Genomic DNA, 55,152 nt, shown 5'->3' on the forward strand with positions numbered 1-55,152 from the left:
GGGTCGTCTCGTGTCTTGGGTCGTCCGTGGTCCCGTGCTTCGGGCCGTCTCGTGTTCTAGGCCGTCCGCCACCCCGTGTTCCGGGCTGTCCCGTGTTCTAGGTCATCTCGTGACTCAGGCCGTCCCGTGTGAACCATCGCGTTGCGGGTGGCGGTGCGTTGTGTTCTAACCGGTGTCCCATAGCGGGCGCCGGCTTGTTGCGTTTGGGCGGTTGTCCTGCCGCCGCTGTTCGCGGGTGTCCCGTCGCGGTCGGCGGGCGTCGTTCTCGGTCGGTGTCCTGTTGGCAGGGCGTTGGGCTGTTGTGCGTTGCCGGCGGTCCGTCGCCCCGCGCGCCGGTTCGGCCGGAGCGCCGGTGCGGGGCCCCAGGGCGTGGCGGGTGGGTTGTTGTGGGTTTGGTGCGGTGTGTCCGGGCGGTGGACCCTTCCCTGGACGATGGGTTCTTGTTGCTGCGGCCCTTGTGAACGAGGTCTCTGGCGTACGCTCAATCGGCCTGTGTCCCTGCGTTTCCGGGCCCTGCGCCGCGCGTCTCGGCCGCTCGGCAAAAAGGGTTTCATCGCAGGGACAGCAGAACGTTGTTCTGTTAGCGTCTCGCTCATCGACGCCGGTACGGAGACATCCGAGGGAGCAACGATGGCCTTGAATCGTGACTTCGTGGGCAGAACGTACCCGCCCAGTGCCCCGTACGAGGTCAGCCGGGTGAAGATCAAGGAGTTCGCGGCCGCCATCGGTGACCACAACCCGCTCTACCGCGACCGCGAGGCCGCCAGGGCCGCCGGCTATCCCGACGTCATCGCGCCGCCCACGTTCCCCATCGTCTTCAGCCTCCAGAGCGGCGGCGAGGCGCTGGTCGATCCCGACCTCGGGCTGAACCTCGCCATGGTCGTCCACGGCGAGCAGCGCTTCGAGTACGTACGCCCCATCCACGCCGGCGACGAGCTCGTCATGACCTCCACCATCACCGACATCCGCACCGCCGGGCGCAACGAGTTGCTGACCGTCAGGAGCGACGTGCGCACGGTGGACGGCGAGCCGGTCTGCGTCACCTACAACACGATCATCGAGCGCGGAGGGGCGGGCTGAGATGGGCGCGACGGTGAAGTACGACGAGGTCGAGGTCGGGCAGGAGATCCCGGCCGTGGACTACCGGGTGCGACGGCTGGACCTGGTGATGTACGCGGGCGCGTCCGGGGACTTCAACCAGATCCACTGGAACGAGCGCTTCGCCAAGAAGGTCGGGCTGCCCGACGTGATCGCGCACGGCATGTACACGATGGCGCAGGCCGGGCGGTTCGTCACCGACTGGGTGGGCGATCCCGGTGCGGTCGTGGACTTCGGGGTGCGGTTCTCGTCGATGGTGGTCGTGCCCGACGACGACAGGGGTGCGACGATCACTGTCAGTGGGGTCATCGAGGACAAGCTGGACGACAAGCGGGTGGTCATCGGGCTCACCGCCATGGCGGGCGGCACCAAGGTGCTGTCCAAGGCAAGGGCCGTCGTCCAGCTCTCCTGACCTCGTCCCCCACCCCTGACGTCCCCTCGCCAGGTGCGCTCCTGGCTGGAGAGCGTTTCCGGTCGGCCGGGTGTTCCGGTGGGCGTGACGGGGTGGGTGGGTGTCCGGTGGGCGTCATAGGGCGGCCGGGGGTTCGGTGGGCGTGATAGGGCGGGTGGGTCTTGGGTAGCGGGTTGGGTTATGACCACAGCAGCGCGACACGTCTGGCCCACCGTCCGATCGATCCCCGTCTCCGCCGTCACCGACGCAAAACCGCCGGGCCATCTCAGGGCCGCACGGATCGAGCAGGTCGCGGGCGTCAGCGGCACCGGGCGCGACACGGCGGGCGGTGAGCACACCGGCACCAGGGGAGCGTCCGGCATCGGTACGGCGGGAGCCCGCCCGCGCGGCGCCCACGCCCGCATGAACCCCGCCGCCGAGCTGGGCTTCTCCGGCGACCCCGGCCAGCACGGCGACCCGGGCGACGACATGCTGCACGCCCAGCGCACCTGGGACGCCACGCTGGCCACCAACAGGCTGGACGACCTCGGCGTGAACACCGAGCGGCAGCGCGTGGAGACGCGGGACGTGACGGCGTGCGTCGGGCTGCTGGTGGACGGCTGGCCGGAGGACGTCAGGCGGTGCGTGGAGTCGGTGATCGAGCACACCGGTGCCCGGGTGCTGGCCATCGACCTGGGCAACGTGAGCGGGGCCGGCGACGTGCTGGCGGAGCTGGCGGAGCGGCATCCGGAGCGGATCGCGGTCTGGCATGTAGGGGAGGCGCCGCACTGGCGGGGCGGCACGGCCACCTGGGGCGAGAGCCGCGCCAAGCTGCTGCACCTGGACGAGTCAGAGGTGCACGTCCTCATGGAGACCTGGTTGGAGCTGCGCGGCGACGCGCTGACCCCGCTCGTGGCGGCGGTCAACGAAGGTGCGGTCGCGGCCGGGTGGCGGGGCGCGGAGCCGTCCGCCGACGGGCGAACGTGGGTGGAGGCGGGCCCCGGCAAGGTGCGGGCGCTCACAGGCGGGATCATCGCCGTACGCAGGGCGCAGGCGCTGGCCGCGCTGCCCGCGGACGCCGCCTACGGCCGCCACGCCGACCTGCGGCTCTCCCTGGCACTGCCGGGCGACCTGGTCGTCCCCCATGGGCACGCGCCGGTGCTGCCGCTGCACCCGCATGACGTGCCCGGCGACTACGCGGATCGGGAGTCGCGCCGCAACTACGAGGAGGTGCTGCGCGGGCTGCACGCCTCATAAGCTTGTCGGTCATGGAGATGCTCGCGCCGTACACCACCCTGCGCCTGGGCGGTCCCGCCCGCGACTTCGCCGAGGCCACCACGGCGGAGCAGCTCGTGTCGTTGGTCGCGGAGGCGGACCGGACCTCGACCCCCACGCTGGTGCTCGGCGGAGGCAGCAACCTCGTGGTGGCCGACGAGGGCTTCGATGGCCTGGTCATCAAGGTGGCCACCGAGGGCGTGACGGTCTCGCGCGACGGCGAGCAGGTGGTCGTGACCGCCGAGGCGGGCGAGGACTGGGACGCGCTGGTGTCGCGCGCCGTGAGCGAGGGCTGGGCGGGCATCGAGTGCATGTCGGGCGTGCCGGGTCAGGTCGGCTCGACGCCGATCCAGAACGTGGGGGCGTACGGCCAGGAGGTCGCCCACACGATCCGGTGCGTGCGCGCCTACGACCGCCGCACCCGGCAGGTGGTGGACCTCGAGGCCCGGCAGTGCGGGTTCTCCTACCGCGACAGCGTCTTCAAGCGGGAGCCGGGGCGTTATGTGGTGCTCGCGGTGACGTACGCGCTCGACGTGTCCGCGCTGTCGGCGCCGCTCGCGTACGAGGAGCTGGCACGCAGGCTCGGCACCGAGGCGGGCGGCCGGGTGCCGCTGGGGCAGGCCCGTGAGGCCGTTCTGGCGCTGCGCAGGGGCAAGGGCATGGTGCTCGACCCCGACGACCCCGACACGCGCAGCGCGGGCTCGTTCTTCACCAACCCGATACTCACCGCCGAGCAGGCGCAGGAGCTGGAGGTCAGGGCTCCCGGGTATCCGCGCTGGGAGGTACCGGGCGGGCTGATCAAGGTGCCGGCGGCGTGGCTGATCGAGCAGGCGGGCTTCCCCAAGGGGTACGAGCGCGGCCCCGTACGCATCTCCACCAAGCACACACTCGCGCTCACCAACCCCGCCGCGGCCGCCACCACGCGCGACCTGCTGGAGCTGGCCAGGGAGGTGCGTGACGGCGTGCGCGAGAAGTTCGGGGTCACGCTGGTCAACGAGCCGGTGATGGTGGGCTGCGCCCTCGGGGAATAGCCACGCCGGCCGGCCTGTTAAGGTGTCGGTGAGTTACCGAAGGGGAGTAGTCCCAATCGCGTGATCGACACACTGGCGTCCTGTGACGCCCGGTCACGCGGGCCACAAGCGGGCGGACGAGACCTTCGGCCTGGCAGCCATGTTCGACGAGGCGCTGCCGGGCCGAAGTCGTGCCCGAAATCCCCTGGGTGCCGCGCTTCCGGTCCGGTCGCGCGGAAGGGGACCCCCTTTGGAAGCGTTCTGGATCAGTCTCGGTGCGATCTTCATCGCCGAGCTGGGCGACAAGAGCCAGCTGATGGCCATGACGTTCGCCACCCGGTTCAAGATCTGGCCCGTGCTGGCCGGCATCACCATCGCCACCACCGCCGTCCACCTCGCCAGTGTCGCCCTGGGCGGGCTGATCGGCACCGCGCTGCCCACCACGGCCATCTCGATCGTGGCGGGGATCGCGTTCCTCGGCTTCGCGCTGTGGACGCTGCGCGGCGACGAGCTGACCGAGGAGGAGGCGAGCAAGGCCCGCCGCACCACCAGAAACGCCCTGATCGCGGTGACCGTGGCGTTCTTCCTCAGCGAGCTGGGTGACAAGACGATGCTGGCCACGATCACGCTCGCCACCAAGCACGACTGGCTGGGCACGTGGATCGGCTCGACGGTCGGCATGGTCGCCGCCGACGCCCTGGCCATCGTGGTCGGCCGGATGCTGGGCAAGCACCTGCCCGAGCGGATCATCAAGTACGGCGCCGCCGCCGCGTTCGCGATCTTCGGCCTGGTGATGATCGGCGAGGCACTCCTCTAGAACGGCTACGACAGCAGGGAGAGGCGGTGCGCAGCGGCGGCCGCCTCGCCCCTGGTGGTGACGCCGAGCTTGGCGAGGATGTTCGACACGTGCACGCTCACCGTCTTCGCCGAGATGAACAGCTCGGCGGCGATGTCCCGGTTCGTACGGCCCTGCGTGACCAGGCGCAGCACCTCCAGCTCGCGCGGCGTCAGCAGGTCCGACGGCTCCTGTGCCAGGTCGAGGCCGCCCACGCGGCGGCACAGCGTCTCGATCTCCTCCACCAGCGGGGTGGCGCGCAGCGCCTCGGCCAGCGGCAGCGCAGCCTTGAGCCGGGTCGCCGCACCCTCCCTGTCGCCGTCGCGCGCGGCCACCGCGGCGGCCTTGAGCAGGGCCTTGGCCTGGTTGTGCGGGCGGTGCAGCCGCTCCCACGCGTCCGCCGCGGCGTCGAAGTCCCCCAGGTACGACAGCCGGTACGCCTCCACGACCGGCCCGTCCACGGTCAGCTCCGCGGCCACCTCGGCGGCCTGCCGGCGCACGGCGGCCGTCCGCTCGGGCTCGGTCTCCTGGGCCGCGTCGCACACCGTGCGCAGCAGCGACAGCAGCCGCCAGCTCAGCATGGCCTTGCTCGACCGCTTGGGCTGGGTGAGGATCCGCTCGGCGGCGGCCAGCGCGGCGGCGGGTTCGCCCCGGGTGAGGTGCCAGCCGATGAGCAGGCGGGCGTTGCTGATGACGTCCTGGACGAACTCCTCCGTACGCGCCGAGAACAGCCCGATCTCCGACAGCAGGCTCTCGACGAGCTGCATCTCGCCCCTGGCCAGCGCGATGTCGGCGCGGACGCGCAGCAGGGCGTAGCGGGTGCGCAGCACCGGGCCGAGGCTGAGCGCCGTCTCGACGGTCTCGATGGCCTCGTCCCAGCGGCCCAGCGACTCCAGCGCCTCGGCGCGGTTGTTGAGGATGAACAGGCCGTTGCCGCGCGTCCGCCCGTACTTCTTGGTGAGGCGCCAGCCCTCTTCGCCCAGGCGCAGCGCCTCGTCGGCGCGGCCCATGTCGATGAGCGTGTCCATGTTGTTGCCGAGGGCGCGGGCGATGACGCGGACGTTGCCCGCCTCGTGCCCGATCGCCAGCGCCCGCTCGTTGAGTGCGAGCGTGGCCGCCAGGTGGCCGCGCAGCGAGTGGCCGAGCGCCTGGTTCATCAGCAGCTCGGCTTCGAGGCAGCGGTCGTCGTGCTCCCTGACCCAGCGCAGGCCCTCGGCGAGGAGCCGGTCGGCCTCCTCGATCTCGCCGCGCAGCATGAGCTGGCGGCTGAGCGGGGTGACGACCTCGGCCCATTCGGGGGTGTTCTCCGGGACGAGCCGCAGCGCGTGCCTGAGGTCGTCGATGACGCCGAGCTGGCCCTTGGAGTTCTTGAACGCCGCCCTGCGCACGATGAGCTGCGACACCCTGGCGGGCTCGCGGGTCTCGTCCAGCTCGGCGAGCGCGGCCTTGACGAACTTGACGCCCCTGTCCACGTCGCCGCCGGCGTTGGCGGCCTCAGAGGCGCGCTCCAGCACGGCGGTGTGGTCGGCGCCGATCAGCTCGGCCGCCTCCGGCACCCGGTCCCAGAGCATGAGCACGCGTTCGAGCAGCGGCACGGCCTCGGTGTAGGCGAAGGTCTTGAACGACTCCTGCGCCGCCTCCCAGGCCGACAGCAGTGCCCAGCGGTCGTCGCGGGCGCCGTACCAGTGGTGTGCCAGCTCGACCGCGGCCCTGCCGGGCGGCACCAGCGTGCGGTCCTTGGAGATCTCCTCGGCGTACCTGGCGTGCAGCCGCTGGTGCTCGCCGGGCAGCAGCTCGTCGTGCACGGCCTCGCGGATGAGCGAGTGGCGGAAGGCGTAGGCGCGGCCGTCGGCGATCTGCAGCACGTTGCGCGCGATGGCGGGGCGCAGCGCGGCCTCGAGCTCGACGTCCGACAGCCCGCTGACGGCGGCGAGCAGCGCGTGGCCGACCCGGTTGCCGCCGGCGGCGGCGACGCGCAGCACCCGCTGGGTCTCCTCGGGCAGGCGTTCGACGGAGGCGAGGATGAGGTCCTGCATGGAGTCGGGGAACGAGCACTCGCCGTTCTCCAGCAGGGCCTCGACGAACAGCGGGATGCCCTCGCTGCGCTCGTAGACGTTCTCGATCCTGGCGTAGTCGGGGGTGGCGCCGAGGATGGCGGTCATCTGCTGGGCGACCTCGTCCCTCGACAGGCGGGGCAGTTCCAGGCGGAGCACGCCCTGGACGCGGCCCAGCTCGGCCAGCACGGGCCTGAGCGGATGCTGGCGGTGCAGGTCGTCGGAGCGGTAGGTCATCACCATCAGCACCTGCGTGGTGTGCAGGTTGCGGCTGAGGAACGCGATGAGGTCGCGGCTGGACCGGTCGGCCCAGTGGATGTCCTCGATGACGAGGACCGTGGGGCGGTTCTCCGCGAGGCGTTCGAGGAGGGTGAGGAACTGCTCGAACAGCCGGGCCCGGCCGGTCTCGGTCTCGCCGTCGCCGCTGGGCTCGCCGAACTCGGGCAGCAGGCGGGCGAGGTCGCGTTCGGCGCCGTCGGGCAGCAGCCCGGTCACGGCGGCGGGCCCGTGCTCCCTGACGAGCTGGCGCAGCGCGGCGGTGAACGGCGCGTACGCAAGGCCCTCGGTCGACAGCTCGACGCAGCCGCCGAAGAGCACGTGGGCACCGTCGGCGGCGCACTGCTCGGCGAAGCGGTGCACGAGCCGGGTCTTGCCGACCCCGGCCTCGCCGCCGAGCAGGACGGCGGTCACCGTGCCTTTCCTTGCGTCGTCGAGGCTTTCAGAAAGAGTTGCCAGCTCCTCTTCCCGCCCGACGAAGACGGGACTGACCGATCGTCCCCGCATGTCGTCCAGCATGTCACGCCACATCCGGTGTTTTCGACGTCTTTAGTCGGGTATCGGGCATGTCCTCGGGAAGAGGACGGATGTCCTCAAATGGGGACGAAGGCCCGGCCGCGTGGGAGGGGGCGGCCGGGCTCTCGTGCGGCGGTCATGACGAGCGGCGGCGGCCGAAGACCGAGCGGCGCTCGGCCTTGTTGTGGCGCTCGGCCTCGCGTACCCACCGGTGGTCGTCGGCGGCCCTGCGCAGCTCGTTCGCGTGGCTCTTCATGAGCTCGAACTCGATCTCGGGATGCATGGAGAATCTCCTGAAAGTCGGGCTTTTCGCTGACATGTTCAAGACTCCTCCTAAGGCCCGGCCCCCCACATCGGGTGGATGCCTTATCTCCGGCGCTTAGCAGCGCCCGGGATACCTATGTCGCCCGCCCCGCCGCCTCAGGCATACCTAGGACCAGGCCCCGCGCGGCCTGAGGCGGCCCGGTTTGGAGGTGGCGGCCCTGGTCGGCGATGCTGTCTAGGTGTCAACTGTGACTACCTCGCTTGCCGACGTCGCCTCGTCCGACGCGGCGCTGCGAGCATTCCTGCACGGCCTGCCCGGCGTCGACCGGGTCGGCGCCGACCAGCGCGCGGCGATGCTCGGCACCCGATCGATCAAGACCACGGCCAAGGCGCAGGCCATCGACCTGGCCATCTCCATGGTCGACCTGACCACCCTCGAGGGGGCCGACACGGCCGGGAAGGTGCGCGCGCTGTGCACCAAGGCCGTCCGCCCCGGAGGCGACGCGCCCTCCGTCGCGGCCGTCTGCGTCTACCCCGACCTCGTCGGCGTCGCGGCCGAGGCGCTCAAGGGGACCGGCGTCAAGGTCGCCTCCGTCGCCACCGCGTTCCCCAGCGGGCGCTCCTCGCTGGAGGTGAAGGTGAGCGACACCAAGCTCGCCGTCGCCGCGGGGGCCGACGAGATCGACATGGTGATCGACCGCGGCGCGTTCCTGTCCGGGCAGTACATGAAGGTCTACGAGCAGATCGCCGCGGTGAAGGAGGCCTGCGGCACCGCCCACCTCAAGGTGATCCTGGAGACCGGCGAGCTGTCCACCTACGACAACGTGCGCCGGGCGTCCTGGCTGGCGATGCTGGCCGGCGCCGACTTCATCAAGACCTCCACGGGCAAGGTGTCGCCGGCCGCCACGCCGCCGGTGACGCTCATCATGCTGGAGGCCGTACGCGACTTCCGCGACGCGACCGGCCGCCAGGTGGGCGTGAAGCCGGCGGGCGGCATCCGTACGGCGAAGGACGCGATCAAAAACCTGGTGCTGGTCAACGAGACCGCCGGAGACGACTGGCTGACCCCCGACTGGTTCAGGATCGGCGCCTCCTCGCTGCTCAACGACCTGCTCATGCAGCGCGAGAAGCTGGCCACCGGCCGTTACGCGGGCCCCGACTACTTCACCCTGGACTAGACGATGTTCGAATACGCACCGGCACCCGAGTCGCGCGACATCGTTGACCTGAAGTCCTCCTACGGGCTGTTCATCAACGGTGAGTTCGTCGACGGCTCGGGCCCCTCGTTCAAGACCGTCAATCCCGCCACCGAGGAGACGCTCGCGGAGGTCGCCACCGCCACCTCCGACGACGTCGACCGCGCCGTGCAGGCGGCGCGCAAGGCGTTCGGCGTCTGGAGCGCACTGCCCGGCACCGAGCGGGCCAAATACCTCTTCCGCATCGCGCGGATCATCCAGGAGCGGGCCAGGGAGCTGGCCGTGCTGGAGACGCTCGACAACGGCAAGCCCATCCGCGAGTCGCGCGACGTGGACCTGCCGCTGGTCGCGGCGCACTTCTTCTACTACGCGGGCTGGGCCGACAAGCTGGAGTACGCCGGGTTCGGCCCCGCGCCCAAGCCGCTCGGCGTGGCCGGCCAGGTCATCCCCTGGAACTTCCCGCTGCTCATGCTGGCCTGGAAGATCGCCCCGGCGCTGGCCTGCGGCAACACGGTCGTGCTCAAGCCGGCCGAGACCACGCCGCTGACGGCGCTGGCGTTCGCCGACATCTGCCGCCAGGCCGACCTGCCGCCCGGTGTGGTGAACATCGTCACCGGCGCGGGCGAGACCGGCGCCGCCGTGGTCGCCCACCCCGACGTCGACAAGGTCGCCTTCACCGGCTCCACCGAGGTCGGCCGGATCATCGCGCGCACCGTCGCGGGCACCGGCAAGAAGCTCACGCTGGAGCTGGGCGGCAAGGCCGCCAACATCGTCTTCGACGACGCCGCCATCGACCAGGCCGTCGAGGGCATCGTCAACGGCATCTTCTTCAACCAGGGCCACGTCTGCTGCGCCGGGTCCCGGCTGCTGGTGCAGGAGTCGATCCAGGACGAGCTGCTGGCCGCGCTCAAGCGCCGGCTCGGCACGCTGCGGCTCGGCGACCCGCTCGACAAGAACACCGACATCGGCGCGATCAACTCCGCCGACCAGCTCGCCAAGATCCGCAGGCTCAGCGACCTGGGCGAGGCCGAGGGCGCCGAGCGCTGGTCGCCCGCCTGCGAGCTGCCCGACCGCGGCTACTGGTTCCCGCCCACGGTCTTCACCGGCGTCGCGCAGTCCCACAGCATCGCCAGGGAGGAGATCTTCGGCCCGGTGCTGTCCGTGCTGACCTTCCGCACCCCGGCCGAGGCGGTCGAGAAGGCCAACAACACCCCGTACGGGTTGTCGGCCGGCGTGTGGACCGAGAAGGGCTCGCGCATCCTCTGGCTGGCCGACCGGCTGCGCGCCGGCGTGGTGTGGGCCAACACGTTCAACAGGTTCGACCCCACCTCGCCCTTCGGCGGCTACAAGGAGTCGGGCTACGGCCGCGAGGGCGGGCGCCACGGGCTGGAGGCCTACCTTGACGTGTGAGCACCGCAGGTCCCGCCGCAGGAAGCTGCGCGCGCAGGCCACCAGGGGGCACGCCTACGCCAGGGCCGGGCGTCCCGTGCGCACCGGCTGGTACGCCCACCGCTGCGGCGTCAGCAGGTGCGGCCAGGTCTTCGTGCCCGTCCAGATGTCGCAGGAGTCCACGTGGAGGGGTCGCGGCGATGAGTAGGTTGTCCGTCAGAAAGACCTACAAGCTGTACATCGGCGGGGCCTTCCCGCGCTCCGAGAGTGGGAGGTCCTACCCGGTGACCTCGGCCAAGGGAGAGTTCCTCGCCAACGCGTCGCTGGCCTCGCGCAAGGACGCCCGCGACGCCGTCGTGGCCGCGCGCAAGGCGTTCCCCGGCTGGTCGGGGGCGACCGCGTACAACAGGGGGCAGATCCTCTACCGCGTCGCCGAGATGCTGGAGGGGCGGCGCGCGCAGTTCGCCGACGAGCTGGGCGGCGCGCGCAGGGGAGCGCTCGACCAGGTCGACGCCGCCATCGACCGGCTGGTCTGGTACGCGGGCTGGTCCGACAAGATCGCCTCCGTGCACGGCGGTGCCAACCCGGTCGCCGGGCCGTACTTCAACCTGTCCACGCCCGAGCCGACCGGTGTGGTCGCCGTGGTCGCGCCCGACGATCCGCTGCTCGGGCTGGTGTCGGTGATCGCGCCGGTGATCGTCACCGGCAACACCTGCGTCGTCGTGGCCTCCGAGCCCGCGCCGCTGCCCGCGATCACCCTGGCCGAGGTGCTGGCCACCTCCGACCTGCCCGGCGGCGTGGTCAACATCCTCACCGGGCGGCGCGCCGAGCTGGTCCCGCCGCTGGCGGCCCACATGGACGTCAACGGCATCGACCTCACCGGGGTCACCGACGCCGATCTGGCGCTGAGCGCCGAGCAGGCGGCGGCCGAAAACCTCAAGCGGGTCGCGCGGCCGGTGCAGGAGGACTGGACGGCCGACCCGGGGATCGGGCGGATGACCAGGTTCCTGGAGACCAAGACCGTCTGGCACCCCATCGGCATCTGAGGTGTCCTAAGCACCCGGTCAAAACGCCCGGTCAAAACGCCCGGTCGAAATGCGCGGTCAGAACGCGTAGCCCGGCGGGCGCAGCGGCGGGTGCGCGGCCTGGAGCTGGGCGGCCAGCCCCAGCAGGTGTGGCTCGCCGCCCGGCGGGGCGACGATCTGTACGGCGACCGGCAGCCCGCTGGAGTGGGTGGCGAGCGGCACGGCGACGGCGGGCCAGCCGCACATGTTCCACGGCCCCGCCGCGGGCGCGTAGGTGACGTTGGTGACGGCGTTGCGCAGGAAGCCGCGCTCGCCCCAGCGGTCGGCCTTGGGCGGGATCGAGGCCAGCGCGGGTGTGATGAGCGCGTCCGCGCGGCCGAACCACTGGTCGGCGCCGTAGCCGCTCCAGCGCTCCCGCCCCTTGACGCCGTCCAGCTTGAGCGCGGCCAGCACCCGGCCCGCCCTGGCCAGCGCCCTCGTACGCGGTTCGAGCCGGTGCCGGTCCAGGCCCTCGGCCGACTCGGCGGCCCTGACCAGCCAGGTCGCGATCGTCGAAGGGCCCAGCCAGAACGGCAGCGACCGCTCGTGCTCGACCACCGTGTGCCCGGCCACCCGCAACGTCTCGGCGGCGGCGCGTACCGCGGCCTTGAACTCGCCGTCCACCCGCATCCCCGGCGGCAGCGGCTGCGGCGCGTACGCCACCCGCAGATCGAACGGCTCCGGGCTGTCCGGCGGCGGCTGCGGCTCCCACACCGCGTCGTCGTCCGCCCAGACCGAGCGCAGCATGCGCGGCGGCGGCTCGACGCGGCGGCCGGAGCGCCACGACTCGGCGAGCGCCGGGTCGCCGGCCAGCACGGACAGCGCGAGCGCCAGGTCGGCTGCGGTCCTGGCCAGCGGGCCGTTCTCGGTCAGGCGGTCCCAGTCGTTCGCGGGCGGCGGCACCAGGCCGTGGCCCGGCTTGATCGCCAGCACGCCGCAGCAGGCCGCGGGGATGCGTAAGGAGCCCATGCCGTCGTTGCCGAGCGCGATCGGCACCATGCCGGCCGACACCGCCGCCGCGCTGCCGGACGACGAGCCGCCCGCCGTGCGCGCGGGGTTCCAGGGGTTGCGGACGACGCCGTACGCGCTGTCGCCCAGCGCCACCAGCCCCAGCTCCGGCAGGTTCGTCAGCCCGACGATCAGCGCGCCCGCCGCGCGCAGCCGCGCCACCGTCTCGTGATCGTGCGGGGCGGGGGCGTCGGGCGTCGCCGTCGAGCCGTTTCGCGTGGCCTCGCCCGCCACCTCCAGGTTGTCCTTGACCGCCACCGGCACGCCCGCCAGCGGCAGCCCGGCCAGGTCCCGGCGCTTCTGCAGGGCGCGCGCCTCGTCCACGGCCTGCTCCCTGACCAGCCGGAACGCCCCGATGCCGGGGTCGCGCGCCGAAATGACGTGGAGGTGCTCCTCCACCACGGTCGTGGCCTTGACGTCACCGTTTCTGACGGCCGCCGCGATCTCGGTGGCGGACCTTCCTGCCCACACCATGACTAGAGTGTGCAGCTTTTCACTGATCGTTGCGAGGCTCGGTAGGGTCCTTGCCCGTGAACGGACCTTCGCTTGCCCTCCGCCAGCGCTCCCTGGGCGACCCCTCCGCCGAATTCCCGCTCTTCCCGCCGCTTACCCGCGGGTGCCCCAAGACCAGCACCGCCGAGCTGGCCTACCCGGTGGAGGTCGACTACGACTACGCGAAGGTGGACAGGACCCTCTTCGAACAGCAGCCGGGCCCGGACATCGCACGCTGGTCGCCGCTGCTGCCGCCGCTCGACGCGCCCACCCTGGGCGAGGGCGGCACGCCGCTGATCGAGTTCGGTGACGTCTACATCAAGGACGAATCACGCAACCCCACCTGGTCGCACAAAGACCGGCTCAACCGGGTCACCGTCAGCGCCGCCGTCGCCTGCGGCGCGCCCGGCGTGGTCGTCGCCTCCTCCGGCAACCACGGCGCGTCCGCCGCCGCCTACGCCGCCAGAGCCGGGCTGCCCGCCATCGTGCTGACCGGCGACGCGCCGCCCGCCGTGCAGGAGTTCGTGCGGTCGTACGGCGCCAAAGTCGTCTCCGTGCCCGTCGACAAGCGCTGGCCGCTGCTGCGGCAGGTGGTGGACGAGCTCGGCTACCACCCCGTCAGCAACCAGACCGTGACGCACACCGGGCACCCGTTCGGGCCCGAGGGCTACAAGACCATCGCGTACGAGCTGTTCCTGCAGCTCGGCACCGTGCCCGCGGCCGTCTTCTCGCCCACCGGCTACGCCGAGCTGCTGTACGGCGTGTGGAAGGGCTTCGCCGAGCTGCGGCTGCTCGGGGTGACGGACCGGACGCCGCGCATGTTCTCCTGCGAGACCGCCGCGGGCGGGCCGCACGCCAAGGCGCTGGCTGCCGGGCTGCCCGCCGCCATCGTCGAGATCGGGCCCACCGACGCGTACGGGGTGGCGTGTCCGGTCGGCGGGCACCGGGGCGTGGTGGCCGTACGCGACAGCGGCGGCGAGGCCGTGCTCGTCACCGACGAGGACCTGCGCAAGGCCCAGCGCGACCTGGCGCGGGCCGGGCTGTGGCAGGAGCTGTCCGGCGCCGCCGGGCTGGCCGGACGGCGGCGGCTGCGGCGCGACTTCGACGGGCCCGTGGTGTGCATCGCCACGTCCAGCGGGTTCAAGGACGTGGGGGTGGGCGGCGAACGGTACGACGTCCTCACCGACCCGACCCTCGACGACCTTCTGCCCTGAGCCGCCGCGCTACGCCGGCCCGCTGCCACGGGCGTGAGGCGGCCGGGTCGGCCGGTCGGCCTCAGGGCTTGAGGAGGATGCGGAGAGGGCCCGTCGTGGTGAAGCCGTGGGCGAGGGCGTCTGAGGGGTCGCTCTCGTAGCCGACCAGCGGGCGGCCGGGGAAGAGGCGGGCGGCCATGGCCGTCACGCCCGCCCAGGCCGAGGCGGGGCCGAACACGTTGGAGACGCCGACGACGTCGCCGGTCGAGGTGAGCACCGCGCCCTCGGTGATGGCGCCGCCGGTGCGGCCGTACACGATGGTGGTCGTCGTCCCGGAGCCGGTCGCAGCACCAGTCCCGGAGCCGGTCCCGGAGCCGGTCTCAGCGCCGGTCGCAGCGTCGGTCGCAGCGGGCGTCAGGAGGGCCGGAGGGAACAGGTCGGGCAGGCCGCAGGCGGCCGCCCAGGCGGCGAGCGTGGCGGCGTCCTCGACCACCTGCCAGGACGTTTCGGCCGGCTCGGGCGCGGCCCGATGGATCCACTGGGCCTCGAACAGCACCTCGAAGCCCGGCAGGTCGAGCGTGGCGAAGCTGTCCTTGACCGACGCGCCGGACCCGGCGTCGATGTGCGGCAGCACGTCGGCGGCCGTGGCGAGCGGGGAGAGCGTGACCGCGTCGGGGTAGTAGAGCGGCGTGCGCGCGGGGTTGGTCCACGCCCTTTCCGTGAACGTGCCGGGCCTGCCGTGCGCCCGGCACATCAGATCGCACCAGGCGGCGTTGTCGCGGACCGCCGCGATCACTTCGTACGGCGCGTCGGCTGGGCTGTGAGGGGGTCTTCCGGCCACGGGTGCTTAGGGTATCGGCCGCGCATTTCCGCACGTACGTGCCGATACCCCTCGCGCCAGAACGACGCCAGGTCCGCCGTCACCGCCAGCGGGCGACCCGCGGGGGAGAGCAGGTGCACGAGCACCGGCACGCCCGCGATCCGCGGCGTCTCCTGCCAGCCGAACAGCTCCTGCAGCTTCACCGCCAGCACCGGCTGCTCGCCCGAGTAGTCCACGCGGATCTTCGAACCGCTGGGCACCTCGATGCGTTCGGGGGCGACCTGGTCCAGGCGCTCGCTCCACGGGATCAGGCGTTCGAGCGCGCCGGCCACGTCGATGCGCTCCAGGTCGTCGCGGCGGCGGGCGCGGGACAGCTCCGGCTCCAGCCACTGGTCGGCCAGGTCGATGAGGTCCTGCATGGAGCCGGTCGGTGGCCAGGGGGCGCCGATCGCCCGGTGGCAGAAGGTCAGGCGGTCTCTGAGGTCTTTGGCGGCTTTTGTCCAGGTGAGAACGTCTTCGGTGCGCAGGCCGTACAGGATGGCCTCGCGTACGTCGGCGTCCTGGAGTGGAGCGGCGGACAGCTCGATCGCGCCCATCCGCTCCACCCGGCGGGCCGACACGTCGCCGCGCCGCTCGCCCGGCGGGACGCGCCAGGTGACCTCGTCCTCGACCGTCGTGCCCACGGCCAGGCGGGCGATGGTCTCGTCGATCGCCACGGCCTGCCTGATGCGCGCCGACGCCGAGCCGGTCGGGCGGTCGGCCACCGCGATCGCCAGCCACTCCGCGCTCTGCAGCCTTGAGCCTTCGGGGAGCTGCGCCTGCGTCCCCGACACCATGAGGTACCCGCCGCCCCTCCGCCGCGCCACCCGCTCAGGGAACGCCAGCGCCACCGCCAGCCCGGCCACCTCGTCCTCGGGCCGGCCCTTGGCCTCGTGACCGGTCCGGTCGCCGGAGCCCCCGCCGGTCTGGGGGACAGCGTGCTGGGCCTCGGCGGCGGTGCGGTGGAGGCGGCGGGCCTCCTGACGCCAGCGGGCGGCGAAGCCGGTGCCGCCGCGCCGGGCCGCCCGCCAGACGTCCACCAGGTCGTCAGAGGCGTCGCGGGGAAGCTGCTCCGAGAGCAGGGCCACCACTTCGGCGGCGTCGGGGCCGAGATCGAGCAGAACGCGGGCCAGCCGAGGATGCACCCCGGCCAACGCCATCCGCCGCCCCCGCTCGGTCACCCGCAAAGCGGCCTTCCCAGGCACTGCCCCGCCCGACCGCGGGGCTGGGGCTGTCCCCCTCGTCTGCGCGTCAGGGCCGGACGCGTCGGACTGCGCGTCGGCGGCGGACCCGCCGGCCGGGGGCTCGCCGTTGCAGGAGCCGGTGGTGGGGGTTGCGGGTTCGAGGGCGCCGAGGGAGTGGAGGACCTGGGCGGCGGCGGACATCGCGGCGGGCGGTGGCGGGTCGAGGAGGGCGAGGCCCGAAGCGTCGGGGTCGCCCCAGCAGGCGGCCTGGAGCGCGAAGCCGGTGAGGTCGGCGAGGGCGATCTCGGGGCGCGGGTGGTCGGCGAGACGGGCGTGGTCGGCCTCGCTCCAGCAGCGGTAGACGGTGCCGGGGGCCTCGCGGCCGGCGCGTCCAGCTCGCTGGGTGGCCGCCGCCTTCGAGACCCTGACCGTGGTCAGCGAGCCGAGGCCGCGAGCATGGTCCGTACGGGGTTCGCGGGCCAGCCCGGAGTCCACTACCACGCGCACCCCGGGGACGGTCAGGCTCGACTCGGCCACCGACGTGGCCAGCACCACCCGGCGGCCGGTGCCCGGGGACAGGACGGCGTCCTGGACGTGGGCGGGCGCCTGGCCGTGCACCTGAAGCACCTGCTCCGCGTCGCCCGCCAGCATCCCGGCCACCTTGGCGATCTCGGCCACGCCGGGCAGGAAGCACAGCACGTCGCCGTCGCGTTCCGCAAGCGCCCTGCGGACCACGGAGGCCACGTGGGCGAGCAGCGCGGGATCGACGCGCAGGCCGTGCGGCGGGGCGACCGGGCGCGGCGGCGGGGCCCAGATCGTCTCCACGGGGTGGGCGGCGCCGGTGGCCGCGACGACGGGGCCGCCGATCAGCCGCGCCCACGGCTCGGCGTCGGCGGTCGCGGACGTCGCCAGCAGCCGCAGGTCGGGCCGGAGCGTGTCGCGTACGTCGAGGAGGAACGCGAGCGCGGTGTCGGCGTCGAGGTGGCGTTCGTGACACTCGTCGAGGACGACCGCGTCCACGCCGGCCAGCTCCTGGTCCCGCTGGAGGCGCTGGAGCAGGACACCGGTGGTGACGACCTCGACCATGGGGTTGGCGCCTTTGTGGCGTTCGCCCCTGATCGTGTAGCTCACGCCCATGCGGCGGGCGGCGGCGCGTACGGCGAGCCTGCGCGGCTCGGCCACCACGACCCGCAGGCCCGCTTCCGCCAGCGCCAGCGGCACCACCGTGGTCTTACCGGTGCCGGGCGGTGCGGTCAGCACCGCGCTGCCGTGCCGGTCGAGCACGCTCAGCAGCTCGGGCAGCACGCTGTTGATCGGCAGGTCCCTCATGGTCTCGCTGGAAGTGGGCGTGTGCGGGTTGTGCTCGGGCATGTGCGGTGGCTCGTCAGCGGAAGGCGGCGGGTTCGCGCAATCCGGACTGGGCGGAGGCGGCGGGTTCGCGCGGTCCCGAGTCGGCGGAGTTGGCGGAGTTGGCGGGTTCGCGAGGTCCGGAGTCGGCGGAGGCGGCGGCGCGGGTTTCCAGTGAGGCGGCGGTGAGGATGGCGGGGAGGAGGCCGGGGAAGCGGGCCTCCAGGTCGTCCCAGCGCAGGCTCATGACCTTCTGCCGACCGTCGCGCTCCGTGCTGATCACCCCGGCCTCGCGCAGCGTGCGGAAGTGGTGCGAGGCGGTCGACTTGTGCACCCCGAGGGACTCTCCGGCGACGGTGCAGCTCATGCGTCCGGCGACGGCCAGGCGGGCGGCGATCTCCAGACGTACGGGGTCGCTGAGCGCCCGCAGCACCTCGGTGAGCTGGATGTTCTCCGTGGCGGGCTGAGGAAGCAGGCGCATGGGAAAACCCTACCTCCGTCGCATGGTTTGACAACAATCCAACTATAGGTCAGTTTGATGGGCATCCAACTTTCGTACGGGGAGGCCCTATGCGTTCGCGGCTCTATGCACTGGCCGCCGGAAACTTCGCCATCGGGACCGGCATGTTCGTCACCGCCGGTCTGCTCGCGTCCATTTCCGCCGACCTCGGGGTGTCCCGATCGGCGGCAGGGCAGCTCATGACGGTCTTCGCCCTCGCGTACGCCGTGCTGTCCCCCGTGCTGGCCGCCCTCACCGCGAACATGTCGCGCCGGACGCTCCTGCTGCTGGCCATGGCGGTCTTCACGGCGGGCAGCGCGCTGGCCGCGCTGGCCCCGACGTACCCGCTGGTCCTGCTGACCAGGGTGGTGGCCGCGGCGGGCGCGGCGATGTTCACGCCGACCTCGTCGGCCGTCGCCAGCGCGCTCAGCTCCCCTGAGCGGCGCGGCCGCGCGCTTGCGCTGGTGATGGGCGGGCTGACCGTGTCGTCCGCCCTGGGCGTGCCGCTCGGCACGTGGCTGGGCGACGCGGTGAGCTGGCGGGCCACGCTGTGGGCGGTCGCCGGGCTCGGCGTGCTCGGCCTCATCGGCGTGGCGGCGCTGGTGCCCGACGTGCGGATCGCGGCGTCGAGACGGCTGAGCGAGCGGTTGCAGCCGCTGCGCGACCGGCGGGTCGTGGCGGTGCTGGTGACGCAGCTCCTGGTGTTCGCCACCGGGTTCACCGCCTACACCTACATCGGCTCGCTGCTCGACCTGCCGCTGCCCGCGGTGCTGTGGGCGTGGGGGCTGGGCGGCGTCGCGGGCAACATGCTCGGCGGGCGGCTCACCGACGCCTACGGCCCGCGCCGCATGGTCTTCACGGGCATGACCGCCGTCCTGGTGTTCATGGCCCTGATCCCCGTCGCGAACCTCGCACTGCCCGTCGCCCTCGTGTGGGGCTTCCTGTGGGGCGCGAGCGGCTGGATGGTGGCGCCCGCCCAGCAGTTCAGGACGGTCGCGGCGGTGCCGGGCAACGTCTCGATCGGCCTCGGCCTGCTGGCGTCGGCGCAGTACCTCGGGCTGGTGGTGGCGGGACTGGCCGGCGGCGTGGCGCTGGAGGCGTACGGGCGGATCGGCGTGGTCGTGCTGGCGGTCGCCATCGGCGTGGTCGCGCTGGTGTTCACGCTGGCCACCTACCGTCCGGCGCTCAGCCCTGAGCGGGAATCCATCCCAGCGTGACGGCCAGGATGACGAAGAAGCCGAGCACGATGCGGTAGATCACGAAGCCGGTGAAGCGGTGGGTGCTGATGTAGCGCAGGAACCAGGCGACCGCCGCGTAGCCGACGCCGAACGAGATGAGCGTGGCCAGGATGGTCGGCCCCCAGTCGGGGGCCGGGCCCTCGCCGATCTCGGTCAGCTCAAGCGCCCCCGAGGCCAGCACGGCGGGGATGGCCAGCAGGAACGAGTATTTCGCCGCGTCCTCGCGGCGGTAGTCGAGCAGCAGACCGGCGGTCACGGTGCCGCCGGAGCGCGAGACGCCGGGGACCAGGGCGAGCGACTGGGCGAAGCCGTAGATGACCGCGTGGGTGACGTTGAGGTGCTTCTCCAGCGTCAGCTTGTTGCGCGCGGTGTGGTCGGCGAACCACAGGATGATCGCGAAGACGATGAGCGTGGTGCCGACCAGCCGCAGGTCCCGGAACGTGGTCTCGATCTGGTCCTTGAGCGTCAGGCCGAGCACGGCGATGGGGATGGTGCCGGCGATGACGTACCAGCCCATGCGGGCCGCCCAGTGCCCGCGCAGGTCTTTGACGAACAGCGAACGCGTCCAGGTGGAGATGATCTCCCAGATCTCCTGGCGGAAGTAGATGAGCACGGCCGCCTCCGTGCCGAGCTGGATGACCGCCGTGAACGCCGCCCCCGGGTCAGGCCACTGGGCGAAAGCGGAGACCACGCGGACGTGGGCGCTGGAGGAGATCGGCAGGAACTCCGTGAGCCCCTGGACCAGCCCCAGAACCACCGCTTCTAGCCAGCCGATCACGACGACACCTTCCGTGGACGCTGCGAGTGTGAGGGTGAGGCTAGCGGAATCGGGGGCCGCGCGATCGCTCTCGCGAGGCCCTGACCTGCTGGGATCGCACGTCGCAGCGGGGGTGATACGCGCTGTTCACGAAGAATTGGCCATATGTTCGCCTCGGCCGGGCCCGGTCGTCGCCCCGCGTCTCGGGGCAGGCCCGGCCCCTCACCGTCTCGCGCTTCACCGGCGGCCCGGCTTCTCGCGGTCCCGCGCGTCATCAGCGGTCCGGCCCTCACAGCCCCGCCGAAAGCCGCGGGCAGGGCCGCCATGCCGACCGTCGTCCCCTTGGTTGAGCAGGCACAAACGCTTGTGCCATCGTCTGACTCATGGATCAGCTCGCGGCGCTGCTCGACGGCCCCAGAGCTCGCGGCGCCTTCCTCCTGCGCTCGATCCTCGACCCGCCGTGGTCGCTGCGCATCCAGGACGAGGCTCCGCTGTCGGTGGTCACGCAGGTGCGGGGCGAGTCGTGGATCACGTTCGACGACGCCGAGCCCGTACGCGTCCAGGCCGGGCAGGTGGCGGTCGTACGGGGGCCTGAGCCGTACACGGTGGCCGACGACCCGGCGACGGCGCCGCAGATCGTCATCCACCCCGGCCAGCGCTGCACCACCGTCGACGGTGAGTCCCTCTACCAGTCCATGGACCTCGGCGTGCGCACGTGGGGCAACGACCGCGACGGCGAGACCGTGCTGCTCACCGGCACCTACACGATGGAGGGCGAGGTCAGCAGGCGGCTGCTCGACGCGCTGCCCCGGCTGATCGTGCAGCCGGGCGGCCCGCTCACCACGCTGATGAGCGCTGAGATCGTCAAGGACGAGCCGGGCCAGGAGGCCGTCCTCGACCGGCTGCTCGACCTGCTGCTCATCGCGGTGCTGCGAGCCCACTTCGCCGCGAACGAGGCGCCGGGGTGGTACCGCGCGATGAGCGACCCCGTCGTCGGCAAGGCCATGCGCCTGCTGCACAACGACCCGGCCCGCCCGTGGACGGTCGCCTCGCTGGCCGCCGAGGTGGGCGTGTCGCGGGCCTCGCTGGCGCGGCGCTTCACCGAGCTGGTGGGCGAGCCGCCGATGGCGTTCCTCACCGACTGGCGGCTGGCGCTGGCCGCCGACCTGCTGCGCGAGCCCGGCGCGACGATCGGCTCGGTGGCCAGGAAGGTCGGGTACGGCAGCCCGTTCGCGCTCAGCGCGGCTTTCAAGCGCGTACGCGGGGTCAGCCCCCAGCAGCACAGGGCCGGAGCGGCGCCGTGAAGCCGCTGCTGCTGCTCGACGTGGACGGCGTGCTGAACCCCATGGGCCCGCCCGCCGCCGGTTACCGGCGCTACCGGTGCACGATCGGCGCCGAGGTCTACACCGTGCACCTCAACCCGGCCCACGGCCGCCGCCTGCTGGAGCTGGCCCTGAACACCGGGTCCGAGCTGGTCTGGGCCACCACGTGGGAGCACCACGCCAACGACTGGATCGCGCCGCGCATCGGGCTGCCCACGCTCCCGGTGATCCCGATGAGCCCCGGCGCGCCGAGCGAGCACGGGGAGATGTTCAAGACGCCGCATGTGGCGGGGTACGTCGGCCGGCGGCCGTTCGTCTGGTTCGACGATCAGGTGTGGGCGGAGGACGAGGAGTACCTCAGGGTCCATCAGGGTCTGGAGAATTTCCTCCTTGTTCATGTGGACCCGGCGGAGGGTCTGACCAGCCGTCATCTGGGCATGGCACAGAAGTGGCTGACCCTATCAGGGTTTTCTCAGGGTCCTGAGAGGATCTGATCCGCGTTGCCATCCGTTTCTCACGTAGGACGACACACCACAACGAAGGAACACAGCATGTACCGCTCACGAGAGCACAGGATCCTGGCCGGCGTCTGCGGCGGCATCGCCGACAAGCTGGGCCTGCCGCCGACGCTCGTCCGCATTCTCTGGCTGTTGCTGTCGCTCATCCCCGGCCCGCTCTGGGTCGTCTACGTCGCCATGTGGATCCTCATCCCTGAGGAGCCGAAGGGTTACCGGGCGGCATAGCGCCGGCGCGCCCACGGTCCGTCGCGCGGAAGAGCGCGAGCGCGACCAGTTCCACGCAGACCGCGGCGGCCGGCAACCAGCCGCTGCCGTACGTCTCCAGCACGAGCCCGCCGAGCGCGGCACCGCACGACACGCCCACGTAGACGGCGCTGCTGTTGAGCGCGAGCGCCTGCGGCGCCGCCGGGCCGGCGAGGGCGATCATGCGGGCCTGCGCGGGCGGCGGGATCCACCACGACGCGCCCGCCCAGAGCAGCAGCAGCGGCAGCAGGGCGAGCAGCGGGACCGGCCGCAGGATCTGGCAGAAGGTGAGGGCGGCCATCACCGCCGCGAACGCGGCCACGCCCGCGGTCATCGCCCGGCTCACGCCCCACCGGTCGGCCGCCCTGCCGCCGAGCTGGCCGCCGGCGAGCCCGGCGAGACCGGCGAGCACGAACACCCAGCCCAGCTCCACCGGCCCGGCGCCGGCCAGGTCGCGCAGGAACGGGGCGAGATAGCTCAGCACCATCATGCTGCCCAGCACGATCGCGACGATCCCAAGCAGACCGAGCAGCACCTGGGGCCGGGCCAGCGGGGCGAGACGCTCCCTGATCGGCATGGCGGGCTGCGGCGGCAGGCCGGGCAGCGTGATCATGACCGTCGCCAGCGCGACGAGCCCCAGCGCCGCGCCCAGCCCGAACGTGGCCTGCCAGCCGAAGGCGCCGCCCACCCACGTGCCGAGCGGCACGCCGAACGTCAGCGAACCGGTCAGCCCGCCCATCACCAGCGCCAGGTAGCTCCCCTGCCGCCCCTCGGGGGCCGCGGAGGTGGCGATGGCGTACGCGGCGGGGACGACGGCGGCGGCGGCCACGGCGGCCAGCACGCGCAGGCCGAGCAGCACCGCGTACGAACCGGTGAAGGCGGCGGCCGCGTTGGCCGCGACGAACAACCCCAGCGCGCAGGCCAGCAGCGCCCGCCTCGACCAGGTGGCGGTCACCACCGAGGCCACGGGTGCGGCCAGCGCGAACGCCAGCGAGAAGGCCGTGACGAGCTGCCCGCCCATGGCCTCGCTGACTCCGAGGTCGGCGGAGAGCGCGGGCAGCACCCCGGCGATCACGTAGTCGTCGGTGGCGAATGTGAAGGTGGTGAAGGTCAGCGCGAGCAGCCAGGCGGGCAGGCGGGCACGCCGGCGTACGTCGATGGACATGGGTATCCCCTGAAATAAAGGTAACAGTCGTTTCCCCGGTAGGGTAACAGTCGTCACCTCAATGGCGTCAAAGGGAAAACAGCCATGGCCAGGACCGCCGATCCGCACCGCCGCGGCGAGCTGCTCGACCAGATCATCGACTACCTGGCCGACCACGGCCTCTCGACGCTGTCCATGCGCCCGCTGGCCCAGCACCTGGGCAAGTCCACCCGCGTGCTCACCCACCACTTCGCCGACAAGGAAGAGCTGCTGTCGGCCACCATGGAGCGCCTCGACGAGCGCCACCGCGCCTGGCTGCGCGGTCTGCCGGGCTGGTCGGGCTCCGAGAGCGTGGGCACGATCATCCGCCGTACGTGGGACTGGCAGTCCCGCGAGGAGAACGTGCCGATCGCCCGGCTCATCCACGAGATCGAAGGGCTCGCGGCGGCAGGCAAGCTGCGCGGGCACGTGCCGAGGCTGCTGGCCGACCGGTCGGAGTTCGTGGCCGGGCTGCTGCGCGATCGCGGCGTGCCGGAGCCGGAGGCGACGCGGATCTCGACGCTGGCGAACTCGGCGTACACCGGGCTGCAGATCGACTTCCTCACCACGGGCGAGCGCGAGCGGGTGGAAGAGGCGCTGGACCGGCTCTGCGAGCTGGTGGACGAGTGGGTGGCGGCCCACAGCGGGTAAAAGCGGGCCTACCTGCGGCGTCGCCAGTCAAGGGCCGGGCATATCCTCAGAAACATGAGGGCAAGGCCGCTGACGCTCATCCAGGATGAGCTCGTCGAATACGACCAGGCTATGGAGCGCATGACCAACCTCGTCGGGCAGCGCCAACGGGAGGAGCGGCCGGACACGCTCTGGCTGCTGAGCCATCCCTCCGTCTACACGATCGGGCGACGCACCCCGGCCGAGCACCTGCCCGACCCTTCCCACGGCATCCCCGTGGTCGAGACCGGTCGCGGCGGCCAGCTCACCTATCACGGGCCCGGCCAGCTCGTCGGCTACCTCATCGTCAAGCTGGACGAGGGCGAGGGCATCGTCGACTACGTTCGCGAGGTGGAGCTCCGGCTGGTGGAGGCGCTGGGCAAGCTGGGGCTGCCGGCCGAGCGCCGCGACACGCCGCCGGGCTCCGAGCTGCTGACCGGCGTGTGGACGGTGGAGACCGGACGCAAGATCATCTCGATCGGCATGCGCCAGAGCCGGGGCGTCACCAGCCACGGGTTCGCGCTCAACGTCGACGGCGACCTGACGCCGTGGAGCTGGGCGGTCGCGTGCGGGATGCCCGACGTCGACATGACCTCGCTCAAGCGCGAGATGGGCAGCGCGGACATGGACGAGGTCCGCAAGGTGGTGGCGGAGGCATTCGAAGCCTCTTGACGCGATAAGTCATTACGAAGTAGGGAACTTCGGTAATTTCGTCGCGCACATAACGCCAAATACGCGATGATCCATCTTCGTCGCACGCCCCAACGGGGGATCGATCGAAGATTGGAGCATCGTGCGAAGAAGGTTCACCCTGCTCGCCGCCGCCTTAGTGGCGGTGGCGACGCTGTCGCCCGTCCCGGCCGCCAGTGCCGAGGTGACGCAGCCGGCGCGCACCATCACCTGGGCTCCGTGCGAGGAGGAGCCGTCTGCCGAGTGCGGCACGCTGACCGTGCCCATCGACTGGTCGCAGCCGGACGGCCCGACCGTCGACATCGCGGTCGCCCGCCGCAAGGCCACCGACCCCGACGCCAGGATCGGCTCGCTGGTCATCAACCCCGGCGGCCCCGGCGGCTCGGGCGTCGAGGCCGTGTACGGCGCCCCCGGCTCCTACACCGAGGAGCTCCAGCGCCACTTCGACATCGTCGGCTTCGACCCCCGGGGCGTGGGCCGCAGCCACCCGGTGATCTGCTCGGCGTCGGTCTACAACCAGATGCCGCACACGGTCATCAAGAGCCAGGCCGAATTCGAGGCGTGGGACGCCTTCACCAAGCGCCTGCACCAGGACTGCCGTGAGCGCACCGGCCCGCTGTACGACCACGTCGACTCCACGGACGTCGCCCGCGACATGGACGCCCTGCGCGAGGCGCTCGGCGAGGAGAAGCTCACCTACTACGGCATCTCCTACGGCACGCTGATCGGCCAGATGTACGCCGAGCTGTTCCCTGACCGCGTCCGCGCGCTGGGGCTGGACAGCAACATGGACCACAGCCTCGACGTGGCGGGCTTCCTGGCGACGGAGGCCGTCGCCGTCGAGGACGCCTTCGACCAGTTCGTCGGCTGGTGCGAGCAGGAGCCGAGCTGCGTCCTGCACGGCCAGGACATCCGGGCGATCTGGAAGAACCTGCGGGAGAAGGCTCAGCGGGGCGAGCTGATCTACCCGAGCACCGGCACGAAGATGACGGAGCTGCAGGTCATCTACAACGCCGCGCTGGGCAACGAGGGGCCCGACTGGGTGACGCTCAGCCAGACCATCAACTGGCTGAACGGCGGGCCCGAGCCCGACTGGGTGCCGCCGCTGCCCGGCCGGGGGCCGGTGGAGGGCGACGTGGCCGAGCTGCCGACCACGATCCTGTGCCAGGACTACGACCTCCGGGTGCGCAACTACGCCGAGTACGCCGCGCTGATGAAGGTCTCCAACGCGCTGGCGCCCGACACGCGGTACCACCCGTACCCGATCGACGACCTGCCGATCTGCATGAACTACAAGACGACCAACCCGCCGCACGAGCTGCGGTACACGGGTGACGCGCCGCTGCTGCTCGGCAACTCGCTGCACGACCCCGCCACGCCGTGGATCTGGTCGGCCAACGCGGCCCGCCAGCTCGGCCCGAAGGCGGTGCTGCTGACGTACGAGGGGTGGGGCCACCGCATCTACGGCAAGGACAAGTGCCAGACGGACATCTTCGACGAGTACCTGATCTCGCTGAAGGTGCCGCCGCACGGCACCCGCTGCGCGGTGGGCACGCCTGAGGAGAACGTGCTCAAGCGCCAGGCGGACACGCGCCTGTGGCCGACGGATCGGCTGAGCTGGGCCGGCTGAGCCGCATCCGACAGCAACGCCCGGGGGTCCCGCGAGGCCCCCGGGCGTTTCCGTGTCAGGACACGAGGTTCTCGTCCACCGTGCGGCGCGGCCCGGTGAACCAGTGCCGGGCCGACAGCGCCCACCACAGCGCGATCCCGATGAGCACGATGCCCACCGCGACGGGCGCGTAGTTGACCGAGGTCCAGGTGAACTCGGGGTTGCCAGGCACCCCTTCGGGCGAGAACGGCATGATGAAGTAGACCGACACGATCACGATCTCGACGCAGGCGATCCAGCACAGCGGCTTGTACGCGCGGCCCAGCGTCCACGGCCCCGGCTGGAACGCCTCACCCATGCGCAGCCGCAGCCAGATCGGGATGAGGAAGGCCAGGTAGAGGCCGATGACCGCGATCGAGACGACGGCGTAGAACGCGACGGGCGTGGTCAGCCCGGGAGGTGCGTAGAGCGCGGGCAGCGTGATGAGGGCGGCGACGGTGCAGCCGGCCACGATGGCGTTGACCGGGGTGCGGTTGCGGTCCACCTTCGACCACAGCCGCCAGCCGGGCACGGCGCCGTCGCGGGCGAACGCGTACGTCATGCGCGACATCGAGGTCACGCAGCTCATCCCGCAGAAGAACTGCCCGATGGTGGAGATCGCGAAGATCGCGGTGGCCAGCGGGGACGACAGCGCGGTCTCGAAGATGGCGCCGACGAACCCGGACTGGGCGTTCAGCTTGTCCACGTCGGTGGCGGCGAACAGGAACGCGAGCAGCAGGATCCAGCCGCCGATCGCCGAGTAGAAGATCGACTGCCACAGGCCGCGCGCGGCGGTCCTGGCCGCGCCCTGCGTCTCCTCCGACACGTGGGCGCAGGCGTCGAACCCGGTGATCGTGTACTGGGTGAGCAGGAAGCCGAGCGGCAGCACGTACAGCCAGAAGGTCAGGCCGTCGGAGCCGGAGCCGAAGCCCGAGGTGTTGTTGGTGCCGAAGAAGACGAAGCCCGCCGACTGGTGCTCGCCGGGCGCGAAGACGAGGATGGCGACGACGATCGCGGCGCCGGCCACGTGCCACCAGACGGAGATGTTCTGCAGCAGCGAGATCAGCTTGTGGCTGAAGATGTTGATCAGCGCGTGCAGCGCCAGGACGATCACGAACAGCAGGAACGCCTGGGGGAGAGTGCCCTCCCACGCGCCGCCGGTCAGCCGGTTGAGCGTGATGTTGAGGAACGTGGCGCAGCCGTAGTCCACCGACGCGGTGACCGCGATGAGGCCGATGAGGTTGAGCCAGCCGGTGAACCAGCCGTGGATCGGCCCGCCCAGCTTGGCGGCCCACCAGTAGATGCCGCCCGCCGTGGGGTACGCCGAGACCAGCTCCGACATGCACAAGCCGATGATGAGGATGAACAGGGAGATCAGCGGCCAGCCCCAGGAGATGGCGATGGGGCCGCCGTTGTTCCAGGCTTGTCCGAAGGTCGTGAAGCAGCCGGCCAGGATCGAGATGATTGAGAAGGAGATCGCGAAGTTCGAGAAACCGCTCCAGGTGCGTGCCAGCTCCTGCTTGTAGCCGAGCTCGGCCAGCCGCCTGGAATCCTCTTCTGTTGTCATTGAGGTCTCCCTGGGGGGCGGAGGACGCTCCTTATGGTCTACGTCTAGACCATTTCTCCCCAGGGGACAAGGCGTTACGAGCTCGTTTCGACCTCGCCCGGGGGTGGCCCTCTCGTACGGGAAAGGCCACCCCGGAAGGCGTCAGCCCTCGCCGAGCACGTCGGTGACGGTCTGGCAGAACGCTTTGAGGTCGTCCGGCTTGCGGCTGGTCACCAGCGGACCGGGGCCCTCGGTGTCGACCACGACCTCCTTGTCCACCCAGGTCGCCCCGGCGTTGCGCAGGTCGGTTCGCAGGCTCGGCCACGAGGTGAGCGTGCGCCCGCGTACGACGTCGGCCTCGATCAGCGTCCACGGCGCGTGACAGATGGCCGCCACCGGCTTGCCCGCCTCGAAGAAGGCCCGGACGAAGCCCACGGCGTCGGACGACATGCGCAGGAAGTCCGGGTTGGCGACGCCGCCGGGCAGCACCAGGCCGTCGTACGCGGCCGGGTCGGCGTCCGTGACGGTGTCGTCGACGGCGAAGTGGTCGGCCTTGTCCAGGTGGTTGAACGCCTGGATCCGGCCGGGGGAGGTGGAGACCAGCCTGGGTGTGCCGCCGGCCTGTTTGACCGCCTTCCACGGCTCGGTGAGCTCCACCTGCTCGACTCCCTCGGGTGCCACCAGAAAGGCGATGGTCTTGCCGTCCAGCATGAGAACCCCCTTGTGCGGCGTGTTTCCACCCCTCTTTCCGTGGGGGACCCATGTATGCGTCTTTACCCCTAGGGGGTATAGAGTGCCGTCATTGGAGCCGATGAGGAAGGAGTGTTCGCATGACCGTGGCCACGTACCAGGTCAAGGGCATGACCTGCGGTCATTGTGCCAGTGCCGTGACCGAGGAGGTGAGCGCCATCGCCGGGGTGAGCGCGGTCGAGGTCGACGTCGCCTCGGGCGCGGTGACCGTCACCAGCCAGGCCCCCGTCGACGACGCGCTGATCGGCGCCGCCGTGACGGAGGCCGGCTACGAGCTGGTGGGCAGGGCCGCGCCCGTCGAGCTGCTGCCGATGGCCGGCGGGTGCTGCGGTGGTGGCGCCTGCGCCTGCGGCTGACCCGAGGGTCACCAGGGCAGTGGGCCCTTGGCGCTGAAGTAGCCGCCGGTCGGGCCGTCGGGGCCCACCTGCGCCATCCGCACGATGATCTCGGCGCCCTCCTCGACGGTCTGGATGCCGGTGTTGTGGTTGAGGTCGGTCTTGGTGTAGCCGGGCTCGACCGCGTTGATCCGCATCTCGGGGAACGCCTTGGCGAACTGAACCGTGATCATGTTGACCGCGGCCTTCGACGCCGGGTACGCCACGCCGGGGTAGTCGTACACCGGCGTCCCCGGGGTGGTGACGGTGGTCAGCGAGGCCAGGCCGCTGCTGACGTTCACCACGACGGGGGCCTGCGAGCGGCGCAGCAGCGGCACGAAGTGGTGCAGCACGCGCACGACGCCGAAGACGTTGGTGTTGAACGTCTGGTACATCAGGTCGCCGGTCACCTCGGCCGCCGTGTAGATGCCGGCGTCCGGCTTGCGCTCCTCGACGCCCGCGTTGTTGACGAGCACGTCGAGCCCGCCGTCGGCCTCGATGGCGGCGGCGGCCTTGGCGACGGAGTCGTCGTCGGTCACGTCGATCTGCACGAACCGGGCGCCGAGCCGCTCGGCGGCCTGGCGGCCCCGCTCGGCATTCCTGGCGCCGACGTAGACGGTGTGGCCGGCCTCGATGAGGCGGCGGGCGGTCTCGTAACCGAGACCCTTGTTGGCTCCTGTGATCAGTGTCGTTGTCATGTTCACAGTCTGCGTCCGCGGCTCCTGAGCAGCCAGAGCCCTCATTTTCCTGGGACTCGCGGTACCAGGAAGGGGCAGACTGGACACCATGGCGAAGGAGTTCGGGCAGGCGGTGCGCCGCTGGCGGGAGCGGATACGACCGGAGGCGGTGGGGCTGCCCGCGACAGGTCACCGCCGCACCGCGGGGTTGCGCCGCGAGGAGCTCGCGACGCTCGCGGGCATCTCCGTCGATTATGTCGTCCGCCTGGAGCAGGGCCACGCCACCAACCCCTCGCCGCAGATCGTCGAGGCGCTGGCGCGGGCGCTGCACCTGTCGGACGAGGAGCGCGCCTACCTGTACGAGTCCGCGGGCCTCGCCCCGCCCGGGCCCGACATGGTGCCCGTCAGGATCCCGCCCAGCGTGCTGCGGATGATCGACCGGCTCGACGGCGCCGCTGTCGCCGTCCACGACGCGGCCTGGACGCTGCTGCTGGCCAACCCCCTGTACACCGCACTCGTCCCCGATGCGGCGCAGTGGCGCGGGCGCGAGCGCAACGCCGTGTGGCGCGTCTTCATGGGCACGGGCTCCACCCTGGTCAGGCGCTCGCCCGAAGAGCAGGCCGACTTCGAAGAGGCGCTGGCCGGCGACCTGCGCACCACGGCGGGCCGCTACCCCGCCGACCGCGCGCTGAAGGAGCTGATCGCCGAGCTGCGGGCGGGCAGCCCGCGCTTCGCCGAGCTGTGGGACTCGGGCACGGTCGACCGCCAGGTGGGCGGGCGCAAGACGTTCGACCATCCCGAGGTGGGGTCGATGACGCTCGACTGCGACATTCTCAGCGTGGCCGGCAGCGATCTCCGGATCATCGTCTACACCGCCGAGCCCGGCACTCCCGACGCCGAGCGGTTCGCCCGGCTCGCCCGGCGGTCGATGGCGCCCGCGGAGACGTGACGCCAGCTCACGGCGCTGCCAGGACCACTGAAAATTTACACCGCTGTTGGAAACGAAGATGAAACAATTTTCCGTCACTCGTTGACATGCGGTCTCCATATGGTGTGCCTTCTTCTACACAGAGAACCCCCCGCCTGAAGGTGAGGCACGTATGAGGAAATGGTTCGCACGCCTGGCAGCGCTGGGCGTCGCGCTATTAGTGGCCGGTCAGGGCACGACGGCTGCCCTCGCACAGGAGCCCGCGGCGGGGAAGAAGATCATACGCGTCGGCGCGACGCAGTCGATGGACTCGATGAACCCATTCCTCGCGGTCCGTCTGATCTCGACGTCGATCCACCGCTGGATGTACGGGTTCCTCACGGTCCCCGACTCCAAGACGCTCGCGCCGAGCCCTGACCTGGCCGAGTCGTGGAGCACGTCCGAGGACGGGCTCACCTGGACGTTCAAGATCCGCCAGGCGAAGTGGTCCGACGGCCAGCCGATCACGGCCGAGGACGCCGCCTGGACGTTCAACAAGATGATGACCGACGACGCCGCCAAGACCGCCAACGGTCCGGCGGTGGAGAACTTCGAGAGCGTCACCGCCAACGGCCAGGACCTGATCATCAAGCTCAAGGCGCCGCAGGCCAGCATGCTGGACAACCCGGTCCCGATCATGCCCAAGCATGTCTGGGAGAAGGTCACCGACATGGCCAACTACGACGCCGAGGTGTACCCGACGGTCAGCAGCGGCCCGTACTTCGCGGTCGAGCACAAGAAGGACCAGTACGTCAAGCTGCAGGCCAACCCGAACTACTGGCGCGGCAAGCCCAAGATCGACGAGCTGCAGGTCATCTTCTACGACAACCCGCAGGCCGCCATCGCGGGCCTGAAGAACGGCGACATCGACCTGCTCGGCCGGATGTCCCCGCCGGAGTTCGAGGCCATCCAGAACGACCCGAACATCGTCGCCTGGAACCAGCAGGGCCGCCGCTCGGCGTACCTGCAGATCAACCACGGCGCCACCACCAGCGACGGCAAGCCCGTCGGTGACGGCCACCCGGCGCTGAAGGACCAGAAGGTCCGCCAGGCGCTCCACTACGCCATCGACAAGCAGAAGCTGGTCGACGAGGTGCAGAACGGCCTGGCCAAGCCCGCCGACGGCTCGATCGTCCCGCCGATGTACCAGGACTTCTTCTGGGAGGCCACCGGCGACACCAAGGTCACCTACGACCCGGCCAAGGCCAACCAGATCCTCGACGACGCGGGCTACAAGAAGGGCCCCGACGGCATCCGTACGATGCCCGACGGCAAGCGCAAGCTGGAGTTCCGCTTCAGCATCCACACCGACACCCCGATCGAGGACAAGCTCGCCGAGTACCTGACGGGCTTCTTCAAGGAGATCGGCATCTCGCTGACCACCAAGAAGCTCGACTCCAGCAAGTTCACCGAGGAGACCGGCGTCACCGGCCTGTTCGACATCGCGATCAGCGGCTGGTCGGTCAACCCCGACCCCGAGGAGGTCCTCGCCACCCACCTGTGCAGCCGGCGGCCCAGCCCGACCGGTGAGGGCGGCGGCACCGAGTCCTTCTACTGCGACGAGACCTTCGAGAAGCTCTACAAGGAGCAGCAGAAGGAGCTCGACCGGGCCAAGCGCGCCGAGATCATCAAGAAGATGCAGGAGCGTCTCTACACCGACGCCCCGATCATCGCGATCTACTACACCAACGACCTTGAGGGTTACCGCAAGGACCGGATCGCCAGCATCACCCCGATCCCCGAGGACAACGGCATCCTCTACGGCGGCAGCAGCTACTGGCCGTTCTACACCGTGGAGGCCAAGGAGGCCGCGGCGTCCGGTTCGAGCGCCGAAGGCGGCTCCAACACCGGCGTCATCGTGGGAGTCGTGGGCGGTGTGGTGGTCATCGCCCTGGCGGGCTTCCTCCTGAGCAGGCGGCGCAAGAGCACCGCTGACGAACGCGAATGACGACACCGCTCGAAGCAGCAGAGCCCGCCGCCCAGGCGGCGGGCCCTGGTGACGAGCGCCCCACCCGCCGCGGCACGCTGCAGTACGCGCTGGCCAAGGCCGGTGGGGCGCTGTTCAGTATCGCCATGGTGATCGTCGGAACCTTCTTCGTGTTCCGGCTGCTCCCCGGCGACCCCGTACGCAACCTGGCCCAGGGCCGGAACATGACCCCGGCCCAGCTCGACCTCGAACGCCGCAGGCTCGGCCTCGACAAGCCGCTCATCGACCAGTTCTTCCAGTTCGTGGGCGACACGCTCAGGCTCGACCTCGGCACCTCCTACGAGTACAAGCGGCCGGTCATCGACCTCATCGGCGAGCGCATCGGCCCGACGCTGCTGCTCGCGGGGACCGGCCTGGTCATCGCGGTCAGCCTGGGCGTCTGGCAGGGCACCAGAGCGGGCTGGCGGCACGGCAGCGGCTTCGACCGCTTCTCCACCGGCCTGTCGCTGCTGCTGTGGTCGGTGCCGACGTTCTGGCTCGGGCTGCTGCTGATGATGGTCTTCGGCGTCGGCATCGGGCCGATCCCCGGGCTGTTCCCGTTCCGCGGCATCGAGAGCGTGGACGCGCCCGACGGGTTCGCGTACGTGCTGGACGTCGCCTCCCACATGGTGCTGCCCTGCCTGACGCTGGTCGCCGTGGTGTACGCCCAGTACCTGCTGATCATGCGCTCCTCGCTCCTTGAGGAGGTCGGCCAGGACTACGTCACCGTGGCCAGGGCCAAGGGCCTGCGCGACGACGACGTGCGCCGCAAGCACGCCGTGCCCAACGCGCTGCTGCCCACGGTCACGCTGGTGTTCATGCGCATCGGCTTCGTCGTCGGCGGCGCCGTCACCGTGGAGACCATCTACACCTGGCCGGGGCTCGGACAGCTGTTCTACGAGGCGGTCAGGGTGCCCGACTTCACGCTCATGCAGGGAACGTTCATGCTGATCACCGTCGCGGTCATCGTCATGAACACGCTGGCCGACGTGGTCTACCACGTGCTCGACCCGAGGGTGAGGTCCGCATGACGGCTGTCGCCACGGCCCGCAGGAAGCAGGCGCTGATCCGCTTCTGGGCCGGGTTCCGCACGCACCGCGGCGGCGTCGCCGGGCTGGCCGTCCTCGCGATCGCGGTCGTGCTCGCGCTCATCGCGCCCTGGTTCATCGACGAGTCGGTCACCAGCGTCATCCAGAACACCGGGCAGCGGTGGGCCGCGCCGAGCCTGTCCGAGCCGTTCGGCACCGACGAGTCAGGCCGGTCCATCCTGCTCATGGTCTGGTGGGGCTCGCGCACCTCGCTGTTCATCGGGTTCCTCGCCGCGCTGCTCAGCATCGTGATCGGCCTGGTCGTCGGCATCACCGCGGGCCACTTCCGCGGCTGGGTCGGCGCCGCGCTCATGCGCGTCACCGACTGGTTCCTGGTGCTGCCCTCGCTGGTGACCGCGCTCGTCCTCGCCGCCATCCTCGGCGGCAGCACGTTCACGATCATCGCCGCGATCGGCATCACCACCTGGCCGTCCACCGCCCGGCTCATCCGGGCGCAGACGCTCGCCGTCGAGGCCAGGCCGTACATCGAGCGCTCCAAGGCGCTCGGCGCCGGACACTGGCACATCACCACCCGGCACGTGCTGCCGAACGTGGCGCCGCTGCTGCTGGCCAGCACCACCCTGGAGGTGGCCAGCGCCATCGTCACCGAGTCCACGCTGGCCTTCCTCGGCGTCAGCTCCAACCGCACCTCCTGGGGCACCATGCTCCGTGCCTCCTACGACTGGGGCGCCGCCACCCAGGGCGCCTGGTGGTACATCCTCATCCCCGGCCTCGCCATCCTCATCGTGGTCATGGCGTTCACGCTGGTCGGAAGGGCCCTGGAGGCCGTGCTCAACCCGAGGCTGAGGAGGGCCGCATGAGCCTGCTCGAACTCGACGACGTCTCCGTGACCTACCGCATCGCCTCGGGCGAGGTGCCCGCCGTACGCGGGGTGTCGCTGAAGCTCGAGGCCGGTGCGGCGCTCGGCGTCGCCGGCGAGTCGGGGTCCGGCAAGTCGACGCTGGCCATGGCGCTGCTGCGGCTGCTGCCCAAGGACGCGAAGATCGGCGGCCGCATCCTGCTCGACGGCGAGGACGTCCTCACCATGAAGTGGGGGCGCATGCGCGCCGTGCGCTGGGCGGAGGCGTCCATCGTCTTCCAGGGCGCGCAGCACGGGCTCAACCCCGTACGCAGGATCGGCGACCAGATCGCCGAGCCGCTGCTCGTGCACAACCTGGCCAAGCCCGACGCCGCCCGCGAACGCGTCGCCGAGCTGCTCGACGCGGTGGGCCTGCCCGCCTGGCGGGCCCGCAGCTACCCGCACGAGCTGTCGGGCGGCCAGCGGCAGCGCGTCATGATCGCGATGGCGCTGGCCTGCTCGCCGCGCCTGATCATCGCCGACGAGCCGACCACCGCGCTCGACGTGATGGTGCAGGCCCAGGTACTCAGCCTGATCAAGGACCTGGTGGCCGAGCGCGGCATCTCGCTGATCATGATCTCGCACGACCTGTCGGTGCTCGCCGACGTGTGCGACCAGCTCGCGGTCATGTACGCGGGCCGCGTCGTCGAACACGGCCCGTCCCATGAGGTGTTCCACGACGCCAAGCACCCCTACAGCCGGGCGCTGGCGGCGGCTTTCCCGACCGTCGGCGACCCGGTCTCGCGCATGGCGCCCAAGGGCCTGGGCGGCGACCCGCCCGACCCGATGGACCTGCCGAGCGGCTGCGCCTTCCACCCGCGCTGCCCGGTCGCGCGCGACACGTGCGCCGAGCTCGACGTGCGGTTGTGGCCGGCCGGTCCAGGACGTACGGCGGCGTGCGTGCACGCCCGGGCCGAGGAGGAGGTCGGCTCATGACCGAGACGAGCACCGCCACCGAACAGACCGGCACCACGGGCGCCACCCTGCTGGAGGCCCGTGACCTGCACGTGGAGTTCGCCTCCAGGGGCCGCAAGGCCCGCGCCGTGGACGGCGTGAACCTGGCCATCGGGCAGGGCGAGATCGTCGCGCTCGTCGGCGAGTCCGGCTGCGGCAAGACCACGCTCGCCCGCACCCTGCTCGGCCTCGAACGCCCCACCTCGGGCGAGGTCCGCTACGACGGCGCGAGCCTCGCCTACGCCACCAAGGCGCTGCGCGCCTACCGCAGGCAGGTGCAGCTCGTCCTGCAGGACCCGACCGGCTCGCTCAACCCCCGCCACACCGTGTACGAGGCGGTCGCGGAGGGCCCGCGCATCCACGGCCTGCCCGACGAGCGCGACATCGTGGCCACCGCCCTGTCCAGGGCCGGGCTGCGGCCGCCCGAGCGCTTCTTCCAGCGCTACCCGCACGAGCTCTCCGGCGGCCAGCGGCAGCGCGTCGTCATCGCGGGCGCGCTGGCGCTGAACCCGAAGGTGCTCGTCGCCGACGAGCCGGTGGCCTCCCTGGACGCCTCCGTACGCGGCGAGATCCTCGCGCTGCTGCTCAGGCTGCGCGAGGAGCTGGGCCTGTCGGCCCTGGTCGTCACCCACGACCTCGGCCTGGCCTGGAACATCGCCGACCGGGTGGCCGTGATGTACCTCGGCAGGATCGTCGAGTCGGGGCCCGTCGAGCAGGTGCTGACCGCGCCGCGCCACCCGTACACGCAGGCGCTGCTGTCGGTGCTGCCCGAGTCGCCCGAGCGGATCGTGCTGACCGGCGAGCCGCCCGACCCGACCCGCATCCCCGCGGGCTGCCGCTTCCACGCCCGCTGCCATGTGCTGGCGTCGGGCAAGGCGGCCGAGGCCGGGGTGGCCGAGCGCTGCCGTACCCAGCTCCTGGACATCCTGCCCGCCGTGCCGGACGCCCAGGCGGCCTGCCACTACGCCGAGACGGTCACCTGATCCGCCCGGCCGGCCCGCCATCGGGCCGAAGACGGTCTTCCGACGCCGGCGCCGGACCTCACCTGAGGGCTCGGCGCCGGTCTTCATGTGAGGTCGGCGTCGTGCACCAGGATGGCGGCCTGCACGCGGTCGGCCAGGCCCAGCTTGGCCAGCACGCTGCGGACGTGCGCCTTCACCGTGGCCTCGCTCAGGCGCAGCTCGCGGCCGATCTCCGCGTCGGACAGGCCGCGGGCAGCGCCCTGATCACGTCCTCCTCCCGGCCGGTCAGCGCGGCGAGCCGCCTGCGGGCGATCTCGGCCCGGGAGGGGGTCCGGCGTGCGTAGGAGGCGATGAGGTGCTTGGTGACCGAGGGCGCGAGCATCGCCTGACCGGCCGCCACCGTGCGCACGGCGGCGGCCAGCTCGCGCGGCGGGGTGTCCTTCAGCAGGAACCCGACGGCGCCGAGGCGCAGCGCCTCGTGCACGTACTCGTCCAGATCGAACGTGGTCAGCATGATCAGCTTGGGCGGGTTCGGGGGGCGGCCCTTGCCGCCGTTCGCGCCTGACGTTCGGGGAGCCTCGTTGCGGACCTCCACGCGCAGCTCGTCCTCGCCGTAGCGGATCAGCACGTCGGCGCCGGCCCCGGCCGCGTGCTTGTGCACGTTGGTGAGCGCCTCCTGGATCACCCGGTACGCGGCGCGCTCGACCGTCTCGTGCACCGGCCTCGGCTCGCCCTCCTCGCGCCTGGTGACCGCGATGCCGAGGGCCCTGGACTGGTCGAGCAGCCGGTCGAGGTCGCCGAGCGTGGGCTGGGGCCGCAGGGCGTCGGCGTTCGTGGACTACGCGGTGCTCAGGAAGCCCCTGGGTCTTCCCGCACAACCGCTCGACGGCGCCCGGGCATGGGAGATCACCCGGGCGCACCTGACGGCGTTCGTGGACCGGCACCTGCTGGGCAGGCGTACCCCGGTCGAGGACTATCCGGAGGTCACCGACCACTCCCGTACGAAGCCGCAGAAGAGCCGGTGACGCCGTACCCGGGTCAGAAGGCGCTGATGGTGGCTGGAGCGCGCTCGGCGCGGCTCAGCGCGCGGATGACGGCCGTGGGGCCGTGGCGGTGGACGGCCAGCCTGGCCAGCAGCTCGACCACCGGGTCGATCACCGACGACGGCAGCGCGGGCGTGTCCACGCCGACGCTCGCGGCCAGGTCGTCGCAGTGGACGACCAGCTCCACGAGCCGGGTCAGCAGAAAATCGTCGAGCTTCAGCGACCAGCCGGCCGGGGTGATCACGACCCGGTCGGCCGGCTCGGAGGCCAGCGCGGCGCGCTGCATGTCGAGCAGCGCCTGGCTCCGTTCGAGCAGCAGGGCGGGCCCGGCGGCGGCCGCGGCCTCGCCGCCCCTGCGGATGCTCAGGTTGCTCTCGTGATCGAGCCCCGCCTGGACCCACGGCGAACGCATGTAGTGCTCGAGGAGCGAGATCGGCTCTTGGACGGGGCCGTTCGGTGACAGCGCCTCGCCGACCCTGACGAGCTGGTGCGCGAGGTGTCCTGCGAGCCCCGCGACGCTGAACTCCACCAGCGCGCTCGGCTTGTCCCATGACGCCGCCACGGCCGGGTGGCCGAGGAGCCTCACCGCCGACTCCGCCGCCAGCAGGTAGGACTGCCTGGTCTCGCCCATAGGTCGCTCTCTCCCGGATTCAGGTGGTTGCAGCGTTGACACACACCACTAACAACCGCCCGTCACGTTGCCATCCCGCCCGATGACATCCCCGGGTCAGGCCAGTGCGCGGCCGATGGCCGACCTGACGAACGCGCGGGCCAGCCGGCCTCTCCTGTACCGGCTGAGCACCGGCCGCTCGGTGCCGTAGCGGCGGGCGCGGATGTCGGCGATCAGCACGCCGGGCGCACCCATCTCGTGCAGCACCTCAAGGGCCTCTCGCTTGGTGATGAGCCGGCCGTCCCGCAGGGTGACCGTGGCCCGGGCGACCGTCACCATGCCGAGGTCCACCCATACGTCCTGCAGCCAGCGCCGCCGCCCCTGCGCCCTGACGAGCCAGAAGTCGCGCAGGTCGGAGCGGATGAAACGGGCCAGCTCCTCGTCCGACACCGGCGGCAGCACCTCGGCCGGCGGCGGGCCGTACAGGACCTTGCCGCCCTCGTGCAGCTCGCGCCGCGTCACCGCCGTCACCGGGCGGCGGAAGATGCGCTGGTGCGCCCACGTGATGTGCTCGGCGCTGAGGTCGTCGAGCTCCTGCCTGGCCATGTACGAGCAGTGCAGCCGCTCCGCAAGCGGCAGGCGTAACCGCCGATGCACCGCCTTGATCCGCCGCCAGTGATCCATGGTCGGGGTGGCGTCGAGGACCGCGACCAGGTCGAGGTCGCTGTGTCCCGGCTGGTAGTCGCCGGCCGCGAGCGAGCCGTGGGCCCAGAGCGCGACCAGGGGAACGGCCGGCTCGACACCCTCGAGAAAAACCTTTAGCAGGCGTTCCGTCGCTGCGTCCATGATGGCAACTATGATCGATACCCGGCTGTCTGGAAAGGTCGCGCTGATCACCGGCGCCAATCACGGCATCGGGGCGGCGATCGCCCGCGCGCTGGCGGCGGAGGGCGTCGCGGTCTTCCTGACGTACAAACGGCTGCCGCCGCTCAACGATCCGGTCTACCCCGCGGCCTACGACCAGGCACGCGCCGGCGACGCCTCCGGCGTGGTGGCCCGCATCCGTGAGGCGGGCGGCACGGCCGAGGCGCTGGAGGCCGACCTCGCCGACCCCGAGACGCCCAAGAGGCTGTTCGACGCGGCCGAGAAGGCGTTCGGCCCGGTGGAGATCCTGGTCAACAACGCCAGCGGCTGGCTCAGCGACACCTTCGCCGCCGCCGAGCGCGACTCCTTCGGCCGCTCGCTGCGCCGCGTGGACGCCGAGACCTACGAGCGGCTGTTCGCCATCGACGTACGCGCGCCCGCGCTGCTGATCTCGGAGTTCTCCCGCCGCCACCTGGAGCGCGGCGCGACCTGGGGCCGCATCATCGGCCTCACCTCGGGCGGCCCCGACGGCTTCCCCACCGAGGTCAGCTACGGCGCGGCGAAGGCCGCCCAGGAGAACTACACCATGTCGGCCGCGCGCGAGCTGGGCCGCCACGGCATCACGGCCAACATGGTCCACCCGCCCGTCACCGACACCGGCTGGATCAATGAGAAGGTCGCGATCGCCCAGGCCGCCAACGGCGTGCTGCCCGAGGTGGCGCAGCCGGACGACGTGGCCGAGGTGATCACGTTCCTGGCCTCGCACCAGGGGCGCAGAGTGACGGGGCAGGTCATCAAGATGTACTGAACGGCGCGCCGGTCCGCTCACCGCTCGTAGAGGTGGACTTCAGCGGCGTGCGGCGGCTTCCTGCGGCGTGCGGTGGCTTTCTGCGGCGTGCGGTGGCGTGCGGTGGCGTGCGGTGCTTGCGCATGGCGCCCTTCGCGACGTCGCCCCCGTGCATCGCCGCGGCCCGCGCTGCGACGCATGGGGCGGGCGCGCGGCCGAGAGAAGCTCTACCGGGCCGCCGAGCTCGCGCTGCGACGCATGGGCGGGCATTCATGCTTCGACGGCCATCGAGATGTCTGAAGCCTAGATTCCGGTCCGGGGCCGTTCCCGGGCTCCACCGGGCCGGGGTCGGTGCGTGCGCCCTGCCCGGTGCAACGCACTGAGCCGGAGGCTGTGGATGTCCGATGAGATTCCGATGACCGATGATCGCGAACCGGCGCTGGTCGTCACGTCGATGATCGACCACGTACTCGACCTGGCGGCGACCTGGACACTGTGGGACGGTCGCCCGGTGCGCGTCGATGAGCGGGTCTACACCCCGCACAAGGCGATCCGCCGGGTCACCGACCACCTCATCGATCACCTCGCTGAGGTGGAGGCACGGCTGGCCGGCAACCCCACGATCCTTGATCACTGGCATGCGTCGGCCAGCACGACTCCTGCTGATCTGGCGCCTTTCACCGACGAAGACCTGAACGAGGCCAGGTGCCGGCTCACCCGGCTCGGCCGGATCTGGGCCGACCGGCTGACCGCGCTCACTCCGGACCAGCTCGACCGCTCGCCCGGTGAGGGCTGGACGTTCCGGCAGATCGCGTTCCACGTGGCCGGCTCGGCCTACTACGCCGACTCCGTCGGAGACCTGTCGAAGGCCGGAGCCGACCGCTGACCTGTCATCGCCTCGCACCAGGGGCGCAGGGTGGCGGGGCAGGTCATCAGGATGTGCCGAAGAGTGCGCTGACCGACTCGCCGTCGTGGATGCGGCGCATGGCTTCGGCCAGTGCGGGTGCGATCGACAGGACGGTCAGCTTGTCGCCGGCCTTGGCGGGCGGGGGCACGGTGTTGGTGCAGACGATCTCCTCGACCTCGGGCAGCGCGCTGAGCCGCTCGATCGCGCCGTCGGCGAACAGGCCGTGGGTGCAGGCCACGCGTACGGATCTGACCTTCTGCTCGCGCAGCCGGTCGAGCAGCTCGATGACCGTGCTGCCCTTGGCGATCTCGTCGTCGAGAATGATCACGTCTTTGCCGGCCACGTCGCCGATCACCGAGCTGATCACCACGCGGTCGTCGGGGAAGCGCTGCTTGGCGCCCATGGCGACGCCGGTGCCGAGCAGACGCGCGAACTGCGCGGCCTCCTTGGCGTTGCCCAGGTCGGGGGAGACGACGACGGTGTCGGACAGGTCGTAGCGGCGGAAGTGCGCGGCCAGCTCGCGCAGCGCGTGAAGGTGGTCGACGGGCACGCTGAAGAAACCGTGCACCTGCGGCGAGTGCAGGGTCATCGCGAGCACCCTGCTCGCGCCCGCGGCCACCATCAGGTCCGCGACCAGGCGGGCGCCGATCGAGATGCGCGGCGCATCCTTCTTGTCACTGCGTGCGTACGCATAGTGAGGGAGCACCACGGTCGTCCGCGCGGCGGAGGCGCCACGGGCGGCGTCGAGCATGAGCAGCAGCTCCACGAGGTGCTCCTGCACCGGTGGGACGAGCGGCTGGATGAGGAACACGTCGCGCTCGCGGCAGTTGGCCTGGAGCTGGACTTCGAGGACGTCGTTGGCGAAGCGGTTGATCCGGACCGGGTGGAGCGGAGTGCCCAGGTGGGCGCATATCTCCTCGGCCAACTCGGGGTGAGCACTGCCACTGAAGACCGTGATGTCTCGCACGTTTCACAGATCGTAGCCACCGGCTGTGACATTCCCCGGCACCGCCCCCGCGCGGGGCGAGCCGTCGGCCCCGGTCAGGCGCTCCACACCTCGGCGTCGGCCAGGAACGCGGTGGCCGAGTCGGCGGCGACCGGCGTGCCGCCGATGGTCACGGTGCCGGTCTCGCACGGCATGAACACGTTGGTGAGCAGATGGGGACGGCCGCCGAGGTCGAACTCCGGCACGCGTACGGCCCGCCGCTCGCGGGGCGGCCCGGGGATCTCGACCGTCACGTCGGCGGCCGTGGCCCGCAGCCCCTTGTCCAGGTCGAGCTCCATGTCGACGGGCGCCTCGGTGAGCTCGGGCGCTGGCCAGGCCAGGCCGCGCACCTCGGGGAAGTGCCGGGTGAAGTCGCCCGCCAGCCACGCACCCAGCTCAAGGTCCTCCGCGACGACCCTGGTCGTGCCGCGGTGCCACAGCACCAGGGCGTTCCCCTTGCCGCGCTCTGACCAGTCGACCCGCCACACGGATGCGAAGGCGACCCGCTCGCCGCCGAGGGACAGGGTGAGGCCGGGGTTGGCCCCGATCAGCCGGACGACCATGCCGATCACCCTATCCGCCCCGCGTCGAGCGCGCGCACGGGTCAGCGCCGCAGCAGTTGAGGGGTGAGGGCGTTGGGCGCAGGCATGGGTCGGCGTAGCAGTTGGGGGGTGGGGTGTCGGGTGCAGGCGTGGGTCGGCGCAGTAGTGGGGGTGAGGGTGCCGAGCCACGCACGGGTCAGCGCAGCAGTTCGGGAGTGAGGGCGTCGAGGGAGGGGAGGACGCGCCAGGCGAGGGCGAGCGCGTCTGGGGCGGGCGGGTAGCGGGGGTGCGGGACGGCGATCACGTGCATGCCGGCCGCGTACGCCGAGCGCAGCCCGTTGCTGGAGTCCTCGACCGCCACGCAGCCACGCGGGTCGGCGCCCAGCCGCCGCGCCGCCTCCAGGTAGCCGTCGGGGGCGGGCTTGCCCCGCTCGACCTCCTCCGTGGAGACGGTGGCCGCGAAGCACTCCTTCAGCCCGGCAGTGTCGAGCACGACGTCGATCAGCCGCCGCGGCGACGAGCTGGCCAGGCCCAGCGTGACCGTCTCCGACAGGCGGCGGACGGTCTCGACGGCCTTCGGCATGAGCGGCACGCCGTCGCGGTAGCGGGCGGCCATCTCGTCGATCACGCCGCGCGCGATCTCGTCGGGGGTCTGCTGGACGCCCAGCTCGTGCAGGTAGGCCGCCCACTCGCCGGTGCTCATGCCCATGAGCCTGGTCTGCGTGTCGGACTGCCAGGTGCCGCCGTGGCCTGCGACGTACGCCCGCCGCACCTCCTCCCACACCGGCTCGGAGTCCACCAGCACACCGTCGAGATCGAAAACACAGGCTTCCACGCGAACCAGCCAATCACATCCCGGCTTGCCGGAGGTTCATCCTCTTTAGTCCATCTATTGAGCTATATGTCTGATTCATTGGGCATTCGGCTTTCCATGGCAGACCTTCCATTTCACGACCGTGGTGACTTCGAGGATGCCGACCGGGGCTTCATCGCCGCACTCACCCCCGGCGTCATCAAATCCGTGGACGGCGACGTCGTGTGGGACAACGACTCCTACGGTTTCCTCCAGGGAGACTGCCCGAGCACCGCCCATCCCGGCCTGTGGCGGCAGGGCGAACTCTGCTCCCGCCAGGGCCTGTACGAGGTCACAGAAGGCATCTACCAGGTACGCGGTCTCGACCTGTCGAACATGACGCTGGCCGAGGGCGAGCGCGGCGTCGTCGTCATCGACCCGTTGCTGTCCACCGAGTGCGCCGCCGCCGCGCTCAAGCTGTACCGCGCCCACCGGGGCGATCGCCCGGTCACCGGCGTCGTCTACACCCACGCCCACGTGGACCACTTCGGCGGCGTGCGCGGGGTCACGAGCGGCGGCGTGCCGATCCTCGCCCCGGCGGGGTTCATGGAGCACGCGGTCACCGAGAACGTCTACGCGGGCCCCGCCATGGCCCGCCGCGCCGTCTACATGTACGGCCCCGCCCTGCCCCGCTCCCCGGAGGGTCAGATCGGCTCCGGCCTCGGCATGACGGTCTCGACCGGCACGATGTCGCTCATCCCGCCGACGCTGGAGATCACGCGTACCGGCCAGGAGGAGGTCGTGGACGGCGTACGAATGGTCTTCCAGCTCACGCCGGGCGCCGAGGCCCCCGCCGAGATGAACGTGCACTTCCCCGGCCACCGCGCGCTGTGCCTGGCCGAGAACTCCACCCACAACCAGCACAACATCCTGCCGCTGCGCGGCGCGATCGTCCGCGACGCGCGCGCCTGGGCCCGCTACCTCACCGAGGCCATCGCGCTCTTCCTCGACGACACCGACGTGGCCTTCGCCTCGCACCACTGGCCGACCTGGGGCCGCGAGCGCATCGAGCGCTTCCTCGCCCAGCAGCGCGACATGTACGCCTACCTGCACGACCAGACCCTGCGCCTGATGAACAAGGGCCTGACGGCGGCCGAGATCGCCGAGGTCATGCAGCTGCCGCCCGAGCTGGAGCAGTCCTGGCACACGCACGGCTTCTACGGCAGCGTCAGCCACAACGTCAAAGCCGTCTACCAGCGCTATCTCGGCTGGTTCGACGGTAACCCGGCCCACCTGTGGGAGCACCCGCCGAAGGAGAGCGCGATCCGGTACGTCGAGTGCCTGGGCGGCGGCGCGGCCGTGGTCGCCTTCGCCCGCCGCTACATCGACGAGAACGACCTGCGCTTCGCCGCCCAGCTCCTCAACCACGCGGTCTTCGCCGACGAGGGCAACAAGGAGGCCCGCGACCTGCTCGCCGAGGTCTACACGCGGCTCGGCCACGGCGCGGAGAACGCCACCTGGCGCAACTGCTACCTCATGGGCGCGCTGGAGCTGGCCGACGGCATCGTCCCCGCCGGGCCGGACCGGCCGTCGCCCGACTTCTTCGCCGCGCTCACCTTGGAGCAGATCTTCGACTCGATCGCCATCAGGGTGGACGGTCCGCGCGCGTGGAACGAGCGGCTGACCATCGACTGGCACCTGACCGACCTGGGGCTGCGGCACCGTACGACGCTGTCGAACGGCGTGCTCGTCCAGCAGCCCGACCCGCGCGACGACGACGCGGCCGACCTGACCCTGCGGCTGACCCGCGCCCAGCTCATCGGCCTGCTGTCGGGCAAGGGCGTGGAGGGCGTCGAGCGTGAGGGCGACATCAACGCGCTGCGCCGGCTGGTCGCCGTGCTCGACCATCCGGTGCCGGACTTCGCCATCGTGACGGCCTGACGTTGCGGCCGGTCCCGCCATCGGCCTAACGCCCGTTCGGCCCAGCCATCGGCCTAACGCTCGCCGAGCCCGGCCTCGCGCTCGCTCAGCTCGGCGCGGAGCGCCTTGCAGGCGAGCGCGAGCAGCGTCACAAAGGCCGCCGCCACCCACGGCCCGACCAGCAGTGGCAGCGTCAGCTCGCCGGCGTGCCAGGCGGCGGCCAGGATCGCCGCGGAGGTCAGCACCGACACGCCGAACATGGCCGCCCACAGCGGCAGCGCGTGCAGGTACGCGAACAGCAGCGGAAACGCCAGCCACACGAACGCGGGCGCCGCCCAGGCGAGCACCGCCCACCCCGCGGTCACCAGCCCCAGCCACGCCGCCCTGCCGGGGCCGGGGGCCGCGGGCGCGACGGCGTACAGCAGGCCGAGCAGCACCCCTCCGGACGCGACCGCCGGCCGGTCCTCCTGCCAGGTGCCGGCCACGGCGACCGCCAGCACGCCGAGCCCCGTCGCGTGCACCGCCCAGCTCAGCAGACGGTACGGAATGTCAACATTCACGCACTCAGCGTAACTCCTGGCTCAGTTCCGTACGTGAGTGCGCAGACGAGGCACCGAGGAGAGCGCGAAGTACAGGATCCCGGCCAGCACCAGCGCGATCACGACCCCGATGTTCGCCGAGCCGAACGTGCCGCCCTCCAGCTCGTCGCTCATGAGGAACCCGACGACGTTCGCGATGTACGGGTCTGCCGAGGTGATCAGCCCGATCCCCACGAAGGACGCGACGATCAGCGACAGCAGCCCCGCCCGGTTGAGCGCGGGCGCGCCGGCCCGCAGCAGCCGCTCGTCGTACGAACGGCCGCCGCCGCGCAGCCGCCACATGTCGACCAGGAAGATCGCCGCCCACGAGGCCATCACGACGCCCACGATGGCGAGGAACGCCTGGAAGGTGGCCAGGAAGCTGGTGGAGACGAACAGCAGGTAGTAGCCGCCGAGCACCATGAGCAGCCCGTCGATGAGCACCGCCCAGTGCCGCCTGATGGGCACGCCGAGCGCCAGCATCGACAGCCCGGACGAGTAGATGTCCATGATCGCGCCGGCCAGGAAGCCGCCGATCGCGGTCAGCAGGTACGGCAGCAGGAACCAGGTCGGCAGCGCCGCCGCGAGCGCCGCCACCGGGTTGGCCCCCGCCTCCTCGGCCAGCTTCGGGTCTCCGCCGGCCAGTAGCACGCCGAACACCAGCAGCACCATCGGCGGCAGCGCGCCGCCGAGCGTCGTCCACAGGGTCACCGCGCGCGCGGACGAGGTGGCGGGCAGGTAGCGGGAGTAGTCGGCGCCGCAGTTGACCCAGCCGAGGCCGAGCAGCGTCATGGCGAAGATGACGCCGCCGGCCCAGCCGCCTGGGCCCGCCGTGGTCTCCAGCGAGACGCCGAGGTTGGGGGCCATGAGCACCATGTAGACGACGGTGAGCACGACGAACACGTACGTGAGGTGGCGTTGCACCACCATGATCATCGCGTGGCCGTACACGCCGACCGCGATCACCGCGAGGGCGGCGACGGCGAAGCAGGCGGCGGTGGTGGTCGTGGTGGAGACGCCGGGCGCGAGGCGGCCGATGATCTCCGCGCCGCTCTGCGCGGAGAGCGTGACCAGCACGATCTCCCAGCCGACGTTCGAGATGTAGGAGAACAGGGTGGGCAGCTTGTTGCCGTGGTAGCCGAACGGCGCCCGCCCGAGCGTCATCGTCGGCACGCCGGAGCGCGCCCCGCCCACCGCGACCAGCCCGACCAGCAGGAACGACAGCACGTACCCCACCGCGCCGGTAATGATCGCGGGCACCACGCCGAGCTGCAGCCCCACGATGTAGACGCCGAACGCCACTCCGAACAGCGACAGGTTCGAGCCCGCCCAGGGCCAGAACAGGTCGCGCGGCCGGCCGCGCCGCTCGTTCTCGGGAACGGCGTTGATGCCGTTCTGCTCGACCGCCATCGTGCTCATGATCGGACGGTACTCGTCGGGAGGTGGTATGGGCAAAGATAAATCCTGTTGAGCGATATCTCCCATTCTTCGGGGAATCATTCAGCTCGGTCCGGCGGAGGGGGTGATCGGCGCGTTCGGCTCCGACGTGCGACGGCGCGCCCTTGCCGTATGCCTGACCTCCGCGTTCATGACGGGGCTCGACGTGAGCATCGTCAACGTGGCGCTGCCGTCGATTCGCCAGGCCCTGCACGCCGGTGACGACGCGCTGCAGTGGACGGTCTCCGGCTACGCGCTCACCTTCGGCCTGCTCCTCATCCCGGCGGGACGGCTCGGCGACGCGAAGAGCCGCCGCACGGTCTTCCTGTGGGGCGTCGCGCTGTTCACGATCTCCAGCGCGTGCTGCGGGCTCGCCTGGCAGATGCCCGTGCTCATCGTGGCGAGGCTCGTCCAGGGCCTCGCGGCCGGTCTGCTGAACCCGCAGGTGTCCGGGCTGATCCAGCAGATGTTCCAGGGCGCGGGACGGGGCCGGGCCTTCGGCGCGCTCGGGGCCACCATCGGCGTCTCCACGGCCGCGGGACCGCTCATCGGCGGCGCGCTGGTGACGGCCTTCGGGCCCGAGCTGGGCTGGCGGTGGGTGTTCCTGGTCAACGTGCCGATCGGGATCGCGCTACTGCCGCTGGCCTGGCGGGTGCTGCCGCGCCCCGAGGTCGTCCGTCGCCGGCGCGAGAGCATGGACCCGGTCGGCGTGCTGCTGCTCGGGCTCGGCGTCGCGGGGCTGCTGGTGCCCGCCATCCAGCGGCACCGGTGGGAGGGGCCCACCACGTGGCTGCTCGTCGTTACCGCGCTGGCCCTGCTCGCCGCGTTCGTGGCCTGGGAACGCCGCTACCCCCGCGAGCCGCTGGTGGACCTGTCGCTCTTCCGCAAGCGGTCGTACCGGCTGGGCACGGCCATCGCGCTGTTCTACTTCGCCGGGTTCACCGGCATCTTCTTCATCTTCACCCTCTACCTCCAGGCGGGACACGGTTACAGCCCGCTGCTGGCCGGCCTTGCGATCACGCCGTTCGCGCTGGGCTCGGCATCGGCCGCCGTGCTCGGCGGTTACCTCGTCTCCCACAAGGGACGGCGGGTGGTGGCCGTCGGGCTGTGCATGGTGCTCGCCGGGCTGCTCGCCACGATGGTCGCCGTCACGCTCGTCCCCGGGCGGCACACCGGCCTCGCGACCGCGCTGCCGCTGCTGCTCGCCGGCCTGGGCAGCGGCCTGACCATCTCACCCAACCAGGCCATCACGCTCTCGGAGGTGCCGGTGGCGGGCGGCGGCAGCGCCGCGGGAGTGCTGCAGACCGGGCAGCGGCTCGGCTCGGCCATCGGCATCGCGGCGGCGGGCTCCACCTTCTTCGGCTCGCTCGGCGACGGCTGGGCCATCGCGTTCCGCCACGGCCTGATCGTCGTGGCGTCGTCGGTCGGCATCGCGCTGCTCGCCGCGCTGCTCGACCTGATCGGCACCCACCGCGCTCACTGACGGTATTCGTCGGCGCTGCCCGGATCTCCTCATCCACGCAGATGAGACGCCAGGTTAGGGCTAACGTCAACGGAGGGTAAAGTCACTGACAGTGAACGTGGAGGGGTGGGATGGGATGGCGGTTCGGCTGGTGCCGCTGGTTCCGCGCTCGATCCGGATGGGCGCGTTCTCGGTGCGGCTGCTGCCGCGCTCGATCAGGGCGCGGCTGACCACGGTGGCGACGCTGGTCGCGGCCGCCGTCTTCGCCGCAGGGGCCATGCTGACGCTCGCCGCCGTTCCCGGCTCGCCTGCCGACGAGCGCCGGGCGCTGCTGTGGGCGGCCCTGGCCCTGCCGCTCGTGCTGCCCGCCGCCGGGTGGGTCACCTGGAGCGCCGCCAGGTCCGCGCTGCGCCCGATCGAACGCATCCGCGCCGAGCTGGCCGAGATCACCGGGCAGGACCTGAGCCGGCGGGTGACCGTACCGGACGGTCTTGATGAGATCGCCGGGCTGGCGATCACCACCAACCGCACGCTCGACCGGCTCGAACGCTCGGCCGAGACCCAGCGCCGCTTCGTCGCCGACGCCTCCCACGAGCTGCGCAGCCCCATCTCCGCGCTGCGCGCGCACCTGGAGGTGGCCTGCAGCTACCCCGCCGAGACCGACTGGGCGGTCACCTCCGCCCGTGCCCTGGCCGCCGCCGACCGGCTGACCTGCATCATCGACGAGCTGCTCATGCTGGCCAAGCTCGACGCGGGCGCGGTCACGCGGCGGTGCGTGGTGGACATGTGCGGGCTCGCCGAGGAGCAGGTACGCCGCCGCGAGGGCGCCAGGGTGCCCGTGCACCTGCGGCTCGACGGCCCCGCCCCGGTGTTCGGCTCGCCGGTGCAGCTCGACCGCCTGCTGACCAACCTGCTCGACAACGCCACCAGGCACGCCGCCACCCGCATCGACCTGACCGTGGCCGTACGCGGGAACGAGGTGGTGGTGACCGTGACCGACGACGGCGACGGCATCCCGCCGCAGGACAGGGAGCGGGTCTTCGAGCGGTTCACCCGGCTGGAGAGCGCGCGGGCCAAGGACAGCGGCGGCAGCGGGCTCGGCCTGCCGCTGTCCAGGGAGATCGCCGTGGCGCACGGCGGCTCGCTGACCGCCGCCGACCACCGTCCAGGGGCGCGGCTCGTCGCCGTCCTGCCCCTGCACGCGGGCCCGCCCCGCGAGGCGGGCCCGCGCTGAGGTGAGGCGGGCCCGCGCCGATTTGCGGACGGGCCCGTGCTGAGCGCCGCTAGGGCACCACCGTGATGCGGTCGGTGGCCGGAGGCGCGATCGGGTTGTTCTGGCCGAGGTAGTCGACGAAGGCGTCGATGTCCAGCGGCCCGCTCCACAGGTCCGTGCCCTCGGTGAAGCCGAGGAACGCGTCGCCGCCGCCCACGAGGAAGTTGTTCGCGGCGACCCGGATCGTCTGCGTGTCCGTCACCGGCTGGCCGTCGATCTTCATGTCCGACACCTTCGAGCCCCACGGGGCGCTCTGGCTGTAGGTGTAGGTGAAGTTCGACGACGGCTGCAGGATCTTGGTGAACGCCTGGTTGTTGGGCCCGCCGGTGAACTGCTGCTCAAGGATCGTCTTGAGCTGGGCGCCGGTCAGCGTGACGACCTGCATGAGGTTGTTGAACGGCTGCACGGTGAACGCCTCGCCGTACGTCACCACACCGTCGCCCTCGCCGGCCTCCGAGCTCGCGTACGACAGCGGCGCCCGCACACCGCCCGGATTCATCAGCGCGATCTGCGCGTTGCCGCCCTCCTTGGTGGCGGCGAGCTGGGCGTCGGCGATGAGGTTGCCGAGCGGCGTCTCACCGGACGGCGCGGCGGTGTTCGGGATGTCGGCGCTGATCGTGCCGACCGCGCGGTTCGCGACCGGGGCCACGCGGTCCTTCCACGTCTGCACGAACGCCGAGATCTCCGGGTCCGGCGTCACCGTACGCGTCACCACGTGGTTGTCGGCCACGACGGAGGCGCGGTCGATGTCGCGCGTCCGCACGTCCACCTTCATGTCCACCTGCGTGATGACCCGCCCGAACGAGCCGCCCTGCGAGAAGAGCCGGTCCCTGCCCGCCGGGTCCTTCACCTTGCACACGTACGCCTGGTGGGAGTGGCCGCTCAGCACGATGTCGATCTCGGGGTCCACCTGGGTGGCGATGCGGTTGCCCGCGCCGGGGACCGCGCTGCACGCGTCCGGCGACTGGTCCGCCTCCACCTGGTCGCCCTCGTGCACCAGCACGACCTGGGCCTTCACGCCGACCAGTTTGAGCAGCTTGGAGGCGACGTTCGCGGCCTTGACCTCGTCCACGAACTTGAGGTCCTTGATGCCCTCGGTGGTGACGATGTTCGGGGTGGTCTGCGTGACGAGGCCGATGAAGCCGATCGGCACGCCGTTCATGATCTTGATGCTGACCGGCGGCAGCGCGGGCACGCCCCAGTCGGACAGCAGCTTCTTGATCTTGGGGCTGTTCCCGCCGCCGAGCGCGGCCAGCGCGTCGGTCTTCTCGTTCCGGTTCTTGAACAGCACGTTCGCGCCGACGTAGTCGTACGAGGCGCCCTTCCACTTGCCCGCGGGCGAGCAGCCGTCCACCGGGTGGCAGCCGCCCTTCATGATGCGGCGCAGCTCCTGGTAGCCCTCGTCGAACTCGTGGTTGCCGACCGCGGCCACCTTGAGCCCGAGTTTGCCCATGAACTCGACCGACGGCTCGTCGTGGTAAGCCGCCGAGATCAGCGGCGTCGCCCCGATGAGGTCGCCCTGGGCGACGGCGATCGTGTTCTTGTCGCGCAGGGCCTTCATGTGGGTGGCGATGTAGGCCGCGCCGCCGGCCTCGACCGTGTTGCCCTGCTCGTCCACCATGCGCCCTGAGGAGCCGGACGGGGGTTCGAGGTTGCCGTGGAAGTCGTTCAGCGCCAGGAGGCGGACGGGGACCGTCCTGGGCGCCTTGCCGGCGTTCGCCGGGATCGCGGCGGTGAGCACCGCGCCCGAGGCGAGCGCTCCGGCGAGTGCCAGCCGGAGGAGAGAACCAGACGTCATGGCCCAAGACGTTACGGCGGTTGGCTATGCGACCAATGTCGCAAAGGTAACGATTTGCCGGGGTGGCGGATGGCGTTATTTGCCAGTCGGACGCCTAGAGTTCGTTCTGTGAACGTGCGCGTGGAAAACCGGCAACGGCTCTCTGACCAGGAAATCACCGACGTGCTCGGCGTAGTGGAGGCGGCGGCGGAGGCCGACGGCGTCCGCCCGCTCAACGAGCAGGCCATGCTCCAGCTCCGCTACGGCGGCGAACCCGGGGCCAGTCTCCTCCTGCTCTACGCCGGCGACGAGCTCGCCGGATACGCCCACGTCGATCCCGGCGACGAGGGCCCGAGCGCCGAGCTGGTCGTCCACCCCGCACACCGCCGCGAGGGCCACGGCGCCCGGCTGCTGCGCGCCGTCATCGACGCGGCCGGCGGCCGGCCCCGCCTGTGGGCGCACGGCGACCATGCCGGGGTGGCCGCGCTCGCCGCCCGCTTCGGGCTCGAACGCGTCCGCTCGCTCTGGCAGATGCGCCGCCCCCTGGCCGAGCCGCTGCCCGCCGTCCGGCTGCCCGAAGGGGTGAGCCTGCGTACGTTCGTCCCCGGGCAGGACGAGGAGGCGTGGCTCAAGGTCAACGCCGCCGCCTTCGCCCACCACCCCGAGCAGGGCGCGTGGACGATGGACGACCTGCTGCGGCGCGAGCAGGAGCCCTGGTTCGACCCTTCCGGCTTCTTCCTCGCCGTACGGGGTGACCGCGTCGTCGGCTTCCACTGGACGAAGGTGCACGGCGCCTCCGACGAGGCGCTGGGGGAGGTCTACGTCGTCGGCGTCGACCCCTCACAGCAGGGCACCGGTCTCGGCAAGGCGCTCACCCTCGCCGGGCTCGACCACCTGCGCTCGCGCGGCATCGGCCAGGCGATGCTGTACGTGGACGAGGCCAACACGGCGGCTGTCCGGCTGTATCAGGGGCTGGGATTCACCCGGTACGACGTGGACGTGATGTACGCGCCCCCGCAGTGACGTACGGGGGCGCTGCGGGGGATCAGCCTTCCACGACGGCGTGGAGGACGAGGTAGGACAGGGACGCCACGATGGCCGCGGCCGGGATGGTGAGGACCCACGCGGTCACGATGTTGCCCGCGACGCCCCACCGCACGGCGCTGAGCCGCTTGGTGGCGCCCACGCCCATGATCGCCGTAGTGATGGTGTGGGTGGTGGAGATGGGCGCGCCGAACCCGATGGCGGCCCCGTACAGGACGGTCGCCGCCGCCGACTCCGCCGCGAACCCCTGCGGCGGGTCCAGCGCGATGATGCGCCGTCCCAGCGTCCGCATGATGCGCCAGCCGCCCGCGTACGTGCCCAGCGAGATCGCCCCCGCGGCGGCGAGGATGACCCACTGCGGGATCGGATCCGTCGGCTGGGCGAACCCGCCGACCGTGAGCGCCAGGAAGATGACGCCCATGGTCTTCTGCGCGTCCTGCAGGCCGTGGCCCAGCGCCATCGCCGCGGCCGAGACGGTCTGCGCGTACCGGAAGCCCCGGTTGGTCTTCCCGGGCTGGCTGTTGCGGAAGATCCAGTAGATTGCGATCATGATCGCGGCGGCCAGGGTGAACCCGATCACCGGCGACAGCACCATCGGGATGACGACCTTCTCGACGACGCCGTCCCAGTGCACGACGCTGCTGGAGGCCAGCGCCGAGCCCACCAAACCGCCGATGAGGGCGTGACTGGAGGAGGACGGCAGGCCGAAATACCAGGTGATGAGGTTCCAGACGATCGCGCCTATCAGCGCGGCCGTCACGATGACCAGGCCGTGTGAGCCGTCGGGCGCGTCGATGATGCCCTTGCCGACGGTCTGGGCCACCTGAGTGCCGAGGTGGGCGCCGATGAAGTTCATCGCCGCCGCCATGAACAGCGCGGCCCTGGGGGTCAGGGCCCGGGTCGAGACGGAGGTCGCGATCGCGTTAGCCGCGTCGTGGAAGCCGTTGGTGTAGTCGAAGGCCAACGCGATGACGACCACGCCGATGACGAGGCCAAGCGTAAGGTCCACTGCCGGGCCTAGCTTTCCTTGACCGCGATCGACTCGACGGTGTTGGCCACGTGCTCGAAGGCGTCGGCGGCCTCCTCCAAGGCGTCGACGACCTCCTTCATCTTCATCACGGTCAGGGCGTCGTACTCGCCGCTGAACAGCTTGGCCAGCAACCTCCGGTAGACCTGGTCACCCTGGTTCTCCAGGCGGTTGACCTCGATCCAGTACTCGTTGAGGTTCTTCATCGAGCGCAGGCGCGGCATGGCCTCCGCCGTCAGCTCGGCCGCCCGCTCCAGCACCTCGACCTGGCGTACGACGTCCTTGGGGAGGTGGTCGAGCTGGTACAGCACGATGAGGTCGGAGGCCGCTTCCATGGCGTCCATCACGTCGTCGAGGTTCGAGGCCAGCCGGTAGATGTCCTCGCGGTCGAACGGAGTGATGAAGCTCTCGTTGAGCCGGTTCATGATCGCGTGGGTGCGTTCGTCACCGGCGTGCTCGCAGGCGCGCATCTTCTCGGCCAGGGCCTCCCTGTCCGAGCCATCGCTGATGATCTCCACCAGCAGACGGGATGCCGTGACCAGGTTGTTCGCCGAGTCGGCGAACAGGTCGTAGTAGCTGTCCTCACGTGGCGTGAGACGCAGGCGCACGTCGTTCTCCAGATGTGCGGGGATGGTCCGTGGAAGAGTATGGCTTACCAGGCGAAATGCGAACTTCATGTCCCCTTCGCCTAATGGCTACCCGCTGTTCGTATGCCGACACCGGCGAAGCCGCTGGTTGTGGGGGCATTCGTGCAGCTCGGACCGGCGTGGCAACCGCTCAGAACGCCTTCATGATGGCCGCTCGACCCGTCCCGTTCACCTACCTGTTCCTTAGATGTTCATCTGTTGTTCACCTAAGTTCAGATCTTGGTGCGGTGAAAGTTCTGGAATGACCGTGATGGGGTCGGGCCCCGCTGGCCCTGGTAGCGGGATCCGTACTTGCTCGATCCGTACGGATACTCCGCCGGCGAGCTCAGCCGGAACACGCACAACTGCCCGATCTTCATGCCCGGCCACAACTTGATCGGCAACGTCGCCACGTTCGACAGCTCCAGCGTCACATGCCCGCTGAACCCCGGATCGATGAACCCCGCCGTCGAATGCGTCAGCAACCCCAGCCGGCCCAGCGAACTCTTCCCCTCCAGCCGCGACGCCAGGTCGTCCGGCAGCGTGACAACCTCATACGTGGAGGCGAGCACGAACTCCCCGGGATGGAGGATGAACGGCTCGTCCCCCTTGGGTTCCACCATCCGCGTCAGATCCGGCTGCTCGACCGAAGGATCGATGTGCGGATAGCGATGGTTCTCGAACACCCGGAAGAAACGGTCAAGCCGGACATCGATGCTCGACGGCTGTAGCATCTCCGGATCGAACGGATCCAGCGACAACCGCCCGGCCTCGATCTCCGCCAGGATGTCACGGTCAGATAGCAGCACGGTGAGCAACTTACCGGTCCAGGATGGAAGTCCGGGCTCGGGGATTGCTGTTGTGGCCCAAGTTTCCGCTAGAGTAGGGGCGCGACCTTCGGTCGTACGCGGGTGTAGTTCAATGGCAGAACATCAGCTTCCCAAGCTGACAGCGCGGGTTCGATTCCCGTCACCCGCTCTCAGCATGAAAGCCCAGGTGGGCCGGTGACTCCGGCACCTGGGCTTTCATCTTGTCCGGGCTTGTTGATCTCCGCGTGCCATTAGCGTGCCATTAGGGCTGGCGATCATCCGGTGGGGACGAGGACGCCAGGCGGGT

54 protein-coding genes, 1 tRNA gene and 1 pseudogene (1 of these 56 only partly in view) are annotated in these 55,152 nt (G+C 71.1%); 32 read left to right on the forward strand and 24 right to left on the reverse strand.

The annotated features are described in order from the left end of the window. The first annotated feature begins 630 nt into the window (after positions 1-630). The 5 genes from AB0K67_RS21475 (at position 631) to AB0K67_RS21495 (ending at position 4,591) form a co-directional block, all read left to right on the forward strand. On the forward strand, positions 631-1,080 hold the full coding sequence (locus AB0K67_RS21475; RefSeq protein ID WP_364062673.1) for a MaoC family dehydratase N-terminal domain-containing protein: 450 nt from the start codon (positions 631-633) through the stop codon (positions 1,078-1,080). A 1-nt stretch (position 1,081) separates the two neighbouring features. Further along, positions 1,082-1,510, forward strand: a complete 429-nt coding sequence (locus AB0K67_RS21480) for a MaoC family dehydratase (protein ID WP_364062676.1) — start codon at positions 1,082-1,084, stop codon at positions 1,508-1,510. A 180-nt stretch (positions 1,511-1,690) separates the two neighbouring features. Then, positions 1,691-2,746 (forward strand): hypothetical protein, encoded by a 1,056-nt coding sequence (locus AB0K67_RS21485; RefSeq protein WP_364062679.1) that lies wholly within the window; start codon positions 1,691-1,693, stop codon positions 2,744-2,746. Positions 2,747-2,757: 11 nt separating this feature from the next. Continuing rightward, entirely contained in the window at positions 2,758-3,795 is a 1,038-nt protein-coding gene (locus AB0K67_RS21490; protein ID WP_364062682.1) for a UDP-N-acetylmuramate dehydrogenase, read from the forward strand. Positions 3,796-4,024: 229 nt separating this feature from the next. Then, on the forward strand, positions 4,025-4,591 hold the full coding sequence (locus AB0K67_RS21495) for a TMEM165/GDT1 family protein (protein ID WP_364062685.1): 567 nt from the start codon (positions 4,025-4,027) through the stop codon (positions 4,589-4,591). A 5-nt stretch (positions 4,592-4,596) separates the two neighbouring features. On the opposite strand, the gene AB0K67_RS21500 is transcribed toward AB0K67_RS21495, so the two are convergent. After that, complete coding sequence (locus AB0K67_RS21500) at positions 4,597-7,446, reverse strand: AAA family ATPase (RefSeq protein WP_364062688.1); 2,850 nt, start codon at positions 7,444-7,446, stop codon at positions 4,597-4,599. 145 nt (positions 7,447-7,591) lie between these two features. Beyond that, positions 7,592-7,738: a hypothetical protein gene (locus AB0K67_RS21505; RefSeq protein WP_364062691.1), complete on the reverse strand. Its 147-nt coding sequence runs from the start codon at positions 7,736-7,738 to the stop codon at positions 7,592-7,594. Positions 7,739-7,967: 229 nt separating this feature from the next. Here AB0K67_RS21505 and deoC point away from each other — a divergent pair, with 229 nt between their 5' ends. Genes deoC through AB0K67_RS21525 form a run of 4 tightly spaced genes read left to right on the forward strand, consistent with a single transcriptional unit; the run spans position 7,968 to position 11,350 of the window. Further along, positions 7,968-8,897, forward strand: coding sequence for a deoxyribose-phosphate aldolase (gene deoC / locus AB0K67_RS21510; RefSeq protein ID WP_364062694.1), 930 nt, complete (start codon positions 7,968-7,970; stop codon positions 8,895-8,897). 3 nt (positions 8,898-8,900) lie between these two features. Further along, positions 8,901-10,325: an aldehyde dehydrogenase family protein gene (locus AB0K67_RS21515; RefSeq protein WP_364062697.1), complete on the forward strand. Its 1,425-nt coding sequence runs from the start codon at positions 8,901-8,903 to the stop codon at positions 10,323-10,325. Beyond that, positions 10,315-10,512, forward strand: a complete 198-nt coding sequence (locus AB0K67_RS21520) for a hypothetical protein (RefSeq protein WP_364062700.1) — start codon at positions 10,315-10,317, stop codon at positions 10,510-10,512. The genes AB0K67_RS21515 and AB0K67_RS21520 overlap by 11 nt, the downstream gene beginning before the upstream one ends. Next, the gene (locus tag AB0K67_RS21525) at positions 10,505-11,350 is read left to right on the forward strand and encodes an aldehyde dehydrogenase family protein (protein ID WP_364062703.1); all 846 of its coding nucleotides are present in this window, start codon (positions 10,505-10,507) and stop codon (positions 11,348-11,350) included. The genes AB0K67_RS21520 and AB0K67_RS21525 overlap by 8 nt, the downstream gene beginning before the upstream one ends. Before the next feature lie 57 nt (positions 11,351-11,407). Here AB0K67_RS21525 and AB0K67_RS21530 read toward each other — a convergent pair whose 3' ends face one another. After that, positions 11,408-12,850 carry an amidase family protein gene (locus tag AB0K67_RS21530; protein WP_364062706.1) on the reverse strand — a complete coding sequence of 481 codons (1,443 nt, stop codon included), beginning with the start codon at positions 12,848-12,850 and terminating at the stop codon, positions 11,408-11,410. A 56-nt stretch (positions 12,851-12,906) separates the two neighbouring features. On the opposite strand from AB0K67_RS21530, the gene AB0K67_RS21535 reads away from it, so the two are divergent. Beyond that, positions 12,907-14,082: a pyridoxal-phosphate dependent enzyme gene (locus tag AB0K67_RS21535; RefSeq protein ID WP_364062710.1), complete on the forward strand. Its 1,176-nt coding sequence runs from the start codon at positions 12,907-12,909 to the stop codon at positions 14,080-14,082. A 61-nt stretch (positions 14,083-14,143) separates the two neighbouring features. Here AB0K67_RS21535 and AB0K67_RS21540 read toward each other — a convergent pair whose 3' ends face one another. From AB0K67_RS21540 to AB0K67_RS21550, 3 genes are read right to left on the reverse strand one after another with little or no spacing between them, the layout of a single operon-like run. Then, positions 14,144-14,902, reverse strand: a complete 759-nt coding sequence (locus tag AB0K67_RS21540; RefSeq protein ID WP_364062713.1) for a hypothetical protein — start codon at positions 14,900-14,902, stop codon at positions 14,144-14,146. Beyond that, positions 14,854-17,475, reverse strand: a complete 2,622-nt coding sequence (locus tag AB0K67_RS21545; protein ID WP_364062716.1) for an ATP-dependent helicase C-terminal domain-containing protein — start codon at positions 17,473-17,475, stop codon at positions 14,854-14,856. The genes AB0K67_RS21540 and AB0K67_RS21545 overlap by 49 nt, the downstream gene beginning before the upstream one ends. A 13-nt stretch (positions 17,476-17,488) precedes the next feature. Continuing rightward, positions 17,489-17,932 carry a metalloregulator ArsR/SmtB family transcription factor gene (locus AB0K67_RS21550; protein ID WP_364062719.1) on the reverse strand — a complete coding sequence of 148 codons (444 nt, stop codon included), beginning with the start codon at positions 17,930-17,932 and terminating at the stop codon, positions 17,489-17,491. Between the two features lie 89 nt (positions 17,933-18,021). On the opposite strand from AB0K67_RS21550, the gene AB0K67_RS21555 reads away from it, so the two are divergent. Further along, the gene (locus AB0K67_RS21555; RefSeq protein ID WP_364062722.1) at positions 18,022-19,167 is read left to right on the forward strand and encodes an MFS transporter; all 1,146 of its coding nucleotides are present in this window, start codon (positions 18,022-18,024) and stop codon (positions 19,165-19,167) included. Here AB0K67_RS21555 and AB0K67_RS21560 read toward each other — a convergent pair. Next, on the reverse strand, positions 19,136-19,966 hold the full coding sequence (locus AB0K67_RS21560; RefSeq protein WP_364062725.1) for an undecaprenyl-diphosphate phosphatase: 831 nt from the start codon (positions 19,964-19,966) through the stop codon (positions 19,136-19,138). The genes AB0K67_RS21555 and AB0K67_RS21560 overlap by 32 nt on opposite strands. Positions 19,967-20,328: 362 nt before the next feature. Here AB0K67_RS21560 and AB0K67_RS21565 point away from each other — a divergent pair, with 362 nt between their 5' ends. Genes AB0K67_RS21565 through AB0K67_RS21575 form a run of 3 tightly spaced genes read left to right on the forward strand, consistent with a single transcriptional unit; the run spans position 20,329 to position 22,010 of the window. Next, positions 20,329-21,249: an AraC family transcriptional regulator gene (locus AB0K67_RS21565; protein WP_364062728.1), complete on the forward strand. Its 921-nt coding sequence runs from the start codon at positions 20,329-20,331 to the stop codon at positions 21,247-21,249. Then, on the forward strand, positions 21,246-21,761 hold the full coding sequence (locus AB0K67_RS21570) for an HAD domain-containing protein (protein ID WP_364062731.1): 516 nt from the start codon (positions 21,246-21,248) through the stop codon (positions 21,759-21,761). Before AB0K67_RS21565 ends, AB0K67_RS21570 begins: the two co-directional genes overlap by 4 nt. A gap of 57 nt (positions 21,762-21,818) precedes the next feature. Next, positions 21,819-22,010: a PspC domain-containing protein gene (locus tag AB0K67_RS21575; protein WP_364062734.1), complete on the forward strand. Its 192-nt coding sequence runs from the start codon at positions 21,819-21,821 to the stop codon at positions 22,008-22,010. Here the strand turns inward: AB0K67_RS21575 and AB0K67_RS21580 are convergent. Continuing rightward, positions 21,973-23,193 carry an MFS transporter gene (locus AB0K67_RS21580; protein WP_364062737.1) on the reverse strand — a complete coding sequence of 407 codons (1,221 nt, stop codon included), beginning with the start codon at positions 23,191-23,193 and terminating at the stop codon, positions 21,973-21,975. The genes AB0K67_RS21575 and AB0K67_RS21580 overlap by 38 nt on opposite strands. An 84-nt stretch (positions 23,194-23,277) precedes the next feature. Here AB0K67_RS21580 and AB0K67_RS21585 point away from each other — a divergent pair, with 84 nt between their 5' ends. From AB0K67_RS21585 to AB0K67_RS21595, 3 genes are all read left to right on the forward strand, one after another. Next, on the forward strand, positions 23,278-23,862 hold the full coding sequence (locus AB0K67_RS21585) for a TetR/AcrR family transcriptional regulator (RefSeq protein ID WP_364062740.1): 585 nt from the start codon (positions 23,278-23,280) through the stop codon (positions 23,860-23,862). A gap of 54 nt (positions 23,863-23,916) precedes the next feature. Next, entirely contained in the window at positions 23,917-24,552 is a 636-nt protein-coding gene (gene lipB, locus AB0K67_RS21590; RefSeq protein WP_364062743.1) for a lipoyl(octanoyl) transferase LipB, read from the forward strand. 121 nt (positions 24,553-24,673) lie between these two features. Next, positions 24,674-26,200: an alpha/beta fold hydrolase gene (locus AB0K67_RS21595; RefSeq protein ID WP_364062746.1), complete on the forward strand. Its 1,527-nt coding sequence runs from the start codon at positions 24,674-24,676 to the stop codon at positions 26,198-26,200. Positions 26,201-26,255: 55 nt separating this feature from the next. Here AB0K67_RS21595 and AB0K67_RS21600 read toward each other — a convergent pair whose 3' ends face one another. After that, positions 26,256-27,785, reverse strand: coding sequence for an amino acid permease (locus AB0K67_RS21600; RefSeq protein ID WP_364062749.1), 1,530 nt, complete (start codon positions 27,783-27,785; stop codon positions 26,256-26,258). A gap of 141 nt (positions 27,786-27,926) precedes the next feature. Then, the gene (locus AB0K67_RS21605; protein WP_364062752.1) at positions 27,927-28,475 is read right to left on the reverse strand and encodes a type 1 glutamine amidotransferase domain-containing protein; all 549 of its coding nucleotides are present in this window, start codon (positions 28,473-28,475) and stop codon (positions 27,927-27,929) included. Between the two features lie 119 nt (positions 28,476-28,594). On the opposite strand from AB0K67_RS21605, the gene AB0K67_RS21610 reads away from it, so the two are divergent. Beyond that, positions 28,595-28,870, forward strand: coding sequence for a heavy-metal-associated domain-containing protein (locus tag AB0K67_RS21610; RefSeq protein ID WP_364062755.1), 276 nt, complete (start codon positions 28,595-28,597; stop codon positions 28,868-28,870). An 8-nt stretch (positions 28,871-28,878) separates the two neighbouring features. On the opposite strand, the gene AB0K67_RS21615 is transcribed toward AB0K67_RS21610, so the two are convergent. Continuing rightward, entirely contained in the window at positions 28,879-29,586 is a 708-nt protein-coding gene (locus AB0K67_RS21615; protein ID WP_364062758.1) for an SDR family NAD(P)-dependent oxidoreductase, read from the reverse strand. Positions 29,587-29,674: 88 nt separating this feature from the next. Between AB0K67_RS21615 and AB0K67_RS21620 the strand changes: the two genes are divergently transcribed. The 6 genes from AB0K67_RS21620 to AB0K67_RS21645 all read left to right on the forward strand — a co-directional run bounded on the left by AB0K67_RS21620 (position 29,675) and on the right by AB0K67_RS21645 (position 36,382). Further along, positions 29,675-30,514: a helix-turn-helix transcriptional regulator gene (locus tag AB0K67_RS21620; protein ID WP_364062761.1), complete on the forward strand. Its 840-nt coding sequence runs from the start codon at positions 29,675-29,677 to the stop codon at positions 30,512-30,514. A gap of 151 nt (positions 30,515-30,665) precedes the next feature. After that, positions 30,666-32,480, forward strand: coding sequence for an ABC transporter substrate-binding protein (locus AB0K67_RS21625; protein ID WP_364062764.1), 1,815 nt, complete (start codon positions 30,666-30,668; stop codon positions 32,478-32,480). Further along, entirely contained in the window at positions 32,477-33,529 is a 1,053-nt protein-coding gene (locus tag AB0K67_RS21630) for an ABC transporter permease (protein WP_364062767.1), read from the forward strand. The genes AB0K67_RS21625 and AB0K67_RS21630 overlap by 4 nt, the downstream gene beginning before the upstream one ends. Next, positions 33,526-34,407 (forward strand): ABC transporter permease, encoded by an 882-nt coding sequence (locus AB0K67_RS21635; RefSeq protein ID WP_364062770.1) that lies wholly within the window; start codon positions 33,526-33,528, stop codon positions 34,405-34,407. Before AB0K67_RS21630 ends, AB0K67_RS21635 begins: the two co-directional genes overlap by 4 nt. After that, entirely contained in the window at positions 34,404-35,381 is a 978-nt protein-coding gene (locus AB0K67_RS21640; RefSeq protein WP_364062773.1) for an ABC transporter ATP-binding protein, read from the forward strand. The genes AB0K67_RS21635 and AB0K67_RS21640 overlap by 4 nt, the downstream gene beginning before the upstream one ends. Continuing rightward, a complete protein-coding gene (locus tag AB0K67_RS21645) occupies positions 35,378-36,382 on the forward strand; it encodes an ABC transporter ATP-binding protein (RefSeq protein ID WP_364062776.1) in 1,005 nt (334 codons plus the stop codon). Before AB0K67_RS21640 ends, AB0K67_RS21645 begins: the two co-directional genes overlap by 4 nt. Positions 36,383-36,465: 83 nt before the next feature. Here AB0K67_RS21645 and AB0K67_RS21650 read toward each other — a convergent pair. Beyond that, positions 36,466-36,956: pseudogene (locus AB0K67_RS21650) on the reverse strand (response regulator transcription factor). A 160-nt stretch (positions 36,957-37,116) separates the two neighbouring features. Here AB0K67_RS21650 and AB0K67_RS21655 point away from each other — a divergent pair. Next, complete coding sequence (locus tag AB0K67_RS21655; RefSeq protein ID WP_364062779.1) at positions 37,117-37,386, forward strand: hypothetical protein; 270 nt, start codon at positions 37,117-37,119, stop codon at positions 37,384-37,386. A 13-nt stretch (positions 37,387-37,399) separates the two neighbouring features. Here AB0K67_RS21655 and AB0K67_RS21660 read toward each other — a convergent pair whose 3' ends face one another. Together AB0K67_RS21660 and AB0K67_RS21665 are read right to left on the reverse strand one after the other, a co-directional pair. Beyond that, complete coding sequence (locus tag AB0K67_RS21660) at positions 37,400-38,035, reverse strand: maleylpyruvate isomerase N-terminal domain-containing protein (protein WP_364062782.1); 636 nt, start codon at positions 38,033-38,035, stop codon at positions 37,400-37,402. A gap of 96 nt (positions 38,036-38,131) precedes the next feature. Beyond that, the gene (locus AB0K67_RS21665) at positions 38,132-38,860 is read right to left on the reverse strand and encodes a nucleotidyltransferase domain-containing protein (RefSeq protein WP_364062785.1); all 729 of its coding nucleotides are present in this window, start codon (positions 38,858-38,860) and stop codon (positions 38,132-38,134) included. Positions 38,861-38,870: 10 nt separating this feature from the next. Between AB0K67_RS21665 and AB0K67_RS21670 the strand changes: the two genes are divergently transcribed. Both AB0K67_RS21670 and AB0K67_RS21675 read left to right on the forward strand, forming a co-directional pair. Next, complete coding sequence (locus AB0K67_RS21670; protein ID WP_364062788.1) at positions 38,871-39,686, forward strand: SDR family oxidoreductase; 816 nt, start codon at positions 38,871-38,873, stop codon at positions 39,684-39,686. A 394-nt stretch (positions 39,687-40,080) separates the two neighbouring features. Further along, positions 40,081-40,551: a hypothetical protein gene (locus tag AB0K67_RS21675; RefSeq protein WP_364062791.1), complete on the forward strand. Its 471-nt coding sequence runs from the start codon at positions 40,081-40,083 to the stop codon at positions 40,549-40,551. A gap of 46 nt (positions 40,552-40,597) precedes the next feature. Here the strand turns inward: AB0K67_RS21675 and AB0K67_RS21680 are convergent, their stop codons facing one another. The 3 genes from AB0K67_RS21680 to AB0K67_RS21690 all read right to left on the reverse strand — a co-directional run bounded on the left by AB0K67_RS21680 (position 40,598) and on the right by AB0K67_RS21690 (position 42,934). Next, the gene (locus AB0K67_RS21680; protein ID WP_364062794.1) at positions 40,598-41,539 is read right to left on the reverse strand and encodes a ribose-phosphate pyrophosphokinase; all 942 of its coding nucleotides are present in this window, start codon (positions 41,537-41,539) and stop codon (positions 40,598-40,600) included. Positions 41,540-41,613: 74 nt separating this feature from the next. Beyond that, positions 41,614-42,120, reverse strand: a complete 507-nt coding sequence (locus tag AB0K67_RS21685; RefSeq protein ID WP_364062797.1) for a hypothetical protein — start codon at positions 42,118-42,120, stop codon at positions 41,614-41,616. 175 nt (positions 42,121-42,295) lie between these two features. Then, positions 42,296-42,934 (reverse strand): HAD family phosphatase, encoded by a 639-nt coding sequence (locus AB0K67_RS21690; protein WP_364062800.1) that lies wholly within the window; start codon positions 42,932-42,934, stop codon positions 42,296-42,298. Between the two features lie 96 nt (positions 42,935-43,030). Between AB0K67_RS21690 and AB0K67_RS21695 the strand changes: the two genes are divergently transcribed. After that, entirely contained in the window at positions 43,031-44,833 is a 1,803-nt protein-coding gene (locus AB0K67_RS21695; protein ID WP_364062803.1) for an alkyl sulfatase dimerization domain-containing protein, read from the forward strand. Positions 44,834-44,886: 53 nt separating this feature from the next. On the opposite strand, the gene AB0K67_RS21700 is transcribed toward AB0K67_RS21695, so the two are convergent. Together AB0K67_RS21700 and AB0K67_RS21705 are read right to left on the reverse strand one after the other, a co-directional pair. Beyond that, complete coding sequence (locus AB0K67_RS21700) at positions 44,887-45,372, reverse strand: hypothetical protein (RefSeq protein ID WP_364062806.1); 486 nt, start codon at positions 45,370-45,372, stop codon at positions 44,887-44,889. A 21-nt stretch (positions 45,373-45,393) separates the two neighbouring features. Then, entirely contained in the window at positions 45,394-46,809 is a 1,416-nt protein-coding gene (locus AB0K67_RS21705; protein WP_364062809.1) for a cytosine permease, read from the reverse strand. A 169-nt stretch (positions 46,810-46,978) separates the two neighbouring features. Between AB0K67_RS21705 and AB0K67_RS21710 the strand changes: the two genes are divergently transcribed. After that, positions 46,979-48,310, forward strand: coding sequence for an MFS transporter (locus AB0K67_RS21710; RefSeq protein ID WP_364062812.1), 1,332 nt, complete (start codon positions 46,979-46,981; stop codon positions 48,308-48,310). A gap of 115 nt (positions 48,311-48,425) precedes the next feature. Then, positions 48,426-49,523, forward strand: a complete 1,098-nt coding sequence (locus AB0K67_RS21715; RefSeq protein WP_364062815.1) for a HAMP domain-containing sensor histidine kinase — start codon at positions 48,426-48,428, stop codon at positions 49,521-49,523. Positions 49,524-49,572: 49 nt separating this feature from the next. Here AB0K67_RS21715 and AB0K67_RS21720 read toward each other — a convergent pair whose 3' ends face one another. Next, on the reverse strand, positions 49,573-51,360 hold the full coding sequence (locus AB0K67_RS21720; protein ID WP_364062818.1) for a bifunctional metallophosphatase/5'-nucleotidase: 1,788 nt from the start codon (positions 51,358-51,360) through the stop codon (positions 49,573-49,575). A 108-nt stretch (positions 51,361-51,468) separates the two neighbouring features. Between AB0K67_RS21720 and mshD the strand changes: the two genes are divergently transcribed. Then, a complete protein-coding gene (gene mshD, locus AB0K67_RS21725; RefSeq protein ID WP_364062821.1) occupies positions 51,469-52,362 on the forward strand; it encodes a mycothiol synthase in 894 nt (297 codons plus the stop codon). Positions 52,363-52,384: 22 nt separating this feature from the next. Here the strand turns inward: mshD and AB0K67_RS21730 are convergent, their stop codons facing one another. The 3 genes from AB0K67_RS21730 to dcd all read right to left on the reverse strand — a co-directional run bounded on the left by AB0K67_RS21730 (position 52,385) and on the right by dcd (position 54,845). Then, entirely contained in the window at positions 52,385-53,392 is a 1,008-nt protein-coding gene (locus tag AB0K67_RS21730) for an inorganic phosphate transporter (protein WP_364062824.1), read from the reverse strand. Between the two features lie 8 nt (positions 53,393-53,400). After that, a complete protein-coding gene (locus AB0K67_RS21735) occupies positions 53,401-54,018 on the reverse strand; it encodes a DUF47 family protein (protein WP_043625094.1) in 618 nt (205 codons plus the stop codon). A 251-nt stretch (positions 54,019-54,269) separates the two neighbouring features. Then, positions 54,270-54,845: a dCTP deaminase gene (gene dcd / locus AB0K67_RS21740; protein WP_364062827.1), complete on the reverse strand. Its 576-nt coding sequence runs from the start codon at positions 54,843-54,845 to the stop codon at positions 54,270-54,272. A 98-nt stretch (positions 54,846-54,943) separates the two neighbouring features. On the opposite strand from dcd, the gene AB0K67_RS21745 reads away from it, so the two are divergent. Next, positions 54,944-55,014: transfer RNA gene (locus AB0K67_RS21745), tRNA-Gly, on the forward strand. Between the two features lie 106 nt (positions 55,015-55,120). On the opposite strand, the gene AB0K67_RS21750 is transcribed toward AB0K67_RS21745, so the two are convergent. Beyond that, a protein-coding gene (locus AB0K67_RS21750; protein ID WP_364062830.1) for a hypothetical protein crosses the window boundary here: on the reverse strand, positions 55,121-55,152 show its 3' portion. It continues 178 nt past the right edge of the window; 32 of the gene's 210 nt are visible here — the last part of the coding sequence; its start codon lies off the right edge, out of view; it ends in the stop codon at positions 55,121-55,123.

Origin of the sequence: Nonomuraea sp. NPDC052634 (genome assembly GCF_040678535.1) — a bacterium.
Taxonomy (GTDB): Bacteria; Actinomycetota; Actinomycetes; order Streptosporangiales; family Streptosporangiaceae; genus Nonomuraea; species Nonomuraea fastidiosa.

Coding starts and splice junctions, on each gene's coding strand:
- AB0K67_RS21545 (WP_364062716.1), bottom strand. CDS start 17,475: ATGCCCGAGCACAACCCGCACACGCCCACTTCCAGCGAGACCATGAGG.
- AB0K67_RS21490 (WP_364062682.1), top strand. CDS start 2,758: ATGGAGATGCTCGCGCCGTACACCACCCTGCGCCTGGGCGGTCCCGCC.
- AB0K67_RS21645 (WP_364062776.1), top strand. CDS start 35,378: ATGACCGAGACGAGCACCGCCACCGAACAGACCGGCACCACGGGCGCC.
- AB0K67_RS21695 (WP_364062803.1), top strand. CDS start 43,031: ATGGCAGACCTTCCATTTCACGACCGTGGTGACTTCGAGGATGCCGAC.
- AB0K67_RS21685 (WP_364062797.1), bottom strand. CDS start 42,120: ATGGTCGTCCGGCTGATCGGGGCCAACCCCGGCCTCACCCTGTCCCTC.
- AB0K67_RS21500 (WP_364062688.1), bottom strand. CDS start 7,446: ATGCGGGGACGATCGGTCAGTCCCGTCTTCGTCGGGCGGGAAGAGGAG.
- AB0K67_RS21505 (WP_364062691.1), bottom strand. CDS start 7,738: ATGCATCCCGAGATCGAGTTCGAGCTCATGAAGAGCCACGCGAACGAG.
- AB0K67_RS21565 (WP_364062728.1), top strand. CDS start 20,329: ATGGATCAGCTCGCGGCGCTGCTCGACGGCCCCAGAGCTCGCGGCGCC.
- AB0K67_RS21675 (WP_364062791.1), top strand. CDS start 40,081: ATGACCGATGATCGCGAACCGGCGCTGGTCGTCACGTCGATGATCGAC.
- AB0K67_RS21630 (WP_364062767.1), top strand. CDS start 32,477: ATGACGACACCGCTCGAAGCAGCAGAGCCCGCCGCCCAGGCGGCGGGC.
- AB0K67_RS21660 (WP_364062782.1), bottom strand. CDS start 38,035: ATGGGCGAGACCAGGCAGTCCTACCTGCTGGCGGCGGAGTCGGCGGTG.
- AB0K67_RS21655 (WP_364062779.1), top strand. CDS start 37,117: ATGCCGAGGGCCCTGGACTGGTCGAGCAGCCGGTCGAGGTCGCCGAGC.
- AB0K67_RS21715 (WP_364062815.1), top strand. CDS start 48,426: ATGGCGGTTCGGCTGGTGCCGCTGGTTCCGCGCTCGATCCGGATGGGC.
- AB0K67_RS21480 (WP_364062676.1), top strand. CDS start 1,082: ATGGGCGCGACGGTGAAGTACGACGAGGTCGAGGTCGGGCAGGAGATC.
- AB0K67_RS21710 (WP_364062812.1), top strand. CDS start 46,979: ATGACGGGGCTCGACGTGAGCATCGTCAACGTGGCGCTGCCGTCGATT.
- AB0K67_RS21580 (WP_364062737.1), bottom strand. CDS start 23,193: ATGTCCATCGACGTACGCCGGCGTGCCCGCCTGCCCGCCTGGCTGCTC.
- AB0K67_RS21475 (WP_364062673.1), top strand. CDS start 631: ATGGCCTTGAATCGTGACTTCGTGGGCAGAACGTACCCGCCCAGTGCC.
- AB0K67_RS21550 (WP_364062719.1), bottom strand. CDS start 17,932: ATGCGCCTGCTTCCTCAGCCCGCCACGGAGAACATCCAGCTCACCGAG.
- AB0K67_RS21515 (WP_364062697.1), top strand. CDS start 8,901: ATGTTCGAATACGCACCGGCACCCGAGTCGCGCGACATCGTTGACCTG.
- AB0K67_RS21720 (WP_364062818.1), bottom strand. CDS start 51,360: ATGACGTCTGGTTCTCTCCTCCGGCTGGCACTCGCCGGAGCGCTCGCC.
- AB0K67_RS21575 (WP_364062734.1), top strand. CDS start 21,819: ATGTACCGCTCACGAGAGCACAGGATCCTGGCCGGCGTCTGCGGCGGC.
- lipB (WP_364062743.1), top strand. CDS start 23,917: ATGAGGGCAAGGCCGCTGACGCTCATCCAGGATGAGCTCGTCGAATAC.
- AB0K67_RS21615 (WP_364062758.1), bottom strand. CDS start 29,586: ATGACAACGACACTGATCACAGGAGCCAACAAGGGTCTCGGTTACGAG.
- AB0K67_RS21625 (WP_364062764.1), top strand. CDS start 30,666: ATGAGGAAATGGTTCGCACGCCTGGCAGCGCTGGGCGTCGCGCTATTA.
- AB0K67_RS21670 (WP_364062788.1), top strand. CDS start 38,871: ATGATCGATACCCGGCTGTCTGGAAAGGTCGCGCTGATCACCGGCGCC.
- AB0K67_RS21555 (WP_364062722.1), top strand. CDS start 18,022: ATGCGTTCGCGGCTCTATGCACTGGCCGCCGGAAACTTCGCCATCGGG.
- AB0K67_RS21605 (WP_364062752.1), bottom strand. CDS start 28,475: ATGCTGGACGGCAAGACCATCGCCTTTCTGGTGGCACCCGAGGGAGTC.
- AB0K67_RS21485 (WP_364062679.1), top strand. CDS start 1,691: ATGACCACAGCAGCGCGACACGTCTGGCCCACCGTCCGATCGATCCCC.
- AB0K67_RS21665 (WP_364062785.1), bottom strand. CDS start 38,860: ATGGACGCAGCGACGGAACGCCTGCTAAAGGTTTTTCTCGAGGGTGTC.
- AB0K67_RS21600 (WP_364062749.1), bottom strand. CDS start 27,785: ATGACAACAGAAGAGGATTCCAGGCGGCTGGCCGAGCTCGGCTACAAG.
- AB0K67_RS21610 (WP_364062755.1), top strand. CDS start 28,595: ATGACCGTGGCCACGTACCAGGTCAAGGGCATGACCTGCGGTCATTGT.
- AB0K67_RS21525 (WP_364062703.1), top strand. CDS start 10,505: ATGAGTAGGTTGTCCGTCAGAAAGACCTACAAGCTGTACATCGGCGGG.
- AB0K67_RS21640 (WP_364062773.1), top strand. CDS start 34,404: ATGAGCCTGCTCGAACTCGACGACGTCTCCGTGACCTACCGCATCGCC.
- AB0K67_RS21635 (WP_364062770.1), top strand. CDS start 33,526: ATGACGGCTGTCGCCACGGCCCGCAGGAAGCAGGCGCTGATCCGCTTC.
- AB0K67_RS21705 (WP_364062809.1), bottom strand. CDS start 46,809: ATGAGCACGATGGCGGTCGAGCAGAACGGCATCAACGCCGTTCCCGAG.
- AB0K67_RS21620 (WP_364062761.1), top strand. CDS start 29,675: ATGGCGAAGGAGTTCGGGCAGGCGGTGCGCCGCTGGCGGGAGCGGATA.
- AB0K67_RS21585 (WP_364062740.1), top strand. CDS start 23,278: ATGGCCAGGACCGCCGATCCGCACCGCCGCGGCGAGCTGCTCGACCAG.
- AB0K67_RS21530 (WP_364062706.1), bottom strand. CDS start 12,850: ATGGTGTGGGCAGGAAGGTCCGCCACCGAGATCGCGGCGGCCGTCAGA.